This window comes from Mesorhizobium sp. dw_380 (assembly GCF_018588885.1).
Classification (GTDB): domain Bacteria; phylum Pseudomonadota; class Alphaproteobacteria; order Rhizobiales; family Rhizobiaceae; genus Mesorhizobium.
The window spans coordinates 1-55,821 of record NZ_JAFFIW010000039.1; the positions used below are offsets into that span (position 1 = coordinate 1).

49 protein-coding genes and 3 pseudogenes are annotated in these 55,821 nt (G+C 60.4%); 25 read left to right on the forward strand and 27 right to left on the reverse strand.

What is annotated here, in order from left to right; genetic code table 11:
- Both JT360_RS26670 and JT360_RS26675 read right to left on the reverse strand, forming a co-directional pair.
- On the reverse strand, positions 1–860 hold an 860-nt coding region (locus tag JT360_RS26670; RefSeq protein ID WP_214475369.1), incomplete at its 3' end, for a VCBS domain-containing protein.
- 618 nt (positions 861–1,478) lie between these two features.
- Positions 1,479–1,724, reverse strand: a pseudogene (locus JT360_RS26675) (hypothetical protein); the annotation flags it as partial.
- A gap of 227 nt (positions 1,725–1,951) precedes the next feature.
- On the opposite strand from JT360_RS26675, the gene JT360_RS26680 reads away from it, so the two are divergent.
- Positions 1,952–2,293, forward strand: a complete 342-nt coding sequence (locus JT360_RS26680; RefSeq protein WP_214475372.1) for a hypothetical protein — start codon at positions 1,952–1,954, stop codon at positions 2,291–2,293.
- A gap of 1 nt (position 2,294) precedes the next feature.
- Here JT360_RS26680 and JT360_RS26685 read toward each other — a convergent pair whose 3' ends face one another.
- A complete protein-coding gene (locus JT360_RS26685; RefSeq protein WP_214475374.1) occupies positions 2,295–2,597 on the reverse strand; it encodes a hypothetical protein in 303 nt (100 codons plus the stop codon).
- 230 nt (positions 2,598–2,827) lie between these two features.
- On the opposite strand from JT360_RS26685, the gene JT360_RS26690 reads away from it, so the two are divergent.
- The 8 genes from JT360_RS26690 (at position 2,828) to JT360_RS26725 (ending at position 11,996) form a co-directional block, all read left to right on the forward strand.
- Positions 2,828–3,970 (forward strand): helix-turn-helix domain-containing protein, encoded by a 1,143-nt coding sequence (locus JT360_RS26690; protein WP_214475376.1) that lies wholly within the window; start codon positions 2,828–2,830, stop codon positions 3,968–3,970.
- A 281-nt stretch (positions 3,971–4,251) separates the two neighbouring features.
- Positions 4,252–5,988, forward strand: coding sequence for a putative bifunctional diguanylate cyclase/phosphodiesterase (locus JT360_RS26695; protein ID WP_502845492.1), 1,737 nt, complete (start codon positions 4,252–4,254; stop codon positions 5,986–5,988).
- A gap of 171 nt (positions 5,989–6,159) precedes the next feature.
- Positions 6,160–6,684, forward strand: a complete 525-nt coding sequence (locus tag JT360_RS26700) for a ubiquinone biosynthesis methyltransferase UbiE (RefSeq protein WP_214475461.1) — start codon at positions 6,160–6,162, stop codon at positions 6,682–6,684.
- Positions 6,681–7,859 (forward strand): class I SAM-dependent methyltransferase, encoded by a 1,179-nt coding sequence (locus tag JT360_RS26705; protein ID WP_214475378.1) that lies wholly within the window; start codon positions 6,681–6,683, stop codon positions 7,857–7,859. The genes JT360_RS26700 and JT360_RS26705 overlap by 4 nt, the downstream gene beginning before the upstream one ends.
- Entirely contained in the window at positions 7,856–10,222 is a 2,367-nt protein-coding gene (locus tag JT360_RS26710; protein WP_214475379.1) for a SpoIIE family protein phosphatase, read from the forward strand. Before JT360_RS26705 ends, JT360_RS26710 begins: the two co-directional genes overlap by 4 nt.
- A gap of 1 nt (position 10,223) precedes the next feature.
- A complete protein-coding gene (locus tag JT360_RS26715) occupies positions 10,224–10,784 on the forward strand; it encodes a slr1658 superfamily regulator (protein WP_214475381.1) in 561 nt (186 codons plus the stop codon).
- An 18-nt stretch (positions 10,785–10,802) separates the two neighbouring features.
- Positions 10,803–11,141: a slr1659 superfamily regulator gene (locus JT360_RS26720; RefSeq protein WP_214475383.1), complete on the forward strand. Its 339-nt coding sequence runs from the start codon at positions 10,803–10,805 to the stop codon at positions 11,139–11,141.
- Positions 11,142–11,387: 246 nt separating this feature from the next.
- Positions 11,388–11,996 (forward strand): ATP-dependent DNA ligase, encoded by a 609-nt coding sequence (locus JT360_RS26725; RefSeq protein ID WP_214475384.1) that lies wholly within the window; start codon positions 11,388–11,390, stop codon positions 11,994–11,996.
- A gap of 1,095 nt (positions 11,997–13,091) precedes the next feature.
- On the opposite strand, the gene JT360_RS26730 is transcribed toward JT360_RS26725, so the two are convergent.
- The 8 genes from JT360_RS26730 to JT360_RS26765 form a co-directional block, all read right to left on the reverse strand.
- Positions 13,092–13,436 (reverse strand): hypothetical protein, encoded by a 345-nt coding sequence (locus tag JT360_RS26730; RefSeq protein ID WP_214475386.1) that lies wholly within the window; start codon positions 13,434–13,436, stop codon positions 13,092–13,094.
- Between the two features lie 138 nt (positions 13,437–13,574).
- The gene (locus JT360_RS26735; protein WP_214475388.1) at positions 13,575–14,690 is read right to left on the reverse strand and encodes an ABC transporter substrate-binding protein; all 1,116 of its coding nucleotides are present in this window, start codon (positions 14,688–14,690) and stop codon (positions 13,575–13,577) included.
- Between the two features lie 80 nt (positions 14,691–14,770).
- Complete coding sequence (locus JT360_RS26740; protein WP_214475390.1) at positions 14,771–15,706, reverse strand: SMP-30/gluconolactonase/LRE family protein; 936 nt, start codon at positions 15,704–15,706, stop codon at positions 14,771–14,773.
- A 25-nt stretch (positions 15,707–15,731) separates the two neighbouring features.
- Positions 15,732–16,787, reverse strand: coding sequence for an ABC transporter permease (locus JT360_RS26745; RefSeq protein WP_214475392.1), 1,056 nt, complete (start codon positions 16,785–16,787; stop codon positions 15,732–15,734).
- 20 nt (positions 16,788–16,807) lie between these two features.
- Complete coding sequence (locus JT360_RS26750) at positions 16,808–18,304, reverse strand: sugar ABC transporter ATP-binding protein (RefSeq protein ID WP_214475395.1); 1,497 nt, start codon at positions 18,302–18,304, stop codon at positions 16,808–16,810.
- Positions 18,305–18,385: 81 nt separating this feature from the next.
- Entirely contained in the window at positions 18,386–19,270 is an 885-nt protein-coding gene (locus tag JT360_RS26755; protein ID WP_214475397.1) for an NAD(P)-dependent oxidoreductase, read from the reverse strand.
- Between the two features lies 1 nt (position 19,271).
- Positions 19,272–19,793: a gluconokinase gene (locus JT360_RS26760; protein WP_250889104.1), complete on the reverse strand. Its 522-nt coding sequence runs from the start codon at positions 19,791–19,793 to the stop codon at positions 19,272–19,274.
- Positions 19,794–19,812: 19 nt separating this feature from the next.
- Positions 19,813–20,550 carry an SDR family oxidoreductase gene (locus JT360_RS26765; RefSeq protein WP_250889105.1) on the reverse strand — a complete coding sequence of 246 codons (738 nt, stop codon included), beginning with the start codon at positions 20,548–20,550 and terminating at the stop codon, positions 19,813–19,815.
- 172 nt (positions 20,551–20,722) lie between these two features.
- Between JT360_RS26765 and JT360_RS26770 the strand changes: the two genes are divergently transcribed.
- Positions 20,723–21,643, forward strand: coding sequence for a 2-hydroxyacid dehydrogenase (locus JT360_RS26770; RefSeq protein ID WP_214475462.1), 921 nt, complete (start codon positions 20,723–20,725; stop codon positions 21,641–21,643).
- A gap of 15 nt (positions 21,644–21,658) precedes the next feature.
- Complete coding sequence (locus JT360_RS26775; RefSeq protein WP_214475404.1) at positions 21,659–22,690, forward strand: L-idonate 5-dehydrogenase; 1,032 nt, start codon at positions 21,659–21,661, stop codon at positions 22,688–22,690.
- Positions 22,691–22,714: 24 nt separating this feature from the next.
- Here JT360_RS26775 and JT360_RS26780 read toward each other — a convergent pair whose 3' ends face one another.
- Together JT360_RS26780 and JT360_RS26785 are read right to left on the reverse strand one after the other, a co-directional pair.
- Positions 22,715–23,137, reverse strand: a complete 423-nt coding sequence (locus tag JT360_RS26780; protein ID WP_214475405.1) for a GlcG/HbpS family heme-binding protein — start codon at positions 23,135–23,137, stop codon at positions 22,715–22,717.
- Between the two features lie 40 nt (positions 23,138–23,177).
- Entirely contained in the window at positions 23,178–24,221 is a 1,044-nt protein-coding gene (locus JT360_RS26785; RefSeq protein WP_214475408.1) for a LacI family DNA-binding transcriptional regulator, read from the reverse strand.
- Between the two features lie 316 nt (positions 24,222–24,537).
- Between JT360_RS26785 and JT360_RS26790 the strand changes: the two genes are divergently transcribed.
- The 3 genes from JT360_RS26790 to JT360_RS26800 all read left to right on the forward strand — a co-directional run bounded on the left by JT360_RS26790 (position 24,538) and on the right by JT360_RS26800 (position 27,690).
- Positions 24,538–24,840, forward strand: coding sequence for a ribbon-helix-helix domain-containing protein (locus JT360_RS26790; RefSeq protein WP_214475409.1), 303 nt, complete (start codon positions 24,538–24,540; stop codon positions 24,838–24,840).
- A 186-nt stretch (positions 24,841–25,026) separates the two neighbouring features.
- The gene (locus tag JT360_RS26795; protein ID WP_214475411.1) at positions 25,027–25,500 is read left to right on the forward strand and encodes a hypothetical protein; all 474 of its coding nucleotides are present in this window, start codon (positions 25,027–25,029) and stop codon (positions 25,498–25,500) included.
- A 102-nt stretch (positions 25,501–25,602) separates the two neighbouring features.
- The gene (locus JT360_RS26800; protein WP_214475413.1) at positions 25,603–27,690 is read left to right on the forward strand and encodes a sigma-54-dependent Fis family transcriptional regulator; all 2,088 of its coding nucleotides are present in this window, start codon (positions 25,603–25,605) and stop codon (positions 27,688–27,690) included.
- A gap of 102 nt (positions 27,691–27,792) precedes the next feature.
- Here JT360_RS26800 and JT360_RS26805 read toward each other — a convergent pair whose 3' ends face one another.
- The 10 genes from JT360_RS26805 to JT360_RS26850 all read right to left on the reverse strand — a co-directional run bounded on the left by JT360_RS26805 (position 27,793) and on the right by JT360_RS26850 (position 38,162).
- The gene (locus JT360_RS26805) at positions 27,793–28,386 is read right to left on the reverse strand and encodes a DUF1097 domain-containing protein (protein WP_352128488.1); all 594 of its coding nucleotides are present in this window, start codon (positions 28,384–28,386) and stop codon (positions 27,793–27,795) included.
- 39 nt (positions 28,387–28,425) lie between these two features.
- Positions 28,426–29,115, reverse strand: a complete 690-nt coding sequence (locus JT360_RS26810) for an MIP family channel protein (protein WP_214475417.1) — start codon at positions 29,113–29,115, stop codon at positions 28,426–28,428.
- Between the two features lie 73 nt (positions 29,116–29,188).
- Positions 29,189–30,232 carry an NAD(P)-dependent alcohol dehydrogenase gene (locus tag JT360_RS26815; protein ID WP_214475418.1) on the reverse strand — a complete coding sequence of 348 codons (1,044 nt, stop codon included), beginning with the start codon at positions 30,230–30,232 and terminating at the stop codon, positions 29,189–29,191.
- A gap of 37 nt (positions 30,233–30,269) precedes the next feature.
- A complete protein-coding gene (locus tag JT360_RS26820) occupies positions 30,270–31,901 on the reverse strand; it encodes a molecular chaperone GroEL (RefSeq protein ID WP_214475420.1) in 1,632 nt (543 codons plus the stop codon).
- A gap of 77 nt (positions 31,902–31,978) precedes the next feature.
- Positions 31,979–32,776, reverse strand: coding sequence for an iron-sulfur cluster assembly protein (locus tag JT360_RS26825; protein ID WP_214475422.1), 798 nt, complete (start codon positions 32,774–32,776; stop codon positions 31,979–31,981).
- A gap of 5 nt (positions 32,777–32,781) precedes the next feature.
- Positions 32,782–33,804: an amidohydrolase family protein gene (locus tag JT360_RS26830; protein WP_214475424.1), complete on the reverse strand. Its 1,023-nt coding sequence runs from the start codon at positions 33,802–33,804 to the stop codon at positions 32,782–32,784.
- Positions 33,805–33,879: 75 nt separating this feature from the next.
- Positions 33,880–34,251 carry an MmoB/DmpM family protein gene (locus JT360_RS26835; protein WP_006206781.1) on the reverse strand — a complete coding sequence of 124 codons (372 nt, stop codon included), beginning with the start codon at positions 34,249–34,251 and terminating at the stop codon, positions 33,880–33,882.
- Positions 34,252–34,267: 16 nt separating this feature from the next.
- A complete protein-coding gene (locus tag JT360_RS26840; protein ID WP_214475426.1) occupies positions 34,268–35,326 on the reverse strand; it encodes an aromatic/alkene monooxygenase hydroxylase subunit beta in 1,059 nt (352 codons plus the stop codon).
- 49 nt (positions 35,327–35,375) lie between these two features.
- Positions 35,376–36,437, reverse strand: a complete 1,062-nt coding sequence (locus tag JT360_RS26845) for an NADH:ubiquinone reductase (Na(+)-transporting) subunit F (protein WP_214475429.1) — start codon at positions 36,435–36,437, stop codon at positions 35,376–35,378.
- Positions 36,438–36,488: 51 nt separating this feature from the next.
- Positions 36,489–38,162, reverse strand: coding sequence for an aromatic/alkene/methane monooxygenase hydroxylase/oxygenase subunit alpha (locus JT360_RS26850; protein WP_214475431.1), 1,674 nt, complete (start codon positions 38,160–38,162; stop codon positions 36,489–36,491).
- A gap of 571 nt (positions 38,163–38,733) precedes the next feature.
- Between JT360_RS26850 and JT360_RS26855 the strand changes: the two genes are divergently transcribed.
- From JT360_RS26855 to xth, 10 genes are all read left to right on the forward strand, one after another.
- Positions 38,734–39,174 carry a hypothetical protein gene (locus tag JT360_RS26855; RefSeq protein ID WP_214475433.1) on the forward strand — a complete coding sequence of 147 codons (441 nt, stop codon included), beginning with the start codon at positions 38,734–38,736 and terminating at the stop codon, positions 39,172–39,174.
- A gap of 29 nt (positions 39,175–39,203) precedes the next feature.
- A complete protein-coding gene (locus tag JT360_RS26860; protein ID WP_214475435.1) occupies positions 39,204–39,518 on the forward strand; it encodes a hypothetical protein in 315 nt (104 codons plus the stop codon).
- A 13-nt stretch (positions 39,519–39,531) separates the two neighbouring features.
- Positions 39,532–40,659 carry a WD40 repeat domain-containing protein gene (locus JT360_RS26865; protein ID WP_214475438.1) on the forward strand — a complete coding sequence of 376 codons (1,128 nt, stop codon included), beginning with the start codon at positions 39,532–39,534 and terminating at the stop codon, positions 40,657–40,659.
- A gap of 32 nt (positions 40,660–40,691) precedes the next feature.
- Entirely contained in the window at positions 40,692–40,865 is a 174-nt protein-coding gene (locus JT360_RS26870) for a hypothetical protein (protein WP_172351756.1), read from the forward strand.
- 446 nt (positions 40,866–41,311) lie between these two features.
- A complete protein-coding gene (locus JT360_RS26875) occupies positions 41,312–44,470 on the forward strand; it encodes an ATP-binding protein (RefSeq protein WP_214475440.1) in 3,159 nt (1,052 codons plus the stop codon).
- Between the two features lie 22 nt (positions 44,471–44,492).
- Positions 44,493–45,647, forward strand: coding sequence for a YcaO-like family protein (locus tag JT360_RS26880; RefSeq protein ID WP_214475442.1), 1,155 nt, complete (start codon positions 44,493–44,495; stop codon positions 45,645–45,647).
- A 5-nt stretch (positions 45,648–45,652) separates the two neighbouring features.
- Positions 45,653–46,375, forward strand: a complete 723-nt coding sequence (locus tag JT360_RS26885) for a TfuA-like protein (RefSeq protein ID WP_214475444.1) — start codon at positions 45,653–45,655, stop codon at positions 46,373–46,375.
- A 79-nt stretch (positions 46,376–46,454) separates the two neighbouring features.
- Entirely contained in the window at positions 46,455–47,636 is a 1,182-nt protein-coding gene (locus JT360_RS26890; protein ID WP_214475446.1) for a gluzincin family metallopeptidase, read from the forward strand.
- 32 nt (positions 47,637–47,668) lie between these two features.
- Positions 47,669–48,322 (forward strand): hypothetical protein, encoded by a 654-nt coding sequence (locus JT360_RS26895; RefSeq protein ID WP_214475448.1) that lies wholly within the window; start codon positions 47,669–47,671, stop codon positions 48,320–48,322.
- 426 nt (positions 48,323–48,748) lie between these two features.
- Positions 48,749–49,534 (forward strand): exodeoxyribonuclease III, encoded by a 786-nt coding sequence (gene xth, locus JT360_RS26900; RefSeq protein ID WP_214475450.1) that lies wholly within the window; start codon positions 48,749–48,751, stop codon positions 49,532–49,534.
- A gap of 237 nt (positions 49,535–49,771) precedes the next feature.
- Here xth and JT360_RS26905 read toward each other — a convergent pair whose 3' ends face one another.
- The gene (locus JT360_RS26905; protein WP_214475452.1) at positions 49,772–50,278 is read right to left on the reverse strand and encodes a Mu transposase domain-containing protein; all 507 of its coding nucleotides are present in this window, start codon (positions 50,276–50,278) and stop codon (positions 49,772–49,774) included.
- Positions 50,275–52,671, reverse strand: coding sequence for a patatin-like phospholipase domain-containing protein (locus JT360_RS26910; protein WP_214475455.1), 2,397 nt, complete (start codon positions 52,669–52,671; stop codon positions 50,275–50,277). The genes JT360_RS26905 and JT360_RS26910 overlap by 4 nt, the downstream gene beginning before the upstream one ends.
- 554 nt (positions 52,672–53,225) lie before the next feature.
- Between JT360_RS26910 and JT360_RS26915 the strand changes: the two genes are divergently transcribed.
- Positions 53,226–54,419 (forward strand): RelA/SpoT-related domain-containing protein, encoded by a 1,194-nt coding sequence (locus tag JT360_RS26915; RefSeq protein WP_250889101.1) that lies wholly within the window; start codon positions 53,226–53,228, stop codon positions 54,417–54,419.
- A gap of 234 nt (positions 54,420–54,653) precedes the next feature.
- Here JT360_RS26915 and JT360_RS33765 read toward each other — a convergent pair.
- Both JT360_RS33765 and JT360_RS26920 read right to left on the reverse strand, forming a co-directional pair.
- A pseudogene (locus JT360_RS33765) lies at positions 54,654–54,868 on the reverse strand (transposase); the annotation flags it as partial.
- A 595-nt stretch (positions 54,869–55,463) separates the two neighbouring features.
- Positions 55,464–55,821, reverse strand: a pseudogene (locus JT360_RS26920) (transposase); the annotation flags it as partial.

Here is a 55,821-nt window from a genome sequence, read left to right on the forward strand (position 1 = left end):
TGAATGGTGATCGTCACGGTCTGCGTGTCGGTACCGCCGGTGTGGCCGTCGTCGGCCTTGATCGTGTAGGTGAGCGTCAGCGTCTCGCCCTCGGCGAGGAAGTCGAAGACCTGCGACGCCGAGTTGAACGTCCAACCCAGATTGTGGGTTTCGCCCGGGTCGGCTGTCAGCGACGCCGGCGAAACCGTCAACATGCCGAGCACGGTGGCGCCGCTCAGCCCGCCCGTGGTGCCGGCGAGCGACACTGCGGTCACGCTTGCGCTCACCGTGTCGGAGACATCAGCATCGTTCACCGTCAGCGTGCCGCTCGTCGTCAGGGCCGCATTAGTCTCGCTCAGCGAGGCGGCCGCGCTGTCGGTCGTCACCAGATGGATGTCGGGTTTGTCGTTGGTCCCGGTGAATTGAATGGAGGTCGTGGCCCAGCTCAGCGTGCCATTGCCGAGTTGAATGGCGTAGGTCAGTTTGTCGACAAGGACCTGACCGGCCGAAAGTGCCTGCAACAGCCCATCGATATTCGCCGTGTCGTAGTGGATCGTGCCATCGCTGGCTATCCAGATTTTAGCCCCCAAGAGGCTTTTGTCGGTGGTCCCGGTGACACCCGAGCTATCAGTGGAATACGTCGTGTCACGCGTGAGCAGATCTGCCGGGGCATATGTCTTCGTTGCGGTTGACGCTGATGCACTGTCTGCGTTGTCGATGGAGTAGAGCAGCTTGGCTGCGCCACCCAGATCATTCGCCAAAACATTCAGGATCAGAATCCCAGTTGCATCTTCCGAATAGAGGAAGATGTCACCCTGTGCCTGCGGTGTGTTGGAGAATGACGTCGTTGTGCCGCCGGCACCGGTGACCTGAGTAGCCATTTTTCACCCCCTGTTGTTCTATGACAGACGCCCCTACGCCTGTTTGTTTGACAGCCCTCAACGGCCGACTGCTCCTGTCGGAGCAATCGCCGCACGATCGGCACATAGTTGGGTCGGAAGTAAATTGTCGGCGCATCATCCAAGAAGCCGCCGCGCTACGAACAGCCGGCTTACGCCGGCCATTCACGGACAGATGGTGACTCCATGATGGTGGCCGCGACGACATTGGTCGTGGCTCTACGTCTCCCTACCCCAACTGCATCCATCTAACTCATCAGCCACCGACCAACGAGATTTTTAGAGAATGCTTATATTAGGAGATTATTAACTCTACGATAGAGGAAGCGTCAACGTGCAAGTTGCAAAACAGTTAATCGTTGAAGTCAAAGCAGAGCGAGAGCCATCGTCGTGGCCTTGCCTTCAACCAAAATGGGTGCAGTCGGACGGTAAGTCCTCAGGCTGAGGCCGCAGCGCAGTCGCCCGAAGTCTGCTTTCATGAGACGACAAAGCTGATCGCAACGGCCGAGATGCTGCGCGGTCCCACTTCCATTTGGCAAACCGCCGGACCGGCCGAGCACTCACAAAGGCGCGCTTGAGATCGCCCGCGCGGTTCTGGTCCGAAAACCTCACGCTCACGCCGCGTTGTCGAAAATAGGCCTGCATCAACGTGCGGCCCGAGCGGTTGTTCTGCGCCAACTTGGTCGGATCGAACCCTACCTGTTTTATCCCTTTTCGTGTCAACGCTGCCTTAAGCGCCGCGACATGTGCGTCGATGTCGGCATTGTCCGCCCGGAGCGAGGCATAGATATTTTCGGTCGCCTCGGCCACGGTCACTTCGCTCGTCGCCCCGTTGGCTGGTTGGATGGCAGCTTAGCACAGATACGCGGCTCCGCCGATACTGATGAGACCGTCAATGCACAACGGCCCGGTTTTGGTAAGCGACGACAGTGTCGCTTCGAACTTGCAACCAATTCGCGACCGCAGGAACCGGCGGCGAAGCCCGATGCATTCTCTATCGACGCGCCTTGGCTTATTGCATTTGTCCATCTCGTTGTACTCAAATTGCTAGGCACTTTGGTCGACAGGTACTAATGCCCGATTCCCACAGCCTTTTGCCGACGAGACCTGACCGCCTCAAGCAGTTCGCGCTCGCTGGTGTGAGCATTTCGAAAAATGGCCACAACCATTACCGCCAGGATTTCGGCGTCCGGGTCCAAAGGGTCGAGATGCTCAGCCACGCAGACATGGTCGAATACGCGTTCGCAAACGGCCAGATCATGAGGGCTGAGGCAGGTGCTATTGAAATGCCGACGCAGCATCAGTGCGAACCTTTCGGGGCCCGCCACCCGTTCTTGCGGCGGGCTTTTGCTGATCAACCGCTGAAGCGACTGTCTAAATGGCGATGTCGTCTGCAGTGCAATGAAATCAGTTGACTTACTTGCCACCTGATGATTGCTCTGTTATCAATCCCAAAATAAGCGCACACTCACGTGCTTTATATTGTCCGGCTATCATGAGTTGGTAGTAATCTTGCCGCTTGTGTTCCGGGACGTGAAAACCGCGCCGAAATTCGGCTGCCTCTTTGGCAGTTCGAGTGCAACCGAGCTTACTGGCGGTGACTTTCAAACTCGCCAGCGAGCATCCGATCTTTGCCGCAATATTTTTCAACGGCTCGTTGTTGCCGTATCCATCAAGAATTATCCGGCGACGAGCTTCGCTGTTGAGCTTTTCGGTCATTTCAGTGGTCTCCTCAACTGGTATTCCACGATGTCCGATCTATACGTACCGAGTTGGAGAGTGTCGTTAGCTTCGCATCCAGAAACTTATCTCGGAATGCATTTCTTGCCGTAATCCAGCGTGATCGCGGTTTCAGCCGACACGAGTTCATCAGCCTTGCCAGATCCTCAGGTACACCACATGATTGAGAGGGGCATGGGGCATACCCGATTCGGATATGGCACCACGCTATGGACACTAAGAGGCAGGACGAGTCCTCTGCGGGGCAGCCACGGGAGCGTGATCGACGTCGTTGGCCACGCGAAGGCCAATCCCACAATGAGGACACTTCATCGCTCGCGCCGGCGTTCGAGCCTCTGCCCTTTTCAACGCTCGAACTGGCGCCAGAGGATCAATTCGCTGCTTGGCAAGCGCATATGGCGCCGCTTGTCGAGGTCAGCTTGCCGGATGACAAATCGCTGAACGATGGCTTTCCCGTCGACCACACGGCTTGGAATCTCGGTGGCATGCTGATCGTTCAACAGCGCGCGCCGGCACATAGCTACGTGCGTTCCGCCGCGAAGCTCCGATCCAGTTCGATCGATCACTGGTATATTGTCTTGCCTCGTGCGGGCCGGTCGTGGACGGAGGTCGATCGCCGCGTTGCGGAAAACCAGCCGGGCAATTTGGAGATCAGATCGCTTGGCTACCCGTTTCGCGGGAGGGTAACGGACTCGGAAAGTCTCGTTCTCTATCTGCCGCGTGATCTGTTCTCTGATGCGGCGTCCACTCTCGATGCAAAGAACAATTCAATTCTGTCCGGCAACTTTGCCAACCTGTTGGTCGACTACGTCAGCAGTATCGAAGCAAGGCTGCGCAGTCTTACGGCTGAAGATCTGCCCCGCATCGTTCACGCAACACGCAGCATGATCATTGCCTGCCTCGCGCCTCCGGCGGAACACGCCGCGGCCGCCGAACAATTGGCGAGCGTCGCGCTGATGGAGCGAGCGCGTCGATACGTCCAAAACAATCTGGATGCGGCTCATCTGACACCGGATTCAATGTCCCGGGCGCTCGGCGTATCCCGCTCTCGTCTCTATCAATTGTTCGAACCGAGCGGTGGCGTCCTCCATTACATACAAAGTCGCCGCCTTCTGGCAGCCCATGTGGCGATTAGCAATCCTGCGGACAGCCGGCGCATTGTTGAAATTGCGGAAGCCTTCGGGTTTAGTTCAGCGGCTAATTTCAGCCGGGCATTCAGCAAGGAATTCGGTTACAGCCCCCGCGAAGGCCGCAGTGCTGTGGTGTTGCCGCGCCCTGTCCACTCCGTTTCGCATGCCGGACACGAGGAGGCCTCTTCCTTTGAAGGTTGGCTAAAGGCGCTCGGAAGCTGATTAGAGGATCGGGGATGGTTGAAGTGGGGCGGGCTCAAAACAGGAGCGGGAAAGATCACGACGCCTCATGGATCAGAATATTTCGTGTCGCGTCCACCGCGCTATCAATCATATACCGGTTGCCGATTTATTAACCAACTGTTCATCGCTATCGCCGCCAATTACAGCGGAGCATACATTGCAACTACGCAGCACGCGACTCTTGTTGAGATTGCGAGTTGAATGTTTGCGAAGCTTGACAGTTATGCTATTTCTGGATTGGGGGATGTGGGAGGTGGCTATTGCACCCGGAGGCATCAGGCATCGGCCCGGAAGGGCCTTCCTCAAGCGATGCAGCACGTCCCGGCGAAGCGCTGTTCGCTGACCTTTTGGCGTACACGACCGAATTTTTGTCGTTCTATGATCGCGACTTCTGTCTGACGCACTACGCAGCCAAACTCAAAGGCGTGTACGGAGGCGCGGTGGTGCCAGGTGCCGCCATCTGGGAGATCTACCCGAGCTTCCTCGATGCGGGGTATCGAGACGAATTTCTTCGTGTGTTCCACGGCGGCTCGCCGGCAAGCATTGATTTGCCGCGATCATCGGGCGAAGCGCGGCGGTCCGCTTTCGTTTTCGCCACTGCAAATGGTGTGGGAATCATCGAATCAAGGGAGCGCGATGGGCGGAGCGTAGTGGAGGAGCAAGAGCATGTAATTCTGCTCCATCAGGCGACGCATGACGCGCTGACCGGACTACAGAATCGCCGGCGTTTCGGCGATCGGCTGCAGCAGGCAATGGCCGCCCTCGGCGGATCAAAGCCTAAAGCCGCCCTTCTACAAATCGATCTTGACGATTTCAAAGCGGTCAACGACACGCTCGGCCATGGAGCAGGCGACACCCTTCTTCAACTCGCGGCGGGTCGTATCCGTGACGCGCTGCAGGAGGGCGAATCCGCATACCGGTATGCCGGCGATGAGTTCGCTGTCATCCAATTGGGAAAGGAGCAGCCAGCAGAGGCTGAGCGCCTTGCCGGATCGCTGGTCGACGCGTTCAAGAACCCGTTCATCATCAACGGCATTCCCGTCTTCGTCGGCTCGAGCATCGGAATTGCTTTCGGGCCGGAGCACGGGACCGATGGCGAACAGTTGATGAAAGCCGCTGATATTGCTCTTTACGCAGCCAAGACAGATGGGCGCGGCTGCGCTCGAACATTCAACCGTTCGATGCTGCTTTTGCTCGAGCAACGCGAGAATCTGAGACGCAGCCTTCGAACCGCGCTGGAGCGGGGCGAGCTTTATCTGGAGTATCAGCCGCTCATTCGGCCTCCCTCTTCGGTGATCGGTTTCGAAGCGCTGCTGCGATGGCGGCACCCCGAGGTCGGAATCATTCCACCCAACGTGTTCATACCGATCGCCGAAGCCGACGGTCTGATGGACGACATTGGACGATGGGTGCTCGAGGAAGCCTGTCGCCAGGCATTGACGTGGCCTTCCTCGCTGACAGTCGCAGTGAACCTGTCACCAGCTCAGTTCCTTAGCGGTTCGCTGACGGACACCGTCGCCCAGATCATCGACGCAGTCGGAATCGAAGCCGAGAGACTTGAACTTGAGATAACCGAGACGGTCCTGCTTGAGAAGACGATCGACAATATCGACACGTTGAATACTTTGAACGTCTTGGGAATACGAATTTCGCTCGACGACTTTGGCACGTACTACTCATCGTTAAGCTACCTTAAGAACTTTCCCTTCGATACTTTGAAGATCGATCAGTACTTTATTGCGGACCTGGAGACCGATCTCAAAAGCCAAACGATCGTGCGATCGATCATGAATCTGGCACACGGCCTGGGAATAAATGTCACTGCCGAGGGGGTTGAGACGTCGGCACAGGCACGGTGGCTGATCAAGGAAAATTGCGATTGTCTGCAAGGTAATTTCCTGGGGCGGCCGCTCGGAACCGAGGCGATCGGCGATTTCATCAAGCGATCCCCGCTGAAGGTGGTAAGAGCGGTGGAGCAGTCAAATCGGGCGCTCTAGCGCCTTGCACCCTTTGTTAACGATGAAGTGGGGATTTGTAGAACGATCGAGGCAGATACCGCGCAATTCTTCGAGTCGGTGCGAGACTGACTCATCAGGGGCGCGGTGAAATCGTCGCGGAGGTCATCACCCCGCGAGGGTTCAACACTGATGGAACGAGTGAGGATGCCGATGGGAGCTGTTCATCATGACCTGGCTGGCGGCGGGCCGACCTTCGAACCCATGATCCAGATCGACATGGAAATCAAAGCTTTTGTCTCCGCTTGGAGACACTGCGATTATGTCTCGACATACATGGCCCGGATGATCAGTCAGAACAGGTCTGACTCGGTCCGGCATTCAAATCTCTTTTCCTCCGCCTTCAACGAATTGCTGGAAGTCGCCTTTCGCACGCGCCATGCCGATGGCGAACTGGCATGCAGGGTGTCTCGCCATGGCGCAACGGATAGGATCGAGTTGACATTTCCTTGCGTACCGGAGGAGCGCCAATTCTACGAAGAAGCCGTGTCGCAACTCGCGGGAATAGAGGCCAGAGAGCGGTACCTCAATTCGGTGTCTGGGGATCTCGCGCCGAGCCGCGAGCTCGTACTCCTGGAACTGGCTGTCGACTACAACGCGACACTCTGGATCGAGGATGCCGACGGCGATGCAATCAAGCTTGTCGTAGATCTTCCGCTCGAGGGCTTGCAAAATTGAGCCCTTACGACCTTCTCCCGCGCTTCAAGGCGCAATACGACGCGAACAACCAGGAGTTCTCCATATCGGGGGTGGTCCGGCCTCAGGCGATCGATGAGCTTGGGCCCAGCATAGCATTGCTTCGCGATGCGATCGGCCGTGTGCGCGGCGTTCTCTACGTCAATGTCAGGCGCCTGACGCAGATGAACAACGCCGCGTTTCACACCTTTTCGAGGATCATCATCGACGCTTGTCGCGCTCGACCCGAACTCAAATTCGTCGTCATCACGTCAAGCGTTGTCGGATGGACCTCGCGAAAATTCGGTCGCCTGAGCGGCATAGAACCGAACATCACGGTCGAGGAGTATGACACCGAATTCTATCCGGGGCAGGGCTTCCTTGAGGAAGGCGGCTTCGTACCGATCCTGCGCACTCAGACAAAGATGACATGGCGCCACGAGCGCGCAATCTTGCCGCGACACGGCATGAGGCCCGGGATCGTCATGGCTGACATCTGTTGCGGGATCGGTGATTTCGCCGTGCTCGTGCAGAAGGAGTTCCAGCCATCGCGGATCGTCGCCCTCGACCACTCCATGACAAGCCTGGACTATGCTCGACGCGTGATGCGGGAGTTCGACATCCGGGGGATCGAATACACCTATGGCGATGCGTCGGAGATGCTGCTCGACGAAACGCAGTTCGACTTGGTCACCTGCCGACATTCCCTTCAGATCTTCAATCGACCTGAACTTATCCTCAGGGAGCTCTACCGCATATGCAAGCCAGGCGGTCGGGTCTATATCACCAACGAGAAGAATTCGCATTGCCTCGGCGAACCGCGTGCCGAAAGCATCCGTTGGACCTACGACGAGGTGGCGAAGCTGTTCAAGCATTTCGAGATGGACGTCGAGCTTGGGCCGAAGAGCCGGCGATACCTGGTCGAAGCCGGATTCGAGGACATTCGAGTAGAGACCTTCATGGTCACCAACCTGGACGGTGATCCGCAGGACTTCGCCGATGTCATTGCAGCCTGGGCGGATGTCTATGCGGGCGAGATGGCCACCAGACGCGGCGATGGACCGGAGTTCGTCGCACGGTTCCGGCAGGGCTTCGAGGACCACATTTTCGCTGCGCTCCACCCAAAGGGTTATGCGGGTTGGCCGATTTGGGTCGCATCGGGGCGACGCCCGCAATGAAAGCCGACGATGAGCCTACACCGCGCTTCGGCCTGCGCTCCTTTCGAGCGAAATTCGTATTGGTCGTTGGCGGCGCCGTACTGTTCGACCTCCTTTTGAGCGGTGGTCTGGCGCTTTGGAACGTTCAAAAACTGTCGCGCGACGCCACATCGGAAGTCGGTGAGGGCCTGACGACCGCAAACCAGGAGTACATTCGTTCCTATGCCGACTCGACGGCGTTGAGCGTCGACCTGCTGCTCGATCGGGTTCATGGCGACGTCAAGGCTCTGGCCGGCGTGCTGCAGGCCCAGATCGACGATCCGACGAGGCAGCAACAGGTCGGAGCGACGCTTTCGCACGAGGGGCCCGGCTCCGTGAAGGTCGTCTACGACGCGCAGGGCGACTGGGCACAGAACCTGCCGGGCGCGCCTTCCGTGGTCAGTGTCTGGGGCTACCTGCTGGGCGCCGACCACACTCCGCTGCCGGGCGTTCAAAAGGAAATAGAAGATAGTACCGTGATCGATCTCGTCGCGCCGACTCTCATGGCCAGCGGGTCGTCCAAGCTGCAGATGTATTATATTGGTCCAAAAGAACGGCCGATCTTCAGGACAGTACCATATACGGACCAGGCACAGACCTTCGACCGGCTCTATCCAGGTCACAACAAGGCGGAGTTTTGGGAGTTTTTCTTTCCGGGAATCTATGGGTCATGGCAGCAATGGGCCAAGGATCCAGCCTCGCGTCCGGTTGCTGACGATATCACCCAGACAGCGCCCTACACCGATGCGATCACGGGAAAGCTGATCGTCAGCTTTTTCCACCCGCTGTGGACGCGTGATCGCACCGGTATCGCCGGTACGGCCGGCGCAGACATCACTCTCGATCAGCTCGCGGAAGTCGTCGAACGTGTGAAGATCGCTGAAACCGGGTTCGGCTTCCTCACAATGTCGACTGGCAACGTGGTGGCGATCAATCCGTCGGGCCAGGCAATCATCGGCCTGAGTTCATCGAACGATGCGGGCAGCCAGGGCGTCACCGGCCTGGAGAGGTCCCTGCGAGGAAGTACGCAGCCGGCTATCGCGTCGTTGCCTCTCGACCAGAACAATGACGGTGTCATTCAGCATATCATGCTCGACGAGAAGGGCGAACGCGTACCCTACATCGTTGTCCTCAAAAGATTGAAGCCGACCAATCTGTGGAGTTCGGGACCGATCAAGTCCGAAACGATGTCGGTCGGGATCGTCGTTCCCGAACGGGAGATCTATGCGTCCCTCTTCGCCGCGCAGGAGAGCATTTCCCGCGCAACCAATCGCATCCTGCTCTTCCAGATCGCCGCGATCATCGTTTCGCTTCTGATTGTTTTTGCCGCCGTGCTTGGAATTTCGAAGCGGATCACCGCGGGCCTCAGGGCGCTTGCCAGCGCCGCCCAGCGGCTCCAGTCCAAAGACTATTCAGTCCGTGTGAGCATTCCAACGCGCGATGAGGTTGGAGCGGCAGGGATAGCTTTCAACCGCATGGCTGAGCAGATAAGCTTTCATACCGAAAACCTGGAGCAACTCGTCGACGAACGAACCAGAGAGCTCGGGGACGCCAACCAAGAGATTTCCGCACTGAACGAAAAGCTGCAGGACGAGAACGTCCGCCTTGGTGCCGAACTCGCGGTCGCCAGGCAGATCCAGATGATGGTCCTGCCGAAACAATTCGAACTCGAGGCGATTCCGGGGCTGGAGATCGCAGCCTACATGCGGCCGGCCGACGAGGTCGGTGGTGATTACTATGACGTCCTTCAGAACGGGTCACGGGTCAAGATCGGCATCGGCGACGTGACCGGTCATGGTCTCGAGAGCGGCGTGCTGATGCTGATGGTCCAATCCGTTGCACGTGCGCTGCAGGAGACCAACGAGGAGGATCCGCACCAGTTTCTGGATCGGCTGAACAGAGCGATCTACAAGAACATCGAGCGGACGAACACCGGCAAGCATCTCTCGCTGGCCTTTCTTGACTTCGAGGATGAGCGGGTAACGCTATCCGGCCAGCATGAGGACGTCCTGGTCGTGCGTGCGGGTGGGGACATCGAACGTATCGATACGCTGGATCTGGGTCTGCCGGTTGGCCTGGAGAATGACATCTCGAAATTCATTGCCACGCGCGACATCGTGTTCGGGAGCGGCGACGTGATCGTGCTGCACACAGACGGTGTGACCGAGGCGGAAGACCAAGACAGAGAACTGTTTGGGTTCGAGCGCCTCTGCCAGAGCGCACAAAAACGTCACGGCAGCAGCGCCGAGGACATCAAGAGCGGGATCATCGACGATCTGATGGCCCATATCGGGATCCAGAAGATCCACGACGACATCACCCTCGTGATCATAAGGCACACATAGGATGACAACGCTGTTCGGTACCCCTGACATTGCAATCGGGATGAAGGAGAGCGCCAGTCGCGTACGGTTGTTCGACGGACCTCTCGACCTGAGTTGGCGTCATTGTGCCACGACCGCGGACTTCATCGCCGATCTTTTCGCATTGCGCTTCCAGTCGTCCCGCAATGACTACAGGGAAGTGCGGCACAACATCGGATATCTGGTCAACGAACTCGTCGAAAATGCCGTCAAGTTTCGCGCGCCGGGTGAGATCGTGATCGAGGCCTCGATGGACTCGGAGTGCTTCAAGCTCAAGGTGTCGAATGACGTCGGTGGTGAAGATGCGTCTGACTTCCAAAACCTCCTGGCGGATATCACGGTTGGCGACCCCATGGACCTGCTGATACAGCGAATTGAAGTCAATGCCGCCAACGCCGACGTAGGAGATTCCGGAATTGGATTGCTGACGTTGATGAGCGACTACGGCGCACGCCTGGCTTGGATATTCAGCGCCGCCGACGAAAGCGATCGGATTTGCGTGGAGACATATGCCTCCATTCCGATCTCGCAAATTCACAACTAAATGAAGCGATGCCAGGCCATGGAAATCAAGACAGACGACTACCGCGTGTGGACTGAAGGAAGCGAAATTTTCTTCGACGGTGCAATGCGGCTTGCCAGTTCCGACGCTGGTGCGCCTATCACGGCGTTGGCGACCGGTGTTCTTGCCTCGAACCCCGCTTCCATTACGCTCAATCTGAAGGACCTTCACTTTCTCAACTCTTCTGGCATCAACCTGCTGGCGAAATTTACCATCGAGGTGCGCAAGCATCCCGATGTTCGACTCGTCGTGCGTGGAACGCCCGACATACCCTGGCAGTCGAAATCATTGCCGAATCTGAAGAAGCTGCATCCTGCCGTGGTGCTTTTGATGGATTGACCAAGGTAGGCTGGCGGCAATCCCTGACAGCAATAAGCCGGTCGGGAACGGTGCAAGAGCGCCGCGCCGAGCAAGATATGTACGCCAGGACAAGAATTAGGATGCGAAGCCAACGACAAATCGGCCTCGCGCGTGGATGCTTGCAATGGCTTGGCGGGGGCTCGGCACAGGTGGCAGGCATCATGTTGGGGGATGTCGTGCTGCCTGTGCCGATCAGCCGCCGCCGCGCGGTAAAAGGTGGCGTCATTGAGTAAGCGTGCCAAGGTCAATGGCGGCCGGCTGGAGTTTATTCCGCCGCAGATCCCGACTCCGGTCGAGCGGCTGCCTGAAGATGAGGGATGGGTTCACGAGGCCAATCTCGACGGCTACCGGACACAGCTCATCATCAATAATGGCGCCGTGCGTCTTTACAGCAAGAATGGCCGTGACTGGACCACGAAATACTGGCCCATCGCACTGGCCGTCGATCTGCCATGCCGGACTGCCATTCTCGACGGTGAGGTCATTGTGCCGGGCGAACAGGGGGCTCCCGATTGCCCCGCGCTGGAAGCCGCGATCTGGAACGAGCCGAGCCGGCTGGTGTTCGTCGCGTTCGACATTCTTCATCTCGACGGCCGCGATCTGGCCTCCTTGCCGCTGCTGCAGCGCAAGCATGCGCTTTGGCAACTGATTGAGCCTGGCCTCGGCAAGATCCAATACAGCGAGCATTTCCAAGGCAGTGCGCTGGCGATCTTCCGCACCGGCGGGAAGATGGGACTCGAAGGCATCATCTCGAAGCGCGCCGACAGCCGCTACAGGAGCGGACCGTCGGAAACGTGGCTGAAGGCCAAATATTTCGAAGAAGCCGATTTCTGAGCATCGACGACCGCATCTGGCGCAACCGCAGCTCGGCGTCGGCACATAGCAATGTCCGCTTTGGGTTGATTTGTTTTGAATTTTTCGTGGGCCGCCGCGATAGCGCCGGATGTGCGCGATTTCACGCGCCTGCGGTCGTTTGGGAAGGTCTCTTGATGGGGGCCAAAGGTCAGCTCGCGCGGTCGGTCTAAGAACTCTCCCGAAAGGAGTTTGCGATCACCAGCTTGAAGGATCTCACCTCGAAATTTGATAGCCCGCGACAAAGGGCGTTCCGAAGGCGACCGCGATAAAGCTTATGACGTTCTTGCACCCTTGACCGGAGAAGGCCGGCTCGATGCAGAAGAGTGGAAATCGCACAAGGCCGCTTGCGGTGTTCGCGGGTTTCGCGCCGTCGAGGATGATCTGATCGGCAGGCTCCGCCGCAGACTGGGAATGGTCTGCTTGGATTTTTCAGGTTCAGTTTTCCGTTGCCAACGATCCTGACGATTTTGCATCAATAGCCTGTGTTGTGACAAAAAACTTCGGAATCAACCACTTGGCTCGTGTCCAGGGGCACGTCCATCACTATTTGTGATACAAATTGTGAGACCTACTGCGATACAAATCTTGTCGCCAAAGACAAATCTTGTCGCCAAAGACAAAACTTCACAACGAATTCAACCACTTAAATGAAAAAAGAATGGTACCGTTGGCTGGGATCATATGCCTCGCCAACATGTTGTTTTTACAATGTTTTTTCTGTTTCCCAACTCGATTTGTATCACAATAGGTAGCACAATACGTAGCGCATCTTTGGCTACTTCACGGACATGCCGTTGGCGAGACGGCGACAGCGGGACATAGTTCTCACGCAATGTCGACTCACCCGATGATCCGCAACATTTCCGTTGCACCGGGCTGAACACTTTTCATCCAGAAAGACTTGGTGAGCACGGAGGAGGTGCGGATCACGTCGATTGGCTTTTTCGCGGGCCCGAATCGTCAAAGTCCCCGTATCGTTCCGTACGGTCCCGCGGCGGCCGATGGGCGATGTCTAGTCCGCAGTTTCATGGATACGCAACTACCGATACCGGCCGATCGCAGCAGCGTTGCCGATCAAGATCCCGATCGGCCTGGTGCGTACTCATTCGACTCGAAGACGTGATGATGAACGCGCCCGGTGAACATTTTCAGCAATTCGCCAGTCACGTCACGGCTCTGAAACCGAACGTCGGACTGCAGCGCCCGGCTGCAGGTATCCATGTCCGGATAGCGAATGGCGAGCGCCATGGCGTAGGCAGGCGCACCCTCGTCCCGTGCCGTGCCATCCAGAACGCGCACCTCCTCGGCTCCGGGAAACTGCGTCCACAGCGGCACCAGCCTTTCCTTGACGAAACGCCGGAATTCTTCCTCTCGTCCGGGGTGGATTGCACCTTCGAAGAGGGCATAGCGAATGATCATCGTCAAGGTTTCCTGAGTTTCACGGTGAGGCGGCTGTCGCTCACTGGCGGCATTTCGAAGACTGAATAATTCGGGATTCGAAGTTGAAGAATGCCGCTATGTGGGCGCATTATTTGATGCGCCCGCATAGCTGCGCGCCTATTTGCCCCAAATTTTCTTGTATGCGTCGCGGTAGCCGTTGCCGGGGTCGAAGGCGTTGTTGGGACCGCCGTCGAACTCCACATTGTCGGCCGTCACAACGTGCAGCGGCGATAGATAGCCCGACCATTTCTCCCCAGCGATGGCGCGGTTGAGCTCGTCGACCAGTTGCCAGCCCTGCAGGTTGAGCGGCTCGGCGACAGTCACCTTCTGGAACTGGCCGGCGCGGATGCGCTGATAGGCCGATTCTGAACCGTCGCCGGCGGCGACATTGATCGGCGCGTCGGTGCCGGCCTTGCCGGCCGCGGCAAGCGAAGGTCCCATGAAGTCGAAATAGAGATCGTTGATCGCGAGCGAATGCGTCCAGGCATCGCCGTATTTCTGCAGCAGCGAAGTGGTGAGCTGCGGCATGCGCTGCGAGGTCTCGGCGATCGGCGTGTCAACATATTCGAGCACCTTTCCGCCCAACCGCTCGATCTCGGCCTTCATCTTGTCGGCCTTGGCGATGGCGATCGCGTAGGTCGAGTCGGTGAAGATGACGACGCCGGGCTTGCCCTTGGCGTCGGCATAGGCCCAGTCGGCCGCTGCCGTGGAGACCTGCATGGCGTCGGTCGAGACGTTGGCGAAGACGCCGCTTTTTTCGTCGGGCCCGATCACCGGGCCGGCATGCCAGGAAACCAGCGGTATGCCGGCGGCCTTCGCCTGTTCCAGGGCCGGCGCCTGCTCGACGGCGTCGAAGCCGTTGATGACGATGCCATTCGGCTTCAGTGCCATGGCCTGGCCGAAGGCGGCGGTACGGCCACCGATCGAGCCGGCGCCGTCGATCACTTTGACCTCCCAGCCGATCGCCTTTGCCGCTTCCTCGACGCCGGTGGTGACACCCAGAATGCCGCCGTTCTTGAGGTCGCCGGCGAGCACGACGATCGTTTTGCCCGGCTGGGCCTTCGGACCGGTGGTCGGGCCGTCCCAGGCCGTGGCCTTCTGGGCATATTTTTCAACCACTGCCATGGCGTCGGCCATCGCATCCGCCCGTGCCTGGCCGGCGAACAGGATCGGAGCAGCGATTGTCATGGCCATCAAGGCGACGGATGATTTCAGAAATGTTCTGCGTTGCATGTTGGTACCTCCCTTGGTTTCAGAAAAATTGTCTGGTCTTCCGGAACTCGACTTCCGCAGGTTGTTGCAGGGGCGCCAGGTCAATGGCTGATATGCCCCGCCACCGGGCCCACACCGGCGGGATGCGCGTTGACATAGATGGAATAAAGTGACGTCTGGGCGGTGATGTAGAGGCGGTTGCGCTTCGGACCGCCGAAGCACAGGTTGGAGACGATTTCGGGAACGAGGATGCGCCCGATCAGCGTCCCGTCCGGAGCATAGACGCGAACCGCGTCGGCGCTGGAAGCCCAGATGTTGCCACCGCGATCGACGCGGAACCCGTCGAAGAATCCTGCCTCGCACTCGGCCAGGGTGCCGCGCGAGCGCAGTGAACGGCCATTCTCGGCGACATCATAGGTCTTGATCGCGCGCGGCAGGCCCTGGACATGGCTTGCACCGGTATCCGACAAGTAGAGAATGTTCTCGTCTGGTGAAAAAGCCAGGCCGTTCGGCTGCACCAGATCGGTGATGACCGCATCCACCTCTCCGGTTGCTTCGTCGAACCGGTAGACTTGGGACCCGCCGATCTCCGGCTCGGCAATCATGCCCTCGTAATTGCTGTCGATGCCGTAGACCGGATCGGTGAACCAGATCGTCCCATCCGATTTGACGACCACGTCGTTCGGCGAATTGAGGCGCTTGCCGCCGACGGTCCCGACAAGGCGCCGCCAGCGGCCGTCGTGTTCGAGGCGCGAGACGCAGCGTCCGCCATGCTCGCAGGCGACGACCCTGCCCTCACGATCCAGCGTATGGCCGTTCTGGTTGTTGCAGTGCGTCTCGAAGACACTGACGGAGCCGTCATCTTCGTCGTAGCGCAGCAGCCGGTCGTTGGGGATGTCCGACCACAGCAAATGCCTGGCGGCCGGAACGTAGACAGGCCCCTCCGCCCAGCGGCTCCCTGTCCACAGCCGTTCGAGCTTGGCATGCCCGATCGTCAGCTTTCGGAACCGATCGTCCAGAATCTCATAGTCGCTCATGTCGTGATCCCCGAAGCTTGGCTTATCACTTCGAGGACTGCGCGACAGTCTTGGTCCTGGCCCTGTGGGCGGCGCCGCGCTTGCGCTGGGCGTAGCCGGCAATGCCGATGGCGACGAGCAGCGTCACGCCGTTGAACAGCGGTTCGACGAAGAACGAACCGCCGAATTGCTGGATGCCGGAAATGCCGACGGCGAGGATAATGACGCCGGTCATCGTGCCCCAGACATTGACGCGCCCGGGCTTGATGGTGGTCGAGCCGAGAAAGGCGCCGACCAAAGCCGGCAGGAGATATTCCAACCCGACGCTGGCTTGGCCGATACGAAGCTTGGAGGCGAGGAGCACGCCTGTCAGCGCCGTGAGGAAACCCGAGGAGATGAAGGCCCCGATAACGAAGCGACGTACCGGAATGCCATTGAGAGCGGCGGCCTTCGGATTGGCGCCGATGGCATAGACGTAGCGGCCGATCGGCAGATACTCGAGGATGATCCAGAGTGCCGCGGCGATCGCCAGCACATAGAGGCCGGTGATCGGCAGCCCGAATACCATCGTGCCATTGAGGGCGTAAAAGCCGTTGGGCAGCACGCCGACCACCTGGCGGCCACCTGTGTGCCAGAGCGCCAGCGCATAGAGCACCGTGCCGGTGCCGAGCGTGGCGATGAAAGAGTCGATGCGGGCAACTTCAACCAACAGGCCATTGAGGAAGCCGGTTGCGGCCCCGAGAAGCAGCACGATCAACACCGCCAGTGGCCACGGAATGCCGAACATAGTTTGCAGGCTGATGGCAAGGATGTGCCACAGAACGATACCGTAGCCGACCGTGAGATCAATGCGCCCGGATGCCATTGGGATCATCGCCGCCAGCGACAGAAGCGCGATGATCGCCTTGTCGGAGATGATCGAACGCAAGTTGAGCAGCGTCGGAAAGGTGTTCGGCAACAGGATCGAAAACAACAGGATCAGCAACACGGTCAGGATCACCAACCCGTAGACCGGCAGCAGCCGGATGATCTTCTGCGCCATGGACAAACCCGCCATTTCGCCACGGGTTGGTTCGAGTGCGCTGGATTCGATCGATTGCATGGTGCTCGCTCCCAGAAAAGTCAGGCGGCTTCGGAAGCCGATGCCGCGGTGATCAAGGCGGATGTGGTCAGGTCGTCGCCGGTAAGTTCGCGCACGATCTGTCCGCGTGAAAACACCAGGGCGCGATGGCAGATATGGGCGATCTCCTCGAAATCGGTCGATACCACGACAACGGCGAGACCTGCTTCGAGTGCGCGGCCGATCAGCCGGTAGATCTCGGCCTTGGCGCCGACGTCGACCCCGGCGGTCGGGTCTTCGGCGATCAGCAGCTTTCGGTCGGTGTGGAGCCAGCGGCCGACGATCACCTTCTGCTGGTTGCCTCCGGACAGGGCTTCGATCGGCAGGGTCGGATCGTTGGGACGCAACCCGACGGAACTGCCGATCGCCTGTGCGAGCGCCGCCTCCTTGTAAGGCGACAGGAAGGAGAAAAGTCCGCGCTTGCCGGCGCCGGGATTGAGAAAGCTGTTTTCCCGGATCGACAAGGAGCCAGCGATTGATTCTTCGGTCCTATCGCGCGCGATCAGGCCGATGCCGGACGACATCGCCGCGATCGGACTGGATAGGTCCGGCACAGCCCCGTGGATCGTCACCGTCCCGGAAAAGGCTTGGCAGCCAAACAGCGTCCGGCCGACCAGTTCCTGCCCGGCGCCGCGCAATCCTACCAGACCGAGCAACTCGCCCTTGCGCACGTCGAAAGATACCGGCCCAGCGCCAGCGCAGACCAGATCGCGGACGGAACAGATCGTCTCGCCGGCCGCGGTTGCCGCCTTGGTGAAAACCTGGTTCACCGGGCGACCAACGATCATCTCGACAAGTTCGTCTGGGCTGGTGTCTGCGACCCTCTTCTGGCCGACCAACCTGCCGTCGCGCAGCACAGCGACCCGGTCGGCGATGCGGAAGATCTCGTCAAGTCGATGCGAAACGTAGATCATGCCGACGCCGCGTTGCTTGAGCGGACGGATGGCGTCGAACAGCCGCTCGACCTCGTCGGCGGGAAGACTGGCTGTCGGCTCGTCGAGCACCAGCACATCGGCCTCGGTGGCGAGCGCCCTGGCGATGGCAACCAGCGACTTTTCGGTGCGCGTCAGATCCTGGACCCGCGTCGTCGGGTCGAAATCGCAACCGACCAGCTTGAGCGCCTCATGCGCCCTCGCCTCGGTCGATCGCCAGTCGATGAGCCGCGAGCGGAGCGAAAAGCCTTGGGCCAGGCCGACATTCTCGCCGACCGTCATCCATTCGATGAGACCAAGATCCTGATGAATGAAGGCGACGGGCTGGCGCTGGTTCGGCTGAGGCGGACGATGGTGATAGGGCTCGCCGCGAAACAGGATGCTGCCGCCGTCCGGCCGATGGATGCCGGCGAGCGTCTTGATCAGCGTTGACTTGCCGGCACCATTCTCGCCAAGCAGGGCCAGGATCTCGCCCTTGTGCAGATCGAGCGACACGTCGGAGAGCGCGCGGGTGCCGCCGAACTCCTTGGTAATCGACTTGAACTCGATCAGTTTTTCCTCGGTCACAATGCGTTCCTCCCAAGATCGCCAGATGATGTTATCGATAACATTTCTGAGCGTCAAGCAACAAAAACACTTGCCTTCCGATCAGTTGGACTTGCCGTCGAGCAGGCGCATCATCTCGGCCGAATCCCTTGGCCCCAACCCGGCGGCGCAAAGCAGGCGGTGGATCTCTACAACCTGCCCGGTCATCGGCATCGGCGTCTTGGTTTTCAAGGCGAAGGCCTGCAGCGAATCCAGGTCCTTCAGCATGTTGTCGATGCGGCCGGTTGGCGAGAAATCCCGTGCGGCGAATTTCGCCATGAACTCCTGCAGGATGCTGGAATCGGCGCGTCCGCCTTTCAGCGCGGCCGGGATCTGCTTGGGATCGACGCCGCCGGCTTCGGCAAGCTTCACCGCTTCGGCGACGGCCTGAAACAGGACCGCACAAAAGAGTTGGTTGATCAGCTTGGTCGTCTGCCCTGCCCCGCTCGGCCCCATGAGCGTGTAGTTGGCGCAGAGATGCTGCATCACCGTGCGGGCGTTTTCGAAGTCTGCCGCCTCGCCGCCCGCCATGACCGTCAGCCGTCCGGCAAGCGCACCGGGAACGCCACCGGAAAGCGGACAGTCGACCCACTTCATACCTGTGTCGGCCGCGAGCTTGTTTGCCATCCGCGCCGTCTCGACCGGGTCGATGGACGACATGTCGATCAGCAGCTTGTCCGGCGATGCCGCGGCCGCGACACCGCTGCCGCCGAACACCACCGAACGCACGATATCGGCATGGTTCAGGCTGAGGATGACGAAGCTGCTCAGTCGCGTTGCCTCAGCAACCGACGCCGCGGCAGCGGCGCCTTTGGCAGTCAGGGCGGCAACCTTCGTGTCGTCGAGGTCGAATACCGCTACCGCCTGCTTGGCCTCGATCAGCCGGGTGGCGATCGCCGACCCCATGATGCCGGCGCCGACAATGGCTACCTTTGCTGCTTGTGTCATCTTATCCCTTTCCCTTTGCGTTGGCAGCTGGAACGTCGCCAAGGGCACCGAGCCCCTGCAATGCCGCTTCGGCTATGCTGTCGACGGCAGCGTCGATGTACACGCTGACCACCAGCGGTTCGCCGGCCGGATCCTCAAGCGCCGCGAACTGGCTGTCGAGCAGCGCCGGCGGAAAGAAGTGACCATGGCGCCCAGCGAGCCTGGCATGCAGCACGGCACGCGAGCCTTCCAGGTACACGAAAACCAAACGCCCGCCCGCCGCATGGCGAAGCCGATCACGATAGGATTTCTTCAGTGCCGAGCAGCTTACGACGAGCCCGCGCCTCTCGTCATGCGCCCGGCACAACGCCTCGCCAATCAAATCGAGCCAAGGCCAGCGATCCTCGTCGGTGAGGGGAATGGCCGCCGCCATTTTTTCGACATTGCCGCGCGGATGCAGCGTGTCGCCCTCGACGAAGGCGAGGCCGAGCCGAGCGGCGATCTCGACGCCGACACTGGTCTTGCCGCAGCCGCTGACCCCCATCACGATGATGAGCCATGTCTCAGAGGCAGGTTGTGATGCCGCCATCGACATAGAGCGTGTGTCCGTTGACAAAAGAGGAGGCCGGTCCGGCCAGAAACACCGCCGCGCCGACCAGTTCGCCGACGTCGCCCCAGCGTCCGGCCGGAGTGCGGTTGGTCAGCCATGTCGAAAATTCTGGGTTGTCGACCAGCGCCTGGTTGAGCGGCGTCCTGAAATAGCCCGGCGCGATGGAATTGATCTGCAGACCATACTTGGCCCAGTCGGCGCACATGCCGCGCGTCAGATTGCGCACCGCGCCCTTCGTGGCCGTATAGGGCGCGATGTTCGTGCGGGCCAACTCGCTTTGTACCGAGGCGATGTTGATGATCTTGCCGCGCTTGCGCACAATCATGAGCCGCGCCACCGCTTGCCCGACGAAAAACACGCTGGAGATGTTGGTGCGCAGCAGCTCGTCCCATTTGTCCGCGGGGAAATCCTCGAGCGGCATTCGGAACTGCATGCCGGCATTGTTGATCAAAATGTCGATGGCGCCGATCGTGGCCTCGATCTCGGCGACGCCTTTGACGACCGCAGTGTGATCGGTCACATCGAAGACCGCCACACGAGCCTTGTGTCCCTGGGCCACCAGCGCATCCGCAGCGGCCGCGACTTTTTCGGCGCTGCGCCCGTTCAGCACGATTTCGGCGCCGTGCTGCGCCAGCCCTTCTGCCAGCGCCAGACCGATTCCCTGCCCCGAGCCGGTGACCAGGGCTCGCATGCCGGTCAAATCGAACAACGAACTGCTCACGCGCTCCTCCTGAGGACTGTTCCTGAAGCGGATACGATTTCCACCGCGCCGCCGCCGTGCCTATTGACATGAATGTTATCGATAACATAGTCAATGGTAAAAATGAACTTGCGAAGGAGACGACGCCGTGACCGACATATTGATGACAGGCCCCTATCCGGATTGGGACATGGGCGATCTCGAGGCGAAATATCGCGTCCACAAGCTCTGGCAGGCCGAGGACAAGGACGCGCTGATCGCAAGCCACGCCGCCGCGATTCGTGCCATCGCAACGCGCGGGGAGCTTGGTGCAAGTGCGGCCCTGATGGCGAAACTGCCGAACCTTGAAATCGTCTCCTGCTATGGTGTCGGCACCGATGCCATCGACCTTGCCTACGCCAGGGCGAACGGCATCCGCGTCACCAATACGCCTGACGTGCTGACTGAGGATGTGGCCGATATCGGCATCGGGCTGCTGCTCGCCGTGGCGCGAAAAATCCCGCTGGCCGACGCCTACGTCCGCGATGGCAGCTGGCGCAAGGCCAACATGCCGCTGGTGACGCGCGTTTGCGGGAAAGGGCTGGGCATTGTCGGCATGGGCCGCGTCGGCGCGGCGGTGGCCAGGCGCGCCGCAGCCTTCGACTGCGCTGTCGCCTACTTCGATGTGCGCAAGCGTGAGGACTTGCCCTATGCCTTCGTTGGCGATCTGGTCGAGCTGGCACGACAGAGTGAATTCATGATCGTGACGCTTGCCGGCGGCGACAGCACGAAGCACATCATCAATGCGGATATTCTGGCCGCACTCGGACCTGACGGCATCGTCATAAACATTTCGCGCGGCAGCACCGTCGACGAGACCGCGTTGCTCGCTGCCCTGGAATCCGGTGCCATAAAGGGCGCCGGGCTCGACGTGTTCTGGAACGAGCCAACGATAGACGAGCGCTTCCTGAAGCTTTCCAACGTCGTGCTGCAACCGCACCACGCCAGCGGCACGGTGGAGACCCGCAAGGCCATGGGTCAGCTCGTTCGCGACAATCTCGCGGCCTATTTCGGCGGACATTCCTTGCTGACACCGGTTGTCTGAGAAAGGATCACCGTCATGAAGTCGATCGTCATCCACGCGGCAAAAGACCTGCGGATCGAGGATACCGATCCGGGCTCCCCTGGCGCCGGACAGGTCGAGATCGCGGTCGAAGCTGGCGGCATCTGCGGCTCGGACCTGCACTACTATAACCATGGTGGCTTCGGCGCGATACGCCTGCGCGAACCGATGATCCTCGGCCACGAGGTTGCCGGCACAGTGAAAGCCATCGGCGGCGGCGTTTCCACACTCGCTGTCGGCGACCGCGTCGCGATCTCGCCCAGCCGACCCTGCAACGCCTGCCGCTACTGCCTGCAAGGCATGCAGAACCAATGCCTCAACATGCGTTTCTATGGCAGCGCCATGCCGATGCCACATATCCAGGGCGCGTTCCGCCAGCGCCTGGTCGCAGAAGCGTGGCAATGTCACAAAGTCGCCGACCACGTGTCCATCAACGAGGCCGCTTTCGCCGAGCCGTTCGCGGTGACGCTGCATGCCGTCAACCGCGCTGGCTCATTGCTGGGCAAGCGCGTCCTGATCACAGGTTGCGGGCCAATCGGAGCGCTTTGCATTGTCGCCGCACGCGCCCACGGCGCTCGCGAGATCGTCGCCACCGATGTCATGGACGGCGTCCTGGCAAAGGCGCTTGAGATCGGCGCCGACCGGATAATCAACGTCGGGGCGGAGAGCGAAAAGCTCGCCGCCTATAACGTTGATAAAGGCCACTTCGATGTGATGTTCGAAGCTTCCGGCAACGAGCGCGCGGTGCGGGCGGGGCTCGATGTCCTGAAGCCGCGCGGCGTCCTGGTCCAGCTCGGCCTCGGAGGCGATATCTCGATACCGCAAAACCAGATCGTGGCGAAAGAGATCGAACTGCGCGGAACTTTCCGCTTCCACGATGAATTCGCGCTTGCCGTCGATCTGATCAACCGCCGCCGGGTGGATGTCAGACCGCTACTGACCGCGATCTATCCTCTCGACGAGGCGGTCGCGGCATTCGAAATCGCCGGTGACCGGAACAACTCGATGAAGGTCCAGATTGCGTTCTGAATAGTCGGACGCTGCGGACGCGCCTTATACAGCGTCGGCGCCGATCGCCTCCAGCGCGGCGCGAGCCACCTCGAAATCCTGCTCGCCGGTTCCCGAACCGACGCCGATGCCGCCCGCAAGGCGTCCGCCGAAGCGAATTGGCAAGCCTCCGGGCAAATTGGTCAGGCCGCCCTGCGAAGCGATCCCGGCCGAGAGCCCGGCTTCGAACGCCATACCGCCGGTGGCTGCGTTTACCGATGCCGCCGTGCGCGCCTTTGCCTGCGCTGTGCTCAGGCTCAGGAAACGAGCGCCGTCCATCCGCAGGCTGTCGAGGGTCTCGCCGCTCGCATCGACGACCACAAGACATTGCGGCACACCCATCGTGACGGCGCGCACCGCTCCGGCGGCAACGGCTTTCATGCCGCCGTCATGCGTGAGGCTGATGGTCCTCCCTCGAAATATTGCCATCGCAACTGCCCTTCGCCGTGTCGGAACTTGATGCAGGGACTCAGGTGCTTTCGCGCTCGACGACGCGATAACCGGTTAGGACGATTTCTTGCCGGCGCTGTTTCTCCTCGCCGCGGATTGATTGTATCAGTCTGCGAGCAGCTTGTTGCCCGATCCCGTAGCAGTCGACATTCACGGTGGTGATGCCGGGATGGCAGAAGGCGGCAACTTCATAGTCGCCGAACCCGGCGATGGCGATGTCCTGCGGCACCCGCATGCCGCGGCGCTTGCACTCCATCAGCGCGCCGAAGGCCGAGAGATCCGAGACGCAGAGCACGGCTTCAGTGTCCGGCCAGCGTTCCAGTATGCTGACGACCGCCTGGCCGCCCTGCTCGATGGAGATCGGTGGCACGCCGAAGGAAACGAGGCGACCGGGCGGCAGGCCGAGTTCCTCAATGGCTCTTATGAAGCCTTCACGCCGCTGGCTGCCGCGCGTGTCGCGCGAGGTCGTGCCACCGATGTAGCCGAATTTTCGGTAGCCTTTCCTGGCAAGCGTCTTGACTAGAAGCCCCATCGCCTCTTCGTTGGAGAACCCGACCACCTGATCGATCGGCTTCACCGGCAACTCCCAGGTTTCGACCACGGGAATGCCGGCGCCTTTCAGAAGGCGGCGGGCGCGATCGGTATGAGCGCCACCGGTCAGGATGATGCCTTCCGGCCGCCGGCGGAACATCGCCTCGATCAGCCTTTCTTCCTTCTCAGCCGTGTAGTCGGTATAGCCGAGCAGAAGCTGCAGGCCCGTGCTTTCAAGCTCGTCGGTAATGCCGCGGGCGGTGTCGGCGAAGTTGGAATTGTTGATCGAAGGGACGATAGCGGCGACGAAGCCGGTCTTGCGCGAGGACAGGCTGCCGGCTGACTGGTCGAGCACGTAACCAAGGTCGTTGACCGCGGCCAGGATCTTTTCCCGCGTGGCCTTGGACACCCGGCTGCCCTCCTTCAAAGCCCGCGAGACTGTCATGGTCGACACACCCGCCCGCAGCGCCACGTCGACCATCGTCGGCGCATGGCTCTCGCCCGATCTCGATGATGCTGCCTTGGCCATCATGCCGCTCCGGCGGCCGGCTGCGACCTGGCCAAGGAAAGCGCTAGACGCTCGGGGACAAGGTCTCTGCGGCCTCCGGCATCGCTCATGAACCACCCATAGGAATCAACTTCAAATGCATGTTATCGATACCACATCAATAGCACAACAGCCACGGACGAAGCCCAATTGCGTCTAGACATGGTTATGAGCACTGATTTGCGCGTCGCGATCACACTTTCGATCTGCTATCCTCCGCGCGCCCTTTGGATGGTATCATCTCGGCGAATGGGCGCAAAAGCCGCTTTCGGCGAGAGCGCATCAAATGGGAGGACTTCGCATGTGCAAGGTCTTTGCCGGGCAGGATCCGGAAGGGTATCGGCTGGTCAATCGCTCAGTTCGAATAGGTGGCCATTCAACGAGCATCCAGCTCGAGGCCACTTTTTGGACGCTGTTGGACGAGATCGCCCAGGGACAGGGGATGACGGCGTCAAAGTTCCTATCGCTTTACGACGAAGCGTTGGAGATCAACGGCCATATCCCGAACTTTGCCTCCATGCTGCGCACTACATGCGCGCTCTACCTGCGCGACAGGCGACCACGCGACGGCGAAGCCGAGGGATTGAAGAGCAAGGCAGCCTGATCGCGGGCATTGCTCAAACGCGCCTAGTACCGGAAAATCCCGTGTAGCAGCCGCCTGCTACCAGCGACCCGAATTTTAGCGCTATGTGATATCAATGGCGAACTTTGCCGAGGCGGTGTAGGGTTCACTTCAAGAGAAGGACAAGCCGTATACTAACGGCAACGCCGAGCGAATCTGGGAGGATTCATGGTCGAAATCATTTCCAAGCGGGATGGTCCGCGGCGCGAGGACATGCAGGTCAAAAGGCTGATCGAGCAGAATCGCTCGACTATCGTTCGCCTTGCCGACCAGATCAGCGGCGGCGGCTATTCGGCTTCCAGGAAACCTCGCCAGAAGCCAAAGGCGGAAGGTCTGATCATCCACGTCGGCGGCAGTGCCGCACCCGTGGCCGAAGCCAAACCGTCCATCCAGGTCACCATCAACGGCCGCGTGATTTCGAAGGATCAGAACACAGGCCGCCAACTTCATCACATCGGCGACATCCGCGACCGGGGCGGGGACCAGATCTTCGTGCTGGCGACAAAGCAGAATGGCTTCTTCTCGCCGGTTGACGAAACCGTCGCCGAGGCACTTGCTGGCCTGGACGGATCGCGCCTCGCCGTCACCTATACCGAAGAACAGCTAGCTGCCGACATCGGCGTGAAACTTGGCATCGACTGATCAGGCAGACGCTTGGGCGTGCTCTTCACGTCTAACCCGCGTCAGCATACAAACGCGACAGCATACAGAAATGGCATACCTCAAAGGTTCTGTGATGACTGAATGAAGCGCGAGATAGGCCCCAATCAGATGAAGATCGATGCTCTTCCGGCGCGTGCGTCGGCTGCCGCCAGGCAAATGGTTTTGGGGAACATTGATTATGACGAGCGCGCCACCATGCGCGCCTGGGAAAATTTTCTGGCCGACGAGCCCAAATGTGCCCGCGACCCCGTCCACCCAAGCCACGTCCGCTCCCTCATTCACGAGTCCTGGTATCGCAGCGCCACCGGCGGCATCAACGCTCAAGGGATTGAAGCGCCACTGAGCAGTGATCGCGACGAGATCGAATATCTGACCCGCGCCAATGCAGAACTGCTTTCGGCGGCGCGACGGTCGTTCGCCTCCCTTGGCCAGTTGCTGGATGGGACAGGCGCGATGCTGGTTCTGGCCGACAGCGACGGCGTGCTGATCGACGCCATCGGCGACAAGAAGACGCTGCATGACGGCATGGATATCCACCTCGGCATCGGCGGCAAATGGAACGAGGATGCCGTCGGAACCAACGGCATCGGCACGGCGCTGTGGACTGGAGAGCCGACCTTCGTCCATGCGGCCGAGCATTTCTGCGCCGGCATCAAATCCTGGACCTGCGCCGGCGCGCCGATCCGTGATCCGCTGGACGGCAAGATCATCGGCGTGGTCGACCTGTCAGGCTATTCGCCGATCTTCCGGCCGCACAACACCGCGCTCGTCGCCGCCACCGCCCGGCAGATTGAAAAGGCGCTTGCCGAACAGCAGCAGGAACAACGCACACGTCTGCTCGAAGCCTTCATTTCCTCGGCTCCCAGCTACCGCCGAAAAGACGGGCTGGTGATCGTCGACCATCGGGGCCGGGCGATCTTCTGCAACAACGTGCCTGACGGCGAGAAGACCGAAATGATGGACGGCCCGATGGAACCGGGACGCGGCCGCTGGCTGATGAACCTTCCGTCGTCCGGTTCCGACGCCGATCTTGCCAGGGCACTCCCGGCCCATCTGCGATCCTGCCACATCACGCCGTTGAAGTTGGACGGCGACCTCCGCGGCGCGGCGCTGGTGTTCCCCTCCGTTCCTGCAGTCTCCAGCGTGACTGTGGTCCACCGGGAGGTGAACAAGCATCTTCAGGAAGCTGTCGCCATGATCGTCGGCGAAAGCGAAGCGTTACAGGCCGCCATAGACGTCGCATGCCGCGTCGCCCGATCGAGAGGCGCTACATCGCTGTTGGTCGAAGGTGAGACAGGCGTCGGGAAAGAGCTGTTTGCGCGGCTCGTCCACGCCGGCAGCAGACGCACGGCGACCGATCCGTTCATCGCGATGAATTGTGGGGCGATCACCAGGGACCTGTTCGGCAGCGAATTGTTCGGCCATGTCGCCGGCGCCTTTACCGGCGCCTCGCGTGAAGGCAAGCCGGGCGTATTCGAACTCGCCAATGGCGGCGTGCTCAGTCTCGACGAAATCGGCGAGTTGCCGCTCGAGATCCAGCCATTCCTGTTGCGTGTTTTGGAAGAGCGCGTGGTCCAGCGTATTGGCGACAGCCGGGGACGCCCGGTGGACGTGCGCCTGGTCGCCTCGACCAATCGCGATCTCAAGCAGGAAGTTGCCGCCGGCCGCTTCCGAAGCGATCTCTACTATCGAATTGGCGCGGTCTCGATCACTGTCCCACCGCTGCGCGAGCGCGGCGAGGATGTTCTGCTGCTGATCGAACATTTCAACCGGCAGATCGCAACCGCAGCAGGCGAGGATTCGCTGGAATTCTCACACGACGCGCTCGAGGCCCTGCTTGGTTACCATTGGCCAGGCAATGTGCGCGAACTGAAGAATCTCGTTGGGCGGTTGCACATCCTGGCGCGCGGCGGCACGGTCGAGCTTCAGGATCTTCCTGGGGAAGTCCGCGCCGGCAATCGCAACAACATGCCCATGCACGGCGATCATCCCGGAGCCATCCTCGAAGCACCGGTGTGCACATTCGAGGATGCAGAATGCCAAGCGATCAAGAATGCGCTTGCCGCAGAGAGCGGCAATCTCAGCAAGGTCGCGCTGAGGCTCGGCATTTCGAGGCCGACGCTCTATCGCAAGCTCGGGCAATACGGCATCCAACGCGGTTTCATTTAAACCAAAGTCCGTTCACCGGCACAAAAACCCGCGGCATTCGCGCCGCGGGGTTGGGGAAATTCGTCAGCCGAGTTTGCCTTCAGACAGCGGTCGCGGGATTGATCAGGCCTTTACGACAGCACCGGTCACTTTCTCCGAGACGTAGCCGAGGATGTTGCCGATGATCAGCGAGATAACCACAGCGGCCGCGACCTTGGTGATGGCGCCGACGCCTTCGCCATAGGCGGCCACACCAAGCAGAAAAAGCGCGGCAGTCGTTGCGTAGCCATAAACCGCTGACGGAATGGCGCTCAGCAATGGCACCTTGGCGGCGAGAATCAGGACTACGATTGAAATGCCGACGCAAATGCCGGCCATGATCGCTGTAACCCCGATAGATGTCAGTGCTATCAGTGCGCCGGCGGCGCAAACCGCTCCCCAGAGGTTTGCGACCGCCGAATTCTTGAACCCGGCTTCCTTGCCGCCACAGTGATAGAAACTCCCCCAGCCGACAAACACCGCCCAGATCAGCAGATAGGGGTTGCCGATGGTGATCGCTGCCCACGTTGCAATGCCGCCCATAATGCCGATGACGACGGCCAACCCTGTGATAAGATCCATATTGTCCTCCCGTTTTTCCAAAGCTCGAAGCAAAGAAACTGTCAGGATCGCGCTTCGCCAGACGTCCCGACACCAAAACGCCATGGAATCAACCACGGGGTTCAAGGAGAAAGCTTGCCGGGTCCCGGCAAGCAATCAGGCCGGCTGAGCCGCCGGTTCGCTCGCGCCGATCACCCCGGCGCGCAATGCCAGTCCGGCTGCGCTCGCGCCAAGGCATGGCGCCACGATATAGAGCCAGAGCTGCGACAGCGCAGGTCCACCGGCAAAGAGCGCCGGGCCGAGCGAGCGGGCCGGATTGACCGACGATCCGGACACGGCAATGCCTGCGAGATGGATCATGACCAGCGTAAGTCCGATCGCCAGGCCGGCCAGAGGACCTGCCCCGCCTTCGGTTGTGGCGCGAAGGATGACGAGCATAAACAGGAACGTGGCGATCGCCTCGAACAGGAAGGCCGACGTTGCCGAATAGGCCGACCAGCCATTCTGGGCGAAGCCATTAGCCGCCACGTCGTAGCCGCCGCCCTTGCCTTGGGCGATGACGTAGAGCACCGCCGATGCAACAATCGCACCCGCGCATTGCGCGAAGACATAGCCGATCAGGTCCTTCGATTTCATTCGACCGGAGACGAAGAAGCCGAGGCTCACCGCCGGATTGAGGTGTGCGCCTGAAATCGGTCCGATCGAATAGGCCATCGCCACTACCGCCAGACCGAAGGCCATGGCGACGCCGAGCAGGCCGACTTCGGCGCGCATGAACAGGACCGTCGCGCAGCCGAAGAAAACCAGCGCGAAGGTTCCGATGAATTCACAGACGTATTTGTTCATTTCTTCCTCTCTATGCAGATGACGACGGGACCGAAACGTTGCGCCCGTTCCGTACGGGTCCGGTCCGGAATTTTCAGGGAACGATGACGCCTCGACCGGTGAACCGCCGGTTCTTGAAATCGTCGAGTGCGGTGTTGATGCTGGCGAGGTTGTATTCGGTGTAATGCATCTTCACCTTGCCGTCGGCGTTGAGCTCCATCAGCTCGACAAGCTCTGTGAAATTGCCAACCAGGCTGCCGCCGATGTTGATTTCCTCGATGACGAGATGCGCGGTCGGCACATTGACGGCGCCGCCATAGCCGACGACGAACAATTGCCCGCCCTTGCGCACCATCTTCCAGCAGATGTTCTCGACGCCGAGCTCGCCGACGAAATCGATGACCACGTGGGCGCCGCCGCCGGTGATCTGGCTGACCTCCTCGATGACGTTGGGTCCGCCATCGAGAACGAAGTCGGCGCCCAGATCCTTGGCCAGCACGCGCGCGGCCGGCTCGCGATCGACGGCAATAATACGGCAGCCCGAGATCGCGTGCAGCGATTGCAGCGCGATATGGCCGAGCCCGCCGATACCGAGCAGCACACAGTAACTCCCAGGCCTTAGCAGCTTGGCCGCCCGCTTGGCGGCGCGGTAGGCGGTGATGCCGGCGTCAGCCAACGGCGCCACTTCGATCGGCGTCACATTGGCGTTGAGCTTGATCAGCGAGCGTTCGCTGGTGATGAAATATTCGGCGAAGCCGCCATTCATGCCAAGACCGGGGAACTGGCCGTTGTCGCAGTACATGTCCTCACCGTGCCGGCAGTTGAGGCAGATGCCGCAAGAGCGGAACGGATGACAGATTACGGCGTCGCCGCGCTTGACCGACCTGACGCCGCTGCCGACCTCCTCGACCCAGCCGGCATTTTCATGGCCCATGATGTAAGGCAACAGCGTGCCTTCGGGGTCCATCGTCGGCTTCCATACGCCTTCGATGATGTGCAGGTCGGTGCGGCAGAGACCGGCGGCACCAACCCGCACGATCACCTCGTCGGGCGCGGTGATCGTCGGCGCCTTGACCTCCTCGATCCTAAGCTGGACGTTCATCTTCGGATCGTATTCGTAGAGTCTGGCAGCTTTCATCGTCGTATCCTTTCAATGTCGAGATTGTTCGGATTGCTCAGGCGCGGCCGAGCTTTTCAGAGCCGCCGCCGCGGGCCGGTCCCGTCGTCGGGTCCTCATCCTCGGCGAGATGGCCAATCAACGTTTCGGTGGTCAGGATCAGCGTCGCCACCGAAGCTGCGTTGGCGAGCGCAGTGTAGGTGACGCGGACCGGATCGATGATCCCTGCCTCGAACATGTTCTGGTAGCTGCCGGCAGACGCGTTGTAGCCGTAGCCGCCGTTGATGCGCGTGACTTCCGCCACGACTGCTTCTGGATCGGCGCCGGCATTGGCGGCTATGCGCCAGAGCGGCCGCGACAGCACCGAGCGCACAAGTCGCACACCTTCGGCGACATCGCCGTCAACGCCGGTCGCCACCTTGTCGAGCAGCGGCGCGATCTGGGCAAGCGCTGAGCCGCCGCCGGCGACCACGCCCTCTTCGCACGCGGCGCGTACCGCATTGAGCGAGTCCTCGATCAGTTGGATGGTCCGCTTTTGCTCGACCGGTGTGACGCCGCCGGCATAAAGGATCGCGGTGCCGCCAGAGAGCTTGGCCAGGCGCTCGCGCAGCTTGTCCTGGTCGATGTTCGGCGGCGAGGCCTCATACTGTCGCTGCACCTGGGCGCGGCGCGATGCGATTGCCGCATGGTCGCCGCCGCCGCGGATGATCGAGGTGTAGGACGAACTGGTCTTCACCCGATCAGCCGTTCCGAGGTCGTCGGCGGTGATATCCTCCAGCCGGCCGCCGAGGTCACGCGCGATCACCTTGCCGCCGGTGATGATCGCCAGATCCTCCATCATCGCCTTGCGCCAATGGCCATATTCCGGCGGATGGACGACGAGGTATTTTCCAGGTCCCTGCTTGCCGAGCAGCGTCACCACGACTTCCGGCGACATTTCCTCGGACACGATCAGCAGCGGCCGACCGACCTCGTCGGCGATGCGGCGGACCGCATCGAGCTGCTCGGGCTCTTTGATCTTGAGATCGGTCATCAGGATGTAGGGCCGGTCGAGAACGGCCTCCATCTTCTCCTGGTCGGTCACCATATGATGAGAGAGATAGCCGCGTTCGAAGGACATGCCTTCGACCACATCGAGCGTGGTCTCAGTGGTGACGCTGAAGTCGGTGGTGATGACGCCTTCGGCGCCCACCCGCTGATGCGCTTCAGCCACAAGTGCGCCAAGTTTCGTGTTGGTCGCGGCGATGTTGGCGACCGATGCGAGAATCCCGTTGCCCTTGGCAGGCTTGGCCGACGCCTTGAGCGCGGCCACCACCGCCGCCACGGCAAGGTCGATGCCTTTGCACAGATCGACGGACTTCACACCGCGCTCATTCGCCTCGACGCCGCCCTGGATGAGCGCGTTGGCGAGCACGATGGCCGTCGTTGTGCCGTCGCCGGCGATCTCGTTGGTCTGCATCGACACCTCACGGACAACTTGCGCGCCCATGTTTTCGAAACGGTCGTGCAGTTCGATCTCGGAGGCGATGCTGACGCCATCGCGGGTCACCATCGGCGTGCCGATCGGCCGGTCGATCATGGCGTTCATGCCTTTGGGACCGAGCGTCGGCTCGACGGCGGCTGCAAGCCGGAAGACACCGCGGGCGAGAGCCCGGCGGGCCTCCGAATTATGAAGCATTATTTTGGGCATGATTCCTCCTTCCGCCTTACGGGCGGGTTGTTGGTTAGGGGCCTCGTGCGAGGGAGGCCGTTGCTGTCGGCTCTGCTTCAGGCGGTCGGTGCGGTCCGTGCCGGCACGCGATCCATGATGAAATCGACCAGCGTCGGTTCGCCGTCGACCACATCCAGTTCCTTGTATCTGGTCTGCTTGAGCCCCCGGCACAGCGCGCCGTTGAACTCCATGTTGATGCGCACACCGCGCAGTTCGGCGAGATGGGCGCTGAGCGCGCCAGAAGGTATGCGTGGCCCCTCCCAGGTCACGAAGACGGGATCATCCGCCCGGCGGTTCGGAAACCGCTCGAGCAGCGCCGCCCGGTATCGCGGCTTCTGCTTGGCCGCCTCGCCCGGCTCGAACCGGGCGACGTCGTAGGCCGGCAGGTCCATGCCGAGGATTTCGCGATCGGTCAGACCGTGCGCCTTGAGGCCGCGCAGGACTGCCTCCTGGCGCCGCTTGAAGGCCTTAATCGCAAAGGTTTCGCGCAAGCCGCCGAGATCCTGATCCTCGGCAAGCAGGGCGAAGATATCGCCGAAGCTCTTGCCGGCCTCCATGCCGCGATTGACCTCGTCGGCGAACATGTGGTCGTGCAGCTTGACGCGATAGGCCGGCGCCCAGGAGAGCTGGTCGAGCGCCTTGCGGACGCCGTCCAGCATCAGGAACGCGAAGTTGGGCGAGCACCAGTAGGTCGGCAGGCGGAAGTCTATCTCCACGCTGCCATCGCTCGTCATCGCGGCTCGCTCGACGAAGCCCATCTCGGTAATCGGTTCGTCGAGCTCCGGGTCGTTGACCTCACCAAGGCACCGCCAGAGTTCGTTCTCGCGGTTGCCGGAAACGCTGGCGGTTGCCATGGCCCCTACTCCGCCGCGATGCTGAAGGGCGAGCCGGCGAGCGCCTTCTTCTTGGCTTCGATGTCGATGTTGTAGAGGCGCGCGGCATTGAGGCCGAGGATCTTCTCCTTGATCTCGTCGGTCAGTTGAACGCCACGTTCCGCGGCGATGTCCTCGGGGATCTGGTAGGCCCAGAATTTCTCGACAAGCCAGCGCGGCGTCCAGATCGCGTAGTCGGAACCAAACAGGATCTTCTCCGGCCCGAGCCAGAACAGCAGTTCGGCGATGACCTCGCCAAAATAGCGCGGGCGGGAATGGATGAAGGGCAGCGCCACGGCCAGCCCGCCATAGACATTGGTTTCCTGCGTCGCGATCCAGCAGAAATCGTCGAGACGCGGCAGGCCGCAATGCTCGATGATCCAGTTGAGGCCCTGGAAATCCGTCGCCGCGTGATCGACGTCATGGACGTCGAAGGCATCCTTCGAGAGTGGCAGGATGGTCGGTCCCTTGTGGACGTGGATGTTCCTGATCCCGAGCTTGTCGCAGAGTTCGAAACACTTGTAGGCATCAGGATCGGTGAGCTTCCAGCCCTTGGAGGCGCCGTTCCATTCGGCCGTGTACATCTTCACGCCCTGGACGTCATAGGTCTCCTTGAGGAAGTGGATGTACTCGAGCGCCTTCTCGCCGTCGCGCGGATCGAAGGCGCCGTTGACGATGAAACGCTCCGGATAGCGCCTGGCTACCTCGGCGTTGCGCTCGATGGTGTTGAAGCCGTTCTTGTAGAAGTCCTTGAGATAGGTCGACTGGACGATCGCCACATCGTCGGGACCGTCGATGAACAGGTCGCGATAGAGATCGTCGGCGCTGTATTTCTCGAACTTGCTCTTCTCCCAAAGCTGGTCCTTGGGACTCAGCCCGGTGTGATAGGCGTAGAAGCAATCGATGAACTGCTTGCCGTGGATGTTCTTCTGGTTTTCGGGGCTGCCGTCCCAGAAATGGGTGTGGCCATCGACCACGAAGATATCCTTGCCTTCCGGTGTCCTAAACATTCTTTCCTCCACGAGATGGGGCGTTGATCGGTTCGGCGCGCCGCAACCAGGGCGGCGCGCCCGGTTTTTTGGCGGCTATTCGATGTATTCGAACATCTCGTCCATGTTGCCGAACAGGATCACGGTGTTGTCGTCGACGCGAACCATGCGGCCGTAATGGGTGGAGGTGTTTACCTCGAAGGTCTCGGCTGAAATCTCGCGGCCGAGATATTCACCGATCGCGTCCATCTTGAAGATCAGCTTGCCGTCACCGTCGATGCGGATCAGCGCCGGCTGGTAGGTGATGGTCACCCCCGGCTTCTGGCCCATGAATTCGGCGATGGCTCTCGCCTCGACCGAGTCGTTCATGGTGACGCCGCACTGATGCGAAATCGTCTGTTCGAAGGTGATGTCCTTCATCTCCTTGAAGATGTTTGAATGCGTTGCGTCGCGTGCTGCTAGTGACATGACATTTCTCCCTGTGTCAGCGCTTGAGGCCGAGTTCGCCGAGGATCTGCCCAATCCGCTCTTCGGATTTGGCGCGGACATCAGCGAACGCGACCGGCTTGGAATGCGGCATTGACCAGATCGGCTGCAGGCCGACGGCTGCCTTGTCGGCGAGCGCGCCATGTTTCTTGACCCAGCCCTGGAAGAGCTTCTTGTTCGCCGCGCCGTGCTTCTCGTCATTGGCGAGCAGGTGCATGAGGTCGATCGTGTTGGCGAGATTGCGCTCGTAGTCGGCCTCTGCTGCCGAGATCACCGCAGGCGTGATGAAGTCATGGTTGGCGGCGGCGATCTGCATCAGGAAGCCGGAGCGGAATGCCTCCCCGACCAGCGGCTCGAAGACGATGTTGATGGCGAAATACTGTTCGAGATAGTCGGTCGCGCCCATGATAGTCTCGACCGCCTCCCGCGTCCCCTGCCAGTTCGCGTCCTCGAGCCAGGTCTTCTTGCCGAGTTCGTCGTTCCAGCCGGGAAGGTCCATGCCGATCTCGGCAAGGTAGAGCGTGATGTCCTGCGCAAGCCGCAGCTTGTAGGACGAGTTGGTCAGCGTCGCGTTGTTGATCATCTGGGTGTAACCGTAGCGCTGCGCCTGCATCAGCGAGGTGCCGAGCCCGAATTCGGCATGTTTCCAGGCGCCGAGCTGCGTCTGCAGGATCTTGACCCAAGCCTTGTCGAAGGTCTTCGGTGCACCGGACTTGCGGGCATTGTTAATGACGCTCTGCACCATCGTCTCGATCTTCGACTGGCGCTGGTAGTGCGTGCGCTCCCATTCCTGATCGGGGGCGCGGAAGGCATGCCAGTTGGAGCTCTGTGCGGCGGTGTTCTGCTTGACATAGGCGCCCTTGCCGTCGGCGAAGGAGATGATCCAGTCCTGGATCAGGTAGCGCTCGGGATCGGGCTGGACGTCCACCGTCATGTCTTCGTAGTGGGTGGCACGTTGGCCCTTCGGGTCGAAATACCGGTACTTCCGGCTGTCGGAGTCGGCAAAGATCGCCGCGCCGGCGGCACCGGATCCGACTGAACTCGAGGTAGCTGGCATAGTCTTCACTCCCTTGTTGCAGTTGTGGTCACAGTTGCGTGGCCGCCTCTCAATGGGCCGGCGTTGCACCTGCCGATGTGGTGAACTTGTCGAAGAAGATGCGCTCCGTCTCAAACCCGTTCATGAACAGAACCGGCTGAAGCGCATCGATCATCGGCGGCGGGCCACAGGCATGGACGTCGCCCTGCCCGTCGACCGCCAGTTGCTTGAGCTTTGCGTCGACACTCTGGTGTACGAAGCCGCGCTCGCCTTGCCATTCGGCATCATCAGTCGCGTGCGACAGCACGGGAATGAAGGTGACGTCGGGATGGTTGCCGACCAACTCGGCGATCCTGTCGAGGTAGAACAGGTCGTTGCGGGTGCGGGCACCGTAGAAGAAATAGACCGGACGTTTCTCGCCGCTCTTGAGATGGTCGTTGAGAATCGACCAGATCGGTGACATGCCCGATCCGGCCCCGACCAGGATCAGGGGTCCTTGCCGTTCGTCCCGGCGGAAACAGGTTCCGTAGGGTCCGACGACGGTGACGTCTGCCCCGGCCCTGATGCCTCCGGAATCGAGTTCTCCGGAGAACTTTCCCTCAGGGTACTTTTTGATGATGAAGGAGAGTTTTTGGGTTTCGTCCGGCGTATTTGCCATGGAGAACGAGCGCGTAATCGTCTCCCCTTTTTGCGTGGTAACCGTGATGTCGACATATTGCCCCGCCCAGAACTTTATCGGCGAGCCGAGTTCGATCTCGATGCCGCGAATGTCGTGGGTCAGGTGCTCGATCCGAGCAATCCGGCCCTTGAACGTCTTCACGGCGATCGCTTTCGCCAAAATCTCCTCGTCGTAGTTGAGAAGCTCGACTTCCAGATCGGAGTAGGCGATGCAGCGGCACAAAAGGACGTGGCCGCTCTCCTTCTCCATGTCGTTCAGTGCGAAGGTCGAGTATTTGAGCATGTCGACTTCGCCTTCGAGCAACACGCTTTTGCAGGCGGAGCATTGCCCTTCCTTGCAACCGTGCGGCAGCGCGATACCCTGGCGGAACGCGGCGTTGAGCACCGTTTCGCCATTTTCGACTTCGAATTCGACGCCGACCGGGCTGAGCCTGACCGTGTGGGTTTCCGACATACGGACCTCCAGTGAAAGAAGGGGCGGGACGAACCCGCCCCCTTAGCCTGATCAGTTGCAGGGATTGATGGTGAAGCCGGCCCGGTATTCAGCCAAGTGCTTCTCACGGTCCGCGGGCGACATGGCACGCAGCGCGTTGAGCGGCGACCCGAGCTTGTTGCCGCGCACGTCGTCCAGCGTCCACATCTCCTTGTCGTCGAAGCGCATATGCGGCTGCGGGACGAGCGTCTTGCCATCGGAGCGGACGAAGTTCAGGTCCTTGATCGCATCAGCCAGATCCCAGCCGTCATAGAGCGTCTCCCACTCGCGCTTGCCGCTGAAGCGGCCCATGGCAGGCGTCGGGCGGCCCTGATACTCGTCGGCGAACGCCACGGTGGCAGTCCACTTGTCGAGTTCGTGGGCGAAGGTGTGCAGCTGGCCGTCGATCTCGCCGACAACCATATCCTCGCGGATCAGGCAGGGAACGAGGCAGGACCAGCAGCGATGCGGATAGACGTAACCGACGTCGCTGTTGAACAGCAGCACCTTCTCGCCCTTGTGGCTGAGCTTGGCGTACCATTTCCAGAAGTCACCGAACTCGGCGTACCAGCCCGGATATTTGTGCTCAAACCACTCGAAGTCCTTGTCGGTCTGGGCTTCGATCCGCCAGAAGTTGACCGGCCAGCCGACCGCGAAGAATTGTCCGACCTTGTGGACAAAGTTCTTCTTGGTGATGCGTTCCCAGGCCGCCTGGACGTCGTCATGGTGGACCTTGATACCGTATTTCTCGAGCGGCAACATGTAGGTGCGGTAGTAGTCCTCGTAGATCCAGCGGTGCCACATTTCCGCGTAGGACTCCTTGTTCTTGTCGCGGTTTGTGGTGCCGTATTCGATGAAAGTGCCGATGGCAGCGTCAACGATGGCGTGGTTCTGCCAGAAGGCGTAGCGCAGGTCGCGTTCGAGCAGCAGATGATTCTCCGGCTCCTTGAGTGCTGCCATCAGCAGGGAGTGGCCATTGCCGATGTGCCGGCTCTCGTCCGACTGCACCGACAGGAAGACGGTCGGCAGCGCATAGTCGCCGTTGCGGGCGGCTTCCGAAGGCATGGCCACGAACAGCGTGTTGGTGAAGGCGGTCTCGGCCACCACGGTCAGGTACATGCAGGCGGCGGTCATCGTGTCGCCGGTGATGAAGCCTTCGGCGAACTGCCGGCCGATGGTCGTGGCGTAGCATTTTCCGAAGGCCTCCTCGGTGATGTCGAAGCCGGCCGGATCGATGTAGTTCTCCATGTACCATTTCTTCAGATTCATCTGGATCGTCGAGTGACGGAACTCGTCGATCATCTGCATCGTGAAGCCGGTCCGGAGTTCCTCGCCGGGCGCGATGCGGGCGACCATCGCCATCGAGCGGGCGGCGGAGATTTCCGGGAAGGGAATGATGGCCAGGAAGAGCTTCATCCACTCGACCCAACGCGGTTCGACGTTGCGGAACATGTCGCCGCGCAAGGCCGCATCGAGCGCGCCATAGACGCGGTTGTCCTTCTCCTCCTGCATCGGGAAATAGGACCGCAGGACCTGTTTCATCGGGTCGCGCGGCGTCTTGTTGATCTTGTAGTCGGTCGGAAACGTCATCGCTTCCTGGACGTAGGAAGGGTTCCAGCCGAGATCGGCAATCTTCTTGGTCGCCTCGCCGACGGAGATTCCGCGTTGCGAGGTAATCTTGTTGAGCGTCAGAGACGTCATGGTCATAAGCCTCCACCAGGTTTGAGCCGCAGGTCCCTTGACCCAGGCATGAAGCGGCGCACAGCGCCGCAAGTGAGAGTGCGAACGGCACGGCAAAGGGTTGCGCGTTCAGGCGCGACTCATGGTCCGGCCATTCAACTGGATCGCGGCAAAGGTTTTAGAGGCGTCAGGCAGGGATCCTCGGCGCCAACCGCGTTTGCGATGGGCGCATCGAAGCGGACGTGACTAGTCCCCTGTTTCCTCCGTTCCTTCGTTCTTTTGGCACCGCGTCAAAAGGCGCGATGGGCTTCTTATGGAAATGTATAAAGCAAGCGCCGTGCCAAATTCGAGAACGGCGCCATGGCTGGCGCAAAAGCAAAATCGCCGCCCTTTCGGCGCGTGAAGAGATGGTCAGCTGTAACGTTCTTTTACAATTGTAACGTACGGATGTAACATCTAATACATATCTCGCAACTGCAATATATATCAGTTAGCATATGCAACATATACGAAAACATGCATCAACTATTTAACAAGCCTTCTTTCTGCACTATTTGAATGCGATAGCTATGGATGAGCATGGGACTGGAGAAAGACCGTGGCGAACGACGGAGACAGTGGGTGGCCGCCTGAGCGGATGTCCAACCAGGCCGACGCCGTCACGGGTGATCTTGTCAGGCTGATGCCCCGGGATCTGGTGTTTGTCATGCGTTTCATGGGCGAGAGCCAATATCGCCTGCAGAGCCACTTCCAGGACTTCATCCGGGCCGAGCTTGCCGCCGGTGGCGTCACCACAGAGACGCACCCAATGATCCATCTGTTCATCGAGAACCATGCGATCCTGTTGCGGGACTTCGTGTTTTCCGGCGTTTCGCTGTCGCGCCAGTTCCGCGTCGACGAGATCGAGCGCCTCACCGGCGATACGACATCGATGATCCGCGTCGACATCTGGGATCAGCTCAAGAGCCACATCGAAACGGCCGAAAAGCAGTTCCATTCGCGGGTCGGCACACGGCTTTCGAGACACCCGGACCAATAGCTGGGGGCGAAAAATGACAGGAGGATCCGATGGGGCAAACTGACAGGCGTGACGAGCTGCTCGCCCGCCGGCTCGATCTCGTCGCCAGCGTCTCTGCCCTCACCGCGGAGGCACTGCGGCTCAACCAGAAACGCGCCGGTCTCGAAATGGAGGTACTGCGCCTGGAACTCGAAATCGGCAGAAGCGGTGCCGGCGAGCAACTGGTGCAAGACTTGCATGAGGCTGAAGAGAGCGCCGCGGCAATCATGCAGGCATGCGTGGCCTGCGAGGATCGCATCGTAGCAGTGGAAGGCGATGTCGATGAGGTTGATCGCCGGCTTGCCGCAATGGCGAATGAGGACTGACGGGAGAAACAGCATGAACCAGCAAACGATGCAGAACCTGACCTTGTTCGACCTTCTGGCGCGAAGCTGGCGTCGGCCGTCGGCGATCGCCGATCTGCGTTTCAGCGCAGACGATTCGGCTATCGCCTTCGCTTCATTGGATGGAACCGTCGCTATTGCCGCGGTCGCGGATCAGGAGCCACCGGAATCGCGGATCAGGGTGAGCCATGATCTCGGCCAGACGACGATCCGCCCTAGAGAAAAGCCCCTCGTGCCATTGATTGCCACGCCGAGATTCGCAGATGGCGATGTCCCGCTCGCCACCTATGCGCATTCCGGGTTTCTGGTCGGCGCAGCCAGCGGCGAGGTGCTGCATCTGACCGTCGGCGGTGAAGTCGCGGAACCCCTGGCCAAAATCGACGGGCCGATTGTCGCTATCGACCACAGCACCAGGGCGGGCGCGATAGCCGTTAGCAACGGGCATGATGTCTTCCTCTCGTGCGGCGAAGGCGATGCGATGCGCCTGAAACGCCATGCGACATCGTCGACAGATGCACTTGCCTTCTCGCCAGGCGGGCGGCGACTTGCCTGCAGCCTAGGCGAGGGGCTGTCGATTTGGACGGTCGAGGGCAACGCTGCATTGATACACAATGTCCCCCTTTCCGCGCGCCCGGTGTCGATCCGCTGGAGCAGCGATGGTACATGGCTGGCTTGCGCGCTCGAAACAGGAGGCTTTGCCCTGGTTAGCCTGGCCGATGGCCGAGCCGACATCGTCGCGGGATTTCCATCGCCGGTCCGCACAGTGTGCTGGAGCCACCCGGCGAATGCGCTGTTTGCCTCGGGCGCCTTCCGGATCGCCGGCTGGTCAATGGTCGCCCTGCCTATTGGCGGCGAAGCCTCGGGCGCGCTGGAAACAGGTCGCGCCGGGCTGGTCCTAGTTGAGGCGGTGGCGGCGCACCCGGAGAAAAAACTGATTGCTGCCGGTTACGCAAACGGCCGCATCACCGTCGCCCAGATCGGCGCGCGCGACGAACTCCTTGTCAGGCCTTTGGGCAGCACGGTCACCGCGCTTGCCTGGTCCGGCGACGGGCGGCATCTGGCGATAGCCACCGTCGACGGCACTGCAGCGATCGTCACCTTCCCCGCGCAGATTTTCAAATAGCGGACACAGTCCGCATGAAACAGGAGAATGAAATGCAGACTGAACTCACCGCCGAGGACAAGAGCAAGGACGAATTTTTCGAACGGCTTGCCGATCTGTCAGAAGAAATGGTGGCAAAGCATGGCAAGGATTTCAGCATGGGCGCGCTGGTGCTGGCCGCCCGGTGGATCGCTGAAAATCGTGTCGGCAAGCTGAAGACCAACTAGATCCGACGAGGCTTTCCCGTTCGCAGATTTAGAAGACTGCGGGGGTGTCAAAGTGCCGGACATGGCGTGAAGATGATCAATCGGCCGGTGGCCGCGACGACATTGGTCGTGGCTCTACGTCTCCCTACCCCAACTGCATCATCTAACTCGTTAGCTACCGACCAACGAGATTTTAGCGAATGCTTATATTAGGAATATATTAACGCTACGAGAGAGGAAACGCGACGTCGGCTCTCGTCAGACCGCAACGGAACTAAAGTTCCAGCAGCCCCATGAGCCCTTATGTTCAGCGGCGGCAGAACTTTTGGTGCCACGTGCGGTCGGTCCTATACGCTGGCGGTCATGGTGCTGGTGACACCGACGCCCCGCCCACCGATCAAGTGTTTTGTGAACAGCATCGCACTTTGCTAACATTGCCTCACTGCGCTCGGCGAGGAAATCGCAGCATGTCGGAGAAGGGTCCGGTCGCGTTGCCGGCGTCGGTGGCAACAGGTTTTCTGGGCGGCAACGGCAACAGTGCGTCCGAAGCCCGGCATGAGCGGCGGATCCTGACCGCGCTCTGCTACGATCTTGTCGGATCGACCGATCTTCTTGCCATCCTGGACATCGAAGAATTCGAGGAACTGATATCAGCCTTCCAGCGGGCGGCGAGACAGGCCGTCGCGTCGTGCTCGGGTGCGGTCAGGGTCGAGGTCGGCGATGGCGGCGTTGCCCTGTTTCCTGCCGAAATGGACGCCAAGGACGCGGCATCGCTGGCGATCCGGGCCGGGCTCGAAATCATCGACGCCTGCAGGCGCGTCGGCTCGGACAAAGGCCGCGCCGATTTGCATGTCCGAGTCGGCATCGCGACATCGATGACCCTGATCCACAAGGGTGACGCCGACAGCGCTCATGACAATGTCACCGGCTTTGCCTTCGCGATGGCGACGCGGCTCCAGGCCATCGCGCAGCCGGATACGGTGGTGGTTTCCGACGAGACGCGCAACCTGGCGCGACGGTCGCATGTGTTCAGCTTCAGGGGAACCCATGCGATCAAGGGGTTTGCCGAGCCGGAGCGGGTCTGGCGCGCGCTGAGCCACAAGCGCGAGGTCGACCGCTTCTTCGCCTTCGGGCGGCTGAGCAGTCCGCTCGTCGATCGCGAGGCCGAGCTCGGCACGATCGTCGAAGCATGGGACAGCGCCGTTGCAGGAAGCGGCGGCGTGGTGGTGATCGAGGGCGAGGCCGGGATCGGCAAGTCGCGCATTCTTCACGAAGTGCGCCGGCGCACGCGTAACCAGCGCGCGAAACTGCTGCTCTTCCAGTGCACGCCCGGCGGCTTGCGCTCGACGCTGCATCCGCTGCTCCAGAACGTGCGGAGCGACCTCGGTGACAACGAAGGACAGCTGAGCGCTGCCGCCGTGGCGCAAGTATTCCGCGATCATGACGTCCGCGATCCCGAAATAATCGACATCTTCTCGTTCCTGCTCGGCGCTGCGGGAGCCGATCCGGCGCTCAAGGAGATAGACGCCGAAGCGATGCGCGAGAAAGCCAATTGGGCGGTTCGACACTCGCTCGAAGCCCTGTGCGCCAGCGGACCTATCGTTCTGGTGGTCGAGGACATCCATTGGATTGACCTAACGTCGAAACAATTGTTGGCTGAGCTTGCACATTCGGCCCGTCATTTCCGCGCGCTTGTCATCGCGACCACACGCCCTGGATCCGGGAGCTGGCTGGCAGCATCGAATCCCAGGCATATCCCGCTAAAACCGCTCAACCGCGAGCAAACGCGGCTGGCGATCGCGGGGATGTGGCCGCAAGGCAAGCCGTCCACTTCCCCGGAATTGCTCGACATGGTGGAACGCGTGACCGGAGGCGTCCCGCTGTTCATCGAGGAAATCTGCCAGTGGATGACCGAGAACGCGGCCTCGGCGACGGATCGGCTGGCGCAGACCGCGACGCGCAGTCACGCTTCGGTGTTCGAAAGCGTGCTCGAGGCCAGGCTCGAAAGCCTGGGGCCGGCACGCGAGGTTGCGCGCGCTGCGGCCGTCGCGGGCAATCGTTTCAATCAGGAATTACTTCGTGCGTTGTTGCCGGAGCTCGACGATGATGTCATCGCAAACGCACTGGATTCGCTGAGCGAGGCCGGGTTCCTGTTCCGCGTGCGGCCTTCAGGCGTTCCGGCCTACGGCGTGCGCCATGCGCTTATTCAGGAGACGATCTACAACGCGACGCTGCGCAAGAGACGGCAGGCGTTGCACCGGCAGCTGTTTGCCGCGGTGAGCCGCAACCGAAACCTGGCCGGGTGGCTGGGGACTGCCGAGGTCGCCGAGCACGCCGAGCGCGCAGGCCTTCTGGAGGACGCGATCGGTCAGTTTGTGATCGCAGGCACGGAAAGCTCGTCCCGCTCGGCAATGGCGGAAGCAAGGCAGATACTCGAACATGCTTTGGGGCTCTGCGAGCGGGTTGCCGCGACCGACACGCGAGACGCGCTGCGGCTATCGGCAATGGTCGTGCTCGGTCCCATCCTGACCGCTGTCGAGGGGCCGAACTCGGCACCCGCCCGCAAATTATACGAGGACGGCGTGGTGATCGCTCGGCGTCGGCCAGTAGCCGAACGGGCCAGGTGGTTCCCGATCTACTGGGGCTGGTGGTTCACCGATACCGTCATGGACGGCGAGCGCGCGGAAGTCGTGTTGAGCGACCTGAGGGATGTCGAGGATGCCGAAGTGCAACTCCAGGCCAGGCATTGCGTGTGGGCAATCGACTTCAATCTTGGCCGTCACGACCGCTGCATCGCGGCCGTCGACGTCGGGCTTTCGCTCTATGAGCACGGCCAGGGCAAAGCGAATGCTGCGTTGTTCGGCGGGCATGACGCAAGGGTCTGCGGGCTCGCTCACCGCGCCTTGTCCTTGTGGTTCGTCGGAAAGCCGGCAAGCGCGATCCATTCGATGTCGGAAGCCAGGAGCTGGGCGCAGCAAACCGGACATGCCGGCAGCATCGCGCATGCCTACCTCAACGAGGCGATGCTGCATTGCTATCGCCGCGATTTTTCGGCGCTGCGAAGCGTGATAGCGGATCTGCGCCATTTGACGGAGCGCCATTATATGCCCGCCCTCGCCGCCGCAGCGCAAATCTTCGAAGGCTGGTGCGACGGCAACGCCGGCCAGGTCGAGAGCGGCAGGGAAAAAATGCGGCAAGGTCTTGGCCTCCATGGCGAGTTCCAGACACCTGAGGACGAACCGGTTTATTGCGGCATGCTGGCAGAGCTTTTGACACGAACCGCCGAGGTCGATGAGGCGCTCGCGTTGCTGGGCTCGGCTGCGGCGCAGGCCGAGGCCGGCGGCAGCCGCTTCTGGCTCGCAGAGCTCTACCGGCGAAGGGCGGAGCTACTTCTTGTCCAGGGCAACGCCGAGGCGGACGTGATCGCTGCCCTCGAAAAAAGCATCGCCATAGCCGCGGAACAAAGCGCGGTGCCTTTCCTCGTCAGTGCATACGAGACCCTTCAATTATCAGGCCTGTCACCTGAACTGTCGTCGCGCTATCGCGACCGGGTCGAACGTGCGAAATCCGCTCTCGAGCCGGGCGCCGCGCTGATCGTCAATCCCGAACCGGCCGTTCGGCACTAGCCGGCCTGCAGGAGCATCCGCGATGCTGGAGCGATATCAACGCCTGGGTCCGCCGCCCGACGAGGCACTGGCGCGGCTGATGAAGATGCGCGAAGCCCTGGGCATCACGCGGATCGCCGACATTACCGGGCTCGACCAGCTCGGCATCCCCGTCGTGCAGGTGACAAGACCTTTCTCGCTCTCCAACGCCGTCGCGCAAGGCAAGGGCGCCACCCTGGCGCAAGCCGCCATCTCGGCCATGCTGGAATCAGCCGAGAGCTTCTTTGCAGAGCAGGTGGCGAATTTCCACACAGTCATCGGCTGCGCTGATCAATTGGGCATCCCGCCTGATCGTTTCGAAGGCCATCTACAGGACGGCACCGCGCCCGGATGGCGCGGCCGGGAGACGGCGTGGGTAGCCGCCGACAATCTTCTCACCGGCAGCCGCGACCTGGTTCCGTTCGAGCTCGTGCACACCGCCTATGTGCTGCCGTCACTGCCCCATGACGGCATTTTCGCGGCCTCGACGAGCGGCCTGGCCGCAGGCTTCGAGGAGCCGGACGCCATCGTTCATGGCATCCTTGAATGCATCGAACGCGACGCGATTGCCAGGGCATACCAGACCCACGGTTTTTTCCACCGTCAACGTATCGATCCCGAGACGATCGATGATCCGTCGCTCTGCGATCTCCTGGAGACTTTGGCGGCCAAGAACGTGCTGGTCGGCCTTTGGCAAGCTCTGTCGCCGTTGCGCATACCGGTGGTGTGGTGCCATCTGCTGGAAGACGAACCGACGGAAACGGTCCTTCTGGAATATCCGGCCGATGGGTCGGCTGCCGGTTTCAGTCCCGCTGGCGCGGCGGCGCACGCCATCAACGAAGCGGCCCAGGCCCGTCTGGCGGCGATCTCGGGCGCTCGCGATGACCTGACGCGCGCGTTCTATCCGAAATACCCCGATCGGCAGATGATCGCAGCGCATCGCCGGCTCCTCCGCGACGGCCCGCGCAGCGTGGATTTCCGTGCGCTCGCCGAGCAGAAGTTCAACACGGCGTCGGACGGGCTGTCGGTCCTCCTGGCAATTCTCCAAGAGAGAGGGTTCGATGCGGTTCACCTGATCCGGGTGACAACGAAACCGCTCGACGCCCTATCGGTTGTCAGGATCGTCATCCCTGCCTTGCAGCCGCTCTTGCTCGGATAAAGACCATGCGCCCGAAACTAGTCTTCACCGGCCCTACCCTGTCCCATGCCGACGCGTTGAAGGTCGTCGATGCGGTCTGCCTTCCCCCGGCCGTGCAAGGCTCGATCGTTTCGGCCGTGCAGCGTTTCGACCCGAGTGCGATCCTTGTCATCGACGGCGGGTTTCAGGCCGAGCCCGCGGTTCGGCACATGGAAATCCTGTGGGCCCTCAGCCGCGGCATTCATGTCGTCGGTGCGGCCAGCATGGGTGCCCTTCGAGCAGCCGAGCTGTTCCCCCATATGCAAGGCGTCGGGCTTATCTACCGGTGGTATCGCCGCTTCGCCTTTGCACCCGACGACGCAGTAGCGGTGTTGCATGGACCGGCCGAGGTGCATTTCGCTCCCTTGACGCATGCGCTGATTGACTTGCGCCGGACCCTTCGCGCTGCTTGCCGGCGCGGCGTGATTTCACCCGAACAGCAGGCGAGGCTCGAAGGTGCGGCACAGGCCGTCAACTTTCGCGAGCGCACCCTGGCACGGATGGTCCGGGATGCGCATGGCGGGAAGGACGAAGTCGAGAAATTGTGCAGGGAGCTTGGCGCGGCTTTCGTCCAGCAAAAAAAGCAAGATGCCCTGCGGGCACTCGAACTTTTGCGGGAGCAAGCATTTGAAAAAGCGCAGCCCATGCCGAAATTACAGCTAACCTCGGCCTTCTCCAAGGATATGGATGATGCGGGGCTGGCGCTGTAGGCCCTGACCTCTTGGCGGCCCCACGATTTACGCATCGTAAGCGCCGTGATAGCGTGGGCGTCAGAGGGAGGCCTAGCAATTGGACGCGGTCGATCGTGTCGTTGCGCAAGATGCGGTGCTGGGAACGCGGTTCCTGGTCTACCCGCAGGTCCCTCACCTTTCGGGTTATGGCACACCCGAAACAGTATGGATTTCCAGTACACCCGATCGGATCCGCTCCGGCCCAGAAGATCACCGCGTCTACGTTCGCGATCCGCTCCTCGACAAGGAGCCTTACGACTACCCTTATCTGCCACCATTTGTCGGCGAAATCTTTCCCCCCGTAGAGGCTGGCTTTGATGGCCATTTCGATCAGCTTTCTCTAACCTCGCGGCAGTTCCTTTCTGCGCACGCTTTCGCCTCGGTCAGCCGCGTGCTGGACATCTGGGAAAGCTACGTCGGCAAACCGATTGTCTGGTACTTCGCCGAGACGTACGAGCGCCTCGAAATCATTCCCTTCGTCGACTGGGAGAATGCGCAATCGGGCTATGGCTATCTGGAACTCGGCCGCGAGCGCGGCATCGACGGACGCGACTATCCTTACGCACTCAACTTCGATGTGATCGCACATGAGGTCGGCCACGCCATCTTGTTTTCGCTGTTCGGGACACCAGCCGGCGGCCTGACCCAAGGCGATTTCGGACCGTTCCACGAAGCCAGCTCGGATCTGGTCTCGCTCTTGTCCTTCCTGAATTTCGACAGCGGCATGGACCGGCTGCTGCGGCACTGCGATGGCAACCTGCTTGTTCTCAATGAATTGAACCGGATTGCCGAACTGACTGGCGATCGACAGATCCGCCTCGCCAGCAACGCACGCCGCATGTCGGAGGTGACGGCGGAAATCCATGACAGGTCACGGCCGTTCACGGGGGCCGTGTTCGACACGATCGTCGACGTCTATCACGCGGGACTGGTGCGCGAGGGCTTCGCCGACGAGCGGCTGCTGGGGATCGATATCAAGGATGTCGACCAGTCCGACATGCAGCGCATCTCGGATTTCACGTCCCGCGCCTTTCGCGCTCGGCCCTTCATGTTCAAGAGCATGCTGATCAGAGCAAGGGACGAGGTGGCCCTCGCCCTTGCGCAGGCATGGCCACGCCTCGATGCGGATGACCTGTCGTTCGAAAAGGCCGCGGTGACGGTGGTGGACGCCAGCGATCGGGTCGCGCCGATGCTTGCGGAAAAATTCGATGAGAACTTCAGCTGGCGGGAGATCTTGTGAGCTGAACGACGCAACAAAAAAGGAGCAGAAAAATGAGCGATGATTATCACAGGCCAACCTACACTACGCGCGATCCCCACAGTGCATTCAACGCCACGCAAGTACGCTTGTATGGAATACCTGGCTTGCCGCGACTGAAAACAAGCAATGATATAGCGGAAATAAATACTGCAATCATAAATAATCAATTTGCTCTTGTTGGTGCGAGAATCGGAATTGACTCCCCTGCAAGCGATGACACGATGACATTCCTGAAAAATATATTTGATATCAATGCAACCAATAGTTCATACGTTTTTGTCAATTCGATAATTGCCAACTACATGGTCATGATCGGCGCAATCGACGTCATGCCATCAGAGCCCAAGACCGAATTCACTTCCGGGGTGATATTCGGTTACGCATATGAAGGGCACACGTATGATTTGCCAAAACCCAAGATCATGCTGATTCCAGCAGCACCGGAACCACATATTCCCGACGATGACTCCGGATATGACAAGAAGTACAACGAGGGCTACGCGGTCTGGATCGTGGACAAGCTCAACCAATGCGTGGAATTCGAAATGAATCAGGGATTTGTCGAGCAGATCGTCCTTGAGGCGAACCTTCCAGGCAAGCGAACACCGACGATGTACGCATCCAAGATGACGATGGGACATCGTGGCGGAAAGCTGAACGACTAGAGCATTCTGTGATGTGAAGACTTGTGAGGGATTCCCAAATCAGCGCGAATTTGATCCAACCTGCTGGCTGGAATGGGCTCCAGCATGGATGACGGCAGCCTACTCGCAGGATTTGCGCAATCGAGTGAGCGACGCGGTCAGGACATCTTCGGTCTCGACGACCCGCCGACTGTCGCGGCGTGTCATCTCAAGTGCGGCCCATCAGCGAACCATTTGATTCGTGCGATGTTGAAGAATGATCCGCGCAGAGACGGCATTTGAATGCCTGCGCTCAGCCGCCATCCAAGGACCTTCGATCTCGTTGTCTTGTCACGTCTGTCTCTGCTCGGCGTCGAAACCTTCTTGGCGATTGGCGGTTAATGCTGACAGGCGCGACGAACTCACCAAACGGAGTGGACCATTGGATGGGTCGCCTCAAGGCTTCAGATGATCAGGGTGTCGACCTTCAATGTGAACGGCGTCAACGGCCGATTGCCGGTTCTACTCAAATGGCTGGGCGAAACGCACCATGACATCGTTTGTCTTCAGGAATTAAAAACATCGCACGAAAAGTTTCCCGCCGATGCCCTCAGGAACGCCGGCTATGGAGCGATATGGCACGGGCAGAAGTCCTACAACGGCGTAGCCATTCTCGCCCGAGGCAAGCAGCCCCATGAACGTCGGCGCGGGTTGCCGGGTGACCCTGATGACACGCATAGCCGCTATATCGAGGCGGAGATCGACGGTCTGGTCGTCGGCTGTCTCTACTTGCCCAACGGCAACCCAGCCCCTGGTCCGAAGTTCGACTACAAGCTCCGCTGGTTCGAGCGGTTGATCGACTACGGACGGCGCCTGATCAGGGACTCGCCTGCCACCGTGCTCTGCGGCGACTATAATGTTGTGCCCACGCCGATCGACGCCGCGATCCCGGCGCGATGGCTGGGTGATGCCGTCTACTTTCCGGAGAGTCGGCAAGCTTACGCCGACATGCTTGCCGACGGCTGGATCGACGCAGTCAGGCTGATCCATCCTGAAAAGGGCGTCTATACTTACTGGAATTTCTCCTACCGGGGCGGCTACGACCGCAGCTCCGGCCTTCGGATGGACCATCTTCTCGTGAGCCCCTCGCTCATGAACAGGCTGGGCGGCGCCGGCGTGGATGTTGCCGTGCGGGGTTGGGACAAGTCAAGTGATCACGCGCCAGCCTGGATCGAGTTGGATTGGCCCCGTTGAAATCGAGAAATCCGAGCTTCAGGCCGACCGCATGACGCCAGGTTCGTCCGAAAAGCTCCGGACCGCCGAAGGGGGACGCAGATGCTTATCGCCGTTCGAGCGATGATCGGTCAGACCCGTCACTCATTTGGATTCCGAAAGCGCAAGCTTGCGACGAAAGCGACCGCATAAGGCCGCACTCATGACAGCGCCCTCCACGATGCCGCCGATATTGCTCGAGACCGCGCGACGGCTCCGTCACGTCGGGCAACTCGCGGGCAGCACGATTTGGCGGGCCATTCGCCCGAGCGGCGCCGGTGCGGTTGTGCGGTCCGAGCAAGGACCGCCGTAATGCGCCTGATCGACCAACAGACGGCCACCTGTATGGCGCGGGAAGCGGGCGACCATCTCACCGCGCTTGTAAAGTGGTGCCGCGCACGTCAACCGTCTGGCCCGTAAAGGCGTGGGCACGCTGTATTGCCGCCCCTCGAATGCAACCAGGCAGTCGCGGCCAACACGCCGATGAACCTGCACGTCGAAGGGCTGCGGCAGGCTCAGGGGCAGCGGCGTAAGTGCCGCCTGCTCGACGTGCCAGGCCGTATGGATGGAGTCGACGGTCACGGGGCAAAGCAGGCGTTTCGACTGCTCCAGGATCCGCCGCTCCGTGGCGTGTTGCAGGTCGGCGAGCCTTCGCAAAGCCAAGCAATCGCGACGTCTTGATCGTTTTCGATCAGGTGGCGGTCCGGCTGCAATCGTCGCGGTCAATAGTCCATGCGGGCAACAGAGCGGATCCGGCTGCGGCTCTTCGGCATATGATCGTCGAAGCTTTCCAGCGGCTGTTGCTTCTGAAACGCTGCTCCAAGAGCGGCGATCGCCTCCGCTCGTTCTCGCAAGATCTGCCGTTCGCTTACCGAGAGATCCTTGTAGGATGACGGTTCGTAGCCGGTTGCGATCTCTGCGTATCCAAGCGAGCCCGGTTCGGGTGCTTCAGCGTAGGCATCGGCGAATTGGCGCAGCATCTCGTCAAGCGCGCGGACTTCGATCAGATAGCGACGCCACTTGTGCTCGTTGAGTTCGAAATCCCGATTGATCAGGTCGCCAGCACGTTCGCCGAAGCCGGTAAGCTGGTCGATTCGAGCGGGGGGCATATCCAGGTTGAGGCCGCCCTCCTCCGCCTTGAGGTTCACCGTCACGATCCGTTCGCGATAGCCGGCGAGGATCGACTGGAGGGAATCCTGCCAGTCCTTGGCGCTGTCAAAGAGGGCGAGCACGAAGGCGATCAGTCCGGAAAAGCCTCGCGTTGGCAGGAGTTGCCCCTGTCCTGCCCTTGTCGGAAGGAATACCCGGGTTTCTCCGGTGTTTTCCGGCTTCTCTCGCCGGCGGTCATATTCGCCGAGAGAGATGCCAAAGGTCGGACGCGACGGCAGGAAGCGGTCGAAGAAATGTACCGGAAAATTCGACGAAAGCCCACCGTCGGAGAACATGCAGCGCACCAACCTGTCCTGTTCGGGGACGCCGACCAGCGTATAGTCCATCCTGTAGAGCGGCACCGCCGAGATCAGCGCCGGGAAGCTGAGGCTCATGCGTGCGAGGACCACGAGCGGAAGATTATCGATCTTGAACGGATAGAGGTCGCTTGATCCCTCCTTTGGCGTCGTCAGCATCGCGTCGACGACGCGAGCTGGAAAAAGCGAACGGAACTCCCGCTCGGAAAAGTGATGAAGGTTATTCTCCATCGGCAGCACGTAGGGGCGAAGAGAGGTGATGTCAGTGGTCACCGTTTGCACCTTGATCTCGCGGGATTGAAGATCCTTGACCCCAAGCGGTGCGCCGGTGACCGAACGCCCGGCGACCAGATCGATCGTGTCGGCGAGCCACTCGGTCAGGGCGGGATGCCCGCCCGGCATGTAGGGTTGGGTCATTCCGTTGCAGAGGCCGAAATCGGCCTCCGGGAGCCTGCGGGCGACATCGTGGGCGGCGACAAAAGCCGCCGTGGCGGCCGGCAGAAGAACGAGCAGGAACAGGAACAGCAAGAAAACGAGCAGCGCCGCTGGCAAGGAATGCCAGGTGAACGGGATCATGATGGCGACAATGATCGCAGGGATGGCACCCAAAAGCGCTGGCACCGGGTAGCCCTTAAAAAGCGCGAAGACCGTGCCCGCGATGCTTTTCGACATCGCCGCCAGCATCAGATTGAAGACTGGACGAAGCTCCGGGCCAGGTTGGAATTTCTCCAGCAGCGTCGCTGACAGCTGCTTTGGGAGCGCCTCGATCTTTTCAAATCCGCCTTCGGCGCGCCCGTATTCGGCCGCGGCAGTGACGACCGCGGCAATCGCGCCGGCTGACGTGCCGCCGATATTGCGGAAGCGGTACCTGCGCGAAAGTTTCACGACTGCCTTCGGGTAGACCACCCCGCTGGTGATCCCGCCCTTCATGACTAGGTCGCAACTCTGTTCAGGCGCGCTCATGCCATCTTCCTCAGTTGATTTTAAGCGTCTTCGACCAAGCCTTCGCGAGGCTCGAATAGGGTTGGTCCGGCTCCGCATCGCGCGGATTTCGTCGAGGATCTGGTTGACCAGCAGGTCGAGCCGCGCGCCCATCGTCTTGTTCTTCGGATCGCAGCTGGGAAGCAGCGTCTCCGAGATCTTGCCGATCTCGTCGATCAGCCGGCTGAGGAAATCAAGTTTGCGCAGGACCCGCGTTCGCTCCTGGACCAATCCGAGCCGGTTCAGGCCATAGACATGGCTCGATGTCAGGCCACGCCTGCAAGGGACGCCGCGGTCGATGTGAAACACCAAGTGCTCTTCCGGATCGTCCAAGTGGGTGGGCTGCTGGTCAGCGCGAGACTTCCACCAACCATGAGCATGAGGCTTGGCAGCATTTATCCGCTCGGCACAATATTCCCATTCGCGCTTCGCCGTCGGTGACAGAAACCCATAGCCGCCCGCCGTCATGCCACCGTTCTGCCGCCTCCACTCCGTAAAGAGGCGGCGCCCGTCGATTTTAGGTTGCGCCTGGTTGCTCGATGTCACGTCCCGTCTTTGGTTCATTTCTCGATTCAATGGGGTGAGGAATTCCTCGCGGTCGACCGCACCCATCCGTTGCGCTTTCAGCCTAGCTGCAAAAAGCTCCATTCTAGTCAGCGCTGCAGTTTCCATTCATTTCGACTCTAGGGCCTGTAGGAACGAATGCTGGTCTATGGTCAGGCGGCTTTAGGCTGGACGGTAAAGCTGCCCACCTTCTCGAGGCCGTACCCCCAGAAGCCTACAACCTCCACTTCGACGTCATGGCCGAAAATATTGGCGGCGGTCTGTGCGGTCTCGGCGGCTTCCTCTTGGGTGTCGAACCGGTGTTCGAGCCGGCAATTTCCGCACTTCGGTCGCAAGTTGGTTCGGGTCGATGGTAAGCGAATCTCGGCGACCAATTCATGCGTTTAGAACTGCGGGCTTTGCACCAAACATCCGGGGTTTGCGGAGGAGAATGGCGCCTCATCTATGCCCCGAGCTATGCGAGAACCGACCAAATCATGAGAGTGTAGAGCTTATCCGGGGCGTACCGCAAATCGTTCATAGCATCCCCTTTAAGAATTATCCCGACTAGGATTTCGTGGGGGCCGAGATGCCGGAACTCATCGAGATTATCGGCCCCACCCAATTCCCACAGGAACTTCGGGCCGCCAATCGTACTTCGCGTACCCAAAGGGATATGATCCATGAGATCTGATTCCCTTACGGTAGTCCCGCCAGTCCAGAATAAGGCGGGCTACCTTGACTTCATGGGTTCAATGACTGAGTACCCGCGCCTTGCCTACAGCATGAAAGCCGTTCGCAAGGCAGGCGACCAACTGGCAAAACCTATTCAGTTCGGACGAGACATCACTGTCGGGCAGTACGTGGACGCACTCGAAATCTTCACAATCGCCAATAGCTGGCGCGACTCGCACTTTCTGCCGATGCGGAGCGTTCGGTTCTCGGTCGGTCACCACATGAGAGCCCTGCGACTGAAGGGCGACATGGCATCCCGTCCGAAGCGTATGGCATCCATTCGTCGGAAGCTTCGAGAGTCCACCACCAATTTGGACACCATGAACGACATCGGCGGTTGCCGAGCGATCATGTCCGACATCAAAGGTGTTCGCTCGCTTCTCGCATCGATGCGAGACAAATTCCCCCATGAGATCCATTCTCGGGAATTTAACTATATCGATGAGCCGAAGCCGGACGGGTATCGAAGCCACCATATTGTTTTCAAGTACCGACCCAGAGATGCCGAAACTGAGGCTTTCGAGGGACGACGCATCGAATTGCAAGTTCGGACCAGACTTCAGCACTCATGGGCAACTGCAGTTGAGGCTGTCGGGCTATTCCGGGGCCAGGATTTGAAGCACGGAAAGGGCGACCAGGATTGGCTACGCCTTTTCCAGCTTATGTCGGCGGAATTCGCGCACGTTGAGCAGTGTCCCGTTCATATCGGTGTTCCGGATCACAATGACCGGGTGCGAGAATTGCGGGATATCAACAAGCGTATAGGTGCGACCAGCATACTAGAAGACACCAAGAGTCTTACACTCTACTCAGGGAACTTCATACATCCAACGGAGAAATTTCGATACTATTTGCTCCAATATGGCAAAGATCATAACGTGATCATCGAACCGTTCCGGACGCTTATGTTAGGCGCGCGGAAATTAAAAGAGATAGAGCAAAAAATAGAGTTAAGGGGCATTGATGCAAAGGCTGTCTTGGTCGAGGTAGATAAGGTAGAAAAGCTTGTTGAAATGTATCCGAATTACTTCGGAGACGTTTCCTTGTTTGTTCGTAATCTGAAATCCATCTGCACGGGAAAGGCGGCTATGGAAGGTGGTAGCTCCGAAGCCCTGCGAAAAGCCCGATTATGGTTGGCTTAAGCGTCGCTTCCGTTTGAAGTAGCCGGACCATTGGCCTTCCTCGGCAGAATTCGCTCTATAGCCCAGTCGAAATCCTTGCCGCTTTCATCAGCTCTAGCTCCCGAGCGGCTTCCTTGGCTCGGATTGCTGTTTCTGACTGAGCTTCCCTGTCTTTTTTCCGGGCGCTTTCGGGCGATATTTGGACGGTCGCCAGTCGCCACAGATTGCCTCACCTTGCATTAGTCGTTTGACAGGTCAGGCGCTGACGACGACACCATCAAGGATGCGACCGGCACGCGCTTCGTCGTTCACCGCAGGGGCGACGCGCGAATTATAGCGGGAGTCAAATTCGGCGAGGTAGCGGTGCAGATGCTTTTCGGCAGGTGCCGCGCATGCCGCTTGAAGATGCTTAAATAGCTTTCGATGGTGTTCGAGTGCACCTCGCCGCGGACGTATTCCTGAGCCGAATGTTGACCGACTGGTGATCCGCAAGTGATCGCCCGGCCACCTTAGAGCTTTCTTTCGTCGGTAAGCTGCGCGCGCTCAATGGGCTCGGGATATTGAAAACTCCTTAAGTGGCCACGGCTTCACCTTCGCTGGTACCCCTGGCTTCAATGCGCCACTTCAGTGACGGTTGAAAGAAGTCCCCGCGCCTTCGATCGGCGACGCACGTTGGACGGTTGAAGCTCTTGAGCGCTTGCGGTGGCACACGCCGTCACCTTCACGTATTTCTGGGCCGGTGGCGGCCGGGCCATCAGCGCGCGTGGTCTACGTCGTCATGCACTCGGCCAAGGACAGACTGGCTGGCTGTGGCAACCGACGTTTAGCAGGCAATTTCGACGCTTCAGCCATCTGCCAGTGCACCTACTCGAAGAGCGATGACAAGAAGTGGAATACGTCATCTTGACCAATGTTGACGGGCAGCAGGCGCGAGTTCACCTTCTATCACGTTGGTCATTTCGCCGCGACTCAATATTGGAAATCGCCCGTGCTGACCATCGAGTGGGCTAATTGCCGTCCGGTCCTTTTGAACTCGGCCACCGTTTCCTTCAGTCGGGTCTGAGAGCGTGGGTGGAGGTCGATCGAGGTGCCCGGCTGCCAGCGCCGCGAGGTCAAGCCGAAGTAGACGGCGACGTCGCGCGAGCGGCGGAAGGGCGAAGGATCGTCGATCGCCGTCATGAAGGAGAGCGCTGTCACCGGCCCGACAGGGGATCGCCATGAAGCGGCGGCACCGCTCGCTGTGCGCCACCATTTCGACGAGGAGACCGTACTTCTCTCCACAACGCCGTGCGCAGCCAACATGGCGTCGATCAGTTCGGCCGACAGCGGATCGTCCGCCACCGCCGCGTGCACCGCCCGCTCGAAAGCCGCGCGCCCGACCTTGCTCAACCGGACGCTGAACGCCTTAAGCAAGTGCCGGATA

Coding starts and splice junctions, on each gene's coding strand:
- JT360_RS26680 (WP_214475372.1), top strand. CDS start 1,952: ATGCCCGATTCCCACAGCCTTTTGCCGACGAGACCTGACCGCCTCAAG.
- JT360_RS26685 (WP_214475374.1), bottom strand. CDS start 2,597: ATGACCGAAAAGCTCAACAGCGAAGCTCGTCGCCGGATAATTCTTGAT.
- JT360_RS26690 (WP_214475376.1), top strand. CDS start 2,828: ATGGACACTAAGAGGCAGGACGAGTCCTCTGCGGGGCAGCCACGGGAG.
- JT360_RS26700 (WP_214475461.1), top strand. CDS start 6,160: ATGGGAGCTGTTCATCATGACCTGGCTGGCGGCGGGCCGACCTTCGAA.
- JT360_RS26710 (WP_214475379.1), top strand. CDS start 7,856: ATGAAAGCCGACGATGAGCCTACACCGCGCTTCGGCCTGCGCTCCTTT.
- JT360_RS26715 (WP_214475381.1), top strand. CDS start 10,224: ATGACAACGCTGTTCGGTACCCCTGACATTGCAATCGGGATGAAGGAG.
- JT360_RS26720 (WP_214475383.1), top strand. CDS start 10,803: ATGGAAATCAAGACAGACGACTACCGCGTGTGGACTGAAGGAAGCGAA.
- JT360_RS26730 (WP_214475386.1), bottom strand. CDS start 13,436: ATGATCATTCGCTATGCCCTCTTCGAAGGTGCAATCCACCCCGGACGA.
- JT360_RS26735 (WP_214475388.1), bottom strand. CDS start 14,690: ATGCAACGCAGAACATTTCTGAAATCATCCGTCGCCTTGATGGCCATG.
- JT360_RS26740 (WP_214475390.1), bottom strand. CDS start 15,706: ATGAGCGACTATGAGATTCTGGACGATCGGTTCCGAAAGCTGACGATC.
- JT360_RS26745 (WP_214475392.1), bottom strand. CDS start 16,787: ATGCAATCGATCGAATCCAGCGCACTCGAACCAACCCGTGGCGAAATG.
- JT360_RS26755 (WP_214475397.1), bottom strand. CDS start 19,270: ATGACACAAGCAGCAAAGGTAGCCATTGTCGGCGCCGGCATCATGGGG.
- JT360_RS26760 (WP_250889104.1), bottom strand. CDS start 19,793: ATGGGGGTCAGCGGCTGCGGCAAGACCAGTGTCGGCGTCGAGATCGCC.
- JT360_RS26765 (WP_250889105.1), bottom strand. CDS start 20,550: ATGCGAGCCCTGGTCACCGGCTCGGGGCAGGGAATCGGTCTGGCGCTG.
- JT360_RS26770 (WP_214475462.1), top strand. CDS start 20,723: ATGACAGGCCCCTATCCGGATTGGGACATGGGCGATCTCGAGGCGAAA.
- JT360_RS26775 (WP_214475404.1), top strand. CDS start 21,659: ATGAAGTCGATCGTCATCCACGCGGCAAAAGACCTGCGGATCGAGGAT.
- JT360_RS26780 (WP_214475405.1), bottom strand. CDS start 23,137: ATGGCAATATTTCGAGGGAGGACCATCAGCCTCACGCATGACGGCGGC.
- JT360_RS26785 (WP_214475408.1), bottom strand. CDS start 24,221: ATGATGGCCAAGGCAGCATCATCGAGATCGGGCGAGAGCCATGCGCCG.
- JT360_RS26790 (WP_214475409.1), top strand. CDS start 24,538: ATGTGCAAGGTCTTTGCCGGGCAGGATCCGGAAGGGTATCGGCTGGTC.
- JT360_RS26795 (WP_214475411.1), top strand. CDS start 25,027: ATGGTCGAAATCATTTCCAAGCGGGATGGTCCGCGGCGCGAGGACATG.
- JT360_RS26800 (WP_214475413.1), top strand. CDS start 25,603: ATGAAGCGCGAGATAGGCCCCAATCAGATGAAGATCGATGCTCTTCCG.
- JT360_RS26810 (WP_214475417.1), bottom strand. CDS start 29,115: ATGAACAAATACGTCTGTGAATTCATCGGAACCTTCGCGCTGGTTTTC.
- JT360_RS26815 (WP_214475418.1), bottom strand. CDS start 30,232: ATGAAAGCTGCCAGACTCTACGAATACGATCCGAAGATGAACGTCCAG.
- JT360_RS26820 (WP_214475420.1), bottom strand. CDS start 31,901: ATGCCCAAAATAATGCTTCATAATTCGGAGGCCCGCCGGGCTCTCGCC.
- JT360_RS26825 (WP_214475422.1), bottom strand. CDS start 32,776: ATGGCAACCGCCAGCGTTTCCGGCAACCGCGAGAACGAACTCTGGCGG.
- JT360_RS26830 (WP_214475424.1), bottom strand. CDS start 33,804: ATGTTTAGGACACCGGAAGGCAAGGATATCTTCGTGGTCGATGGCCAC.
- JT360_RS26835 (WP_006206781.1), bottom strand. CDS start 34,251: ATGTCACTAGCAGCACGCGACGCAACGCATTCAAACATCTTCAAGGAG.
- JT360_RS26840 (WP_214475426.1), bottom strand. CDS start 35,326: ATGCCAGCTACCTCGAGTTCAGTCGGATCCGGTGCCGCCGGCGCGGCG.
- JT360_RS26845 (WP_214475429.1), bottom strand. CDS start 36,437: ATGTCGGAAACCCACACGGTCAGGCTCAGCCCGGTCGGCGTCGAATTC.
- JT360_RS26850 (WP_214475431.1), bottom strand. CDS start 38,162: ATGACCATGACGTCTCTGACGCTCAACAAGATTACCTCGCAACGCGGA.
- JT360_RS26860 (WP_214475435.1), top strand. CDS start 39,204: ATGGGGCAAACTGACAGGCGTGACGAGCTGCTCGCCCGCCGGCTCGAT.
- JT360_RS26865 (WP_214475438.1), top strand. CDS start 39,532: ATGAACCAGCAAACGATGCAGAACCTGACCTTGTTCGACCTTCTGGCG.
- JT360_RS26870 (WP_172351756.1), top strand. CDS start 40,692: ATGCAGACTGAACTCACCGCCGAGGACAAGAGCAAGGACGAATTTTTC.
- JT360_RS26875 (WP_214475440.1), top strand. CDS start 41,312: ATGTCGGAGAAGGGTCCGGTCGCGTTGCCGGCGTCGGTGGCAACAGGT.
- JT360_RS26880 (WP_214475442.1), top strand. CDS start 44,493: ATGCTGGAGCGATATCAACGCCTGGGTCCGCCGCCCGACGAGGCACTG.
- JT360_RS26885 (WP_214475444.1), top strand. CDS start 45,653: ATGCGCCCGAAACTAGTCTTCACCGGCCCTACCCTGTCCCATGCCGAC.
- JT360_RS26895 (WP_214475448.1), top strand. CDS start 47,669: ATGAGCGATGATTATCACAGGCCAACCTACACTACGCGCGATCCCCAC.
- xth (WP_214475450.1), top strand. CDS start 48,749: ATGATCAGGGTGTCGACCTTCAATGTGAACGGCGTCAACGGCCGATTG.
- JT360_RS26910 (WP_214475455.1), bottom strand. CDS start 52,671: ATGGAAACTGCAGCGCTGACTAGAATGGAGCTTTTTGCAGCTAGGCTG.
- JT360_RS26915 (WP_250889101.1), top strand. CDS start 53,226: ATGAGATCTGATTCCCTTACGGTAGTCCCGCCAGTCCAGAATAAGGCG.